The organism is Streptomyces sp. NBC_01451, assembly GCF_036227485.1.
Taxonomy (GTDB): domain Bacteria; phylum Actinomycetota; class Actinomycetes; order Streptomycetales; family Streptomycetaceae; genus Streptomyces.
Genome location: NZ_CP109479.1, coordinates 7,218,967 through 7,276,075, shown reverse-complemented (window position 1 = coordinate 7,276,075; position 57,109 = coordinate 7,218,967). Strand labels below are relative to the sequence as shown.

Genomic DNA, 57,109 nt, shown 5'->3' with positions numbered 1-57,109 from the left:
CGCGCATGAAGAGCGCCATCACGCCACCGATGCAGAAGAACGCGAACGACGTCACCAGATACAGCGTGCCGATCGTCTTGTGGTCCGTGGTGGTGAGCCACTTGATGACCACGTTGCCGGGCTGCTTGCGCCGTACCGGCAGCTCGTTCTCGTACGAGTCCTCAGCTGCGGCGGCACCCTGGGGTTCGTTGAGGATGCTCACAGGTTTGTCGTCTCCCGGTTCTTCTCGTGGCTCGTCTGCGCGATGCCGGCGGGAATGTAACCGGTCTGCCCCTTCTTCGCGAGGTCCTTGAGGTGCTGCTCGTAGCGCTCGGGGGAGACGACCTTCACGTTGAACAGCATCCGGGAGTGGTCGACGCCGCAAAGCTCCGCACACTTGCCGAGGAAGGTGCCCTCCTTGTTGGGGGTCACCTGGAAGGCGTTGGTGTGGCCCGGGATGACGTCCTGCTTCATCAGGAACGGCACCACCCAGAAGGAGTGGATGACGTCACGCGAGGTGAGGACGAAGCGGACCGTCTTGCCCTTGGGCAGCCAGAGGGTCGGGCCGGGGTTGCCGGTCTGCGGGTTCTTCACACCGGGAGTGCCGACGTCGTAGACACCGCCGGCGTTGGCCGGGAAGTCCTTCTTGAACCGGTCCGGAATGGCGGCCAGGTTCTCGTCGGTGTTCGCGTCGCCGGTGGAACCCTCGACGTTCTCGATGTAGTTGAAGCCCCAGCTCCACTGGAAGCCCACGACGTTGACCGTCAGGTCGGGCTTCTTGGAGGTGTCGAGGAGCTTCGACTCGTCACGTGCCGTGAAGTAGAAGAGCACCGAGACGATGATCAGCGGAACCACGGTGTACAGCGCCTCGATGGGCATGTTGTACCGGGTCTGCGGAGGTACTTCGACCTTGGTGCGGCTGCGCCGGTGGAACATGGCGCTCCACAGGATCAGGCCCCAGACCAGCACGCCGGTGGCGAGCGCGGCTGCCCAGGATCCCTGCCACAGCGAGAGGATCCGGGGAGCCTCTTCCGTGGTGGGGGTGGGCATACCAAGGCGGGGGAAGTCCTTGTATGTGCAACCGGTCGCGGTCGCCAGGACCAGGCCCGCAGTCAATGCCTGCAGCAGCTTCCGCCGCAACGGGCGCCGCGGCGTGGGGGTACCGCCCGCGCCCCCCAGGGCGTGGGGGAGGTCGGAGCCGTTGGGACTCACGTAGCGCCTTCCCGAGAGTCTCGCCCGCGCGGATCGGCTGCGGCCTGCCTTCTCGGGGTCGGTCGCCGCCCTGCGTCGGGCAGGGGTTTGGATGTTTATGCGGACCAAACCCTACTGGACGCAATTTGGGGTCGCGCGGGGAGGGTCCCCAACGCGCCGGGGGTCACCCCGAAGGGGTCTGATGGGGAGTCGGGCGCCTGCTGGGGTGGGGGGTTCTGTCGGTTGGCGGGTGCGGGTGCGCTGTGGTTGATCGCGCAGTTCCCCGTGCCCCTCGGGTGGGACCTCGTACCCCTTGTCGAGGACTTAGCGTTGGGGTGTGTCCTACTTCGATGCCGCGTCCTCCGCTCCCCTTCATCCCGTTGCCCGGCAGGCCCTGTTGGCGTCCCTCGACGAGGGGTGGGCGGATCCCGCGCGTCTGTACAGGGAGGGGCGGCGGGCCCGGATGCTGCTGGACGCCGCCCGGGAGGCCGCCGCCGAGGCCGTGGGGTGCCGTCCTGATGAGCTGACCTTCACCTCATCCGGTACGCGGGCCGTGCACACGGGTATCGCGGGCGCTCTCGCGGGCCGGCGTCGCGTCGGACGTCACCTGATCGTGTCCGCGGTCGAACACTCTTCGGTGCTCCATTCGGCGGAGGACTGGGAGGCGGCGGGCGGCGAGGTGACGACGGTCGCGGTGGACCGCCACGGTGCCGTGGCCGTCGAGGCGTACGAGGCCGCCGTACGGGCCGACACGGCGCTGGCGTGTCTCCAGTCGGCCAACCACGAGGTGGGGACCGAGCAGCCGGTGGCGGAGGTGGCCGAGGCGTGCCGGGCGGCCGGGGTGCCGCTGCTGGTGGACGCGGCGCAGTCGCTGGGGTGGGCGGCGGTCGCGGGGCCCTGGTCCTTGCTGGCGGCGAGTGCCCACAAGTGGGGTGGGCCTTCGGGGGTCGGCCTGCTTGCCGTGCGCAAGGGGGTGCGGTTCGCGGTCCAAGGGCCCGTGGACGAGCGGGAGTCGGGGCGGTCGGCCGGGTTCGAGAACCTTCCGGCGATCGTCGCGGCGGCGGCCTCGTTGCGCGCGGTACGGGCCGAGGCGGCCCAGGAGGCGGTGCGGCTGCGGGAGCTGACGGAGCGGATCCGGGCGCGGGTGCCGCAGCTGGTGACGGACGTGGAGGTGGTCGGCGATCCGGTCCGGCGGCTGCCCGGCGTCGTCACCTTCTCGTGTCTCTACGCCGACGGGGAGACACTGCTGCACGAGCTGGACCGCGCCGGTTTCTCCGTCTCCTCCGGCTCGTCCTGTACGAGCAGCACGTTGACGCCGAGCCATGTGCTTCGGGCGATGGGCGTCCTGAGTGAGGGAAACGTACGGGTGTCGTTGCCGGCCGGGACCCCGGCCGAGGAGGTCGACCGGTTCCTGTCCGTCCTGCCGGGCGCGGTGACGGCCGTACGGGAGAAGCTGGGCGCGCCGCTTCCGGTGACGCTCCGGGAGAAGGACGCGCTCGTCGTGAACGCGCTCGGCAAGCGGTGCCCGATCCCGGTGATCGAACTGGCGAAGGTCATCGGCGATGTCCAGGTGGGCGCCACGATCCGTGTCCTCTCGGACGACGAGGCGGCCCGCCTGGACATCCCGGCGTGGTGCGAGATGCGGGACCAGGAGTACGTGGGCGAGGAGCAGGCGGAGAAGGGAACGGCATATCTGGTCCGCCGGTTGAGCTGACCCACCTGCCTCGGGGGCGCGGGGACCCGCGCCCCCGGCCCCCGCGCGCCCGCGGACGACGAATCAGCCCAGATGCCCCTGGACCTCCGCCGCGGCCTCGTCTCCGTACGCCTTGGCGAAGCGCTCCATGAAGTGGGCCCGCCGCAGCTGGTACTCCTGCGTGCCCACCGTCTCGATGACGAGAGTCGCCAGCATGCAGCCGACCTGTGCGGCCCGCTCCAGGGAGACGCCCCACACCAGGCCGGAGAGGAAGCCCGCGCGGAACGCGTCGCCGACGCCCGTGGGCTCGACCTTGGCCTCCTCCTCCGGGCAGCCGACCTCGATCGGCTCCTCGCCGACGCGCTCGATGCGTACGCCCTGGGCGCCGAGGGTGGTCACCCGGGTGCCGACCCTGGCGAGGATCTCGGCGTCGGACCAGCCGGTCTTCGACTCGATGAGGCCCTTCTCGTACTCGTTCGAGAAGAGGTAGGCGGCGCCCTCCAGCAGGATCTTGATGTCGTCGCCGTCCATGCGGGCGATCTGCTGGGAGAAGTCGGCGGCGAACGGGATGGACCGGGTGCGGCACTCCTCGGTGTGGCGGAGCATCGCCTCGGGGTCGTCCGCGCCGATCGAGACCAGGTCGAGGCCGCCGACGCGGTCGGCGACGGTCTTCAGCTCGATCAGCCGGGCCTCGCTCATGGCGCCGGTGTAGAAGGAGCCGATCTGGTTGTGGTCGGCGTCGTTGGTGCACACGAAACGCGCGGTGTGCAGCGTCTCGGAGATGTGCACCGACTCGGTGTCCACGCCGTGGCGGTCCAGCCAGGCGCGGTAGTCGTCGAAGTCGGCACCGGCGGCCCCGACCAGGATCGGCCTGGTGCCGAGCTGGCCCATGCCGAAGGCGATGTTCGCGCCCACGCCACCCCGGCGTACGTCGAGGTTGTCGACCAGGAACGAGAGCGAGACCGTGTGCAACTGGTCCGCGACGAGTTGGTCGGCGAAACGGCCGGGGAAGGTCATGAGGTGGTCGGTGGCGATGGAGCCGGTGACTGCGATACGCACGACGGGGACACTCTCCTGCGAGGGGAGGGGGATTGACAGTTCACGCTACCCGGTCGGCCCGTACTCGCTGAAGCGGCAAAACTACCCGATAGTAGATCTTTCTCGCGGGGTATCCGGTGCATACGGTTCCGTTATGACGAACTTCAAGGTCCAACAGGCCCTTCAGGTCCAGCAACTGCACTCGGGACCGGGTGCCGCTCCGTACGACCTCGAAGGGGATCTGGCCTCCCTGCGCGGCGACTGCGCCCGGATGGCGCCGCACTGGGCGGCCCCGGACCGGATCATCGCCCTGCCCGTCTCCCCGTCCCGTATCCACGGGGTGACCGTCCCGCCCGCCTCGGCGCGGCTGGTGGACGCCATGCCGGAGTACGGCGACTAGGGTCCGGCCAGGACGGGTCGCGGCCGACGGCACCCCGTCGACCAGCGCTCGACGGGAACCGTGCGCTCCCCCGCTGCGTCCCATCGCTGTCCCCCGTAAAGAGGACGCGGTGTACGACCTGCCGGTGCCTGTCGGTGACAGGGGCGGCCGGCCGGGACAGCCGGGACAGCTGGGAGCCGAAGGAGCGATGCGGTGAACACCGAGCGACCCGATCACGACGACGCCGACGACGCCGAAGGCAAGGCCTCCGGGGCCGAAGCGGACGGCACCACCGAGGCCGCGCCGGCGGAGAGCGACGCGGAGCGCCCGTCCCGGCGCCGGTCCCCGGTGCTCGTCGCCTCGGTCGCCGCCGCGGTCCTGCTCGTCGGGGGTGGTGGGGCTTACCTCACCACCAGCCTGGCCGGCGGCTCGGGCGACGACGACCGTACGGACACGTCCGCGCCGGGCGGCGACGGCACCACTCCCCCGCCGCTGGCCCTCGACGGCTACACCGGGGGCGGTACGGGTGACACGGGCGGTACGAACGGCATCGCGCCCGGTGAACCCGACCCGAACGGGGTGACCTACCGGGCGGACGGCGCACTGCCCGCCGGGCCCGCCTCGGCGCCGGTGTACACGACGGCGAAGAACGGCGAGGGAACGATCACGGCGGCCCAGGTGACCCGGCTGGCCCAGGCGCTCGGCGTCGAGGGCAAGCCGGTGACGGAGGCCGAGAGCTGGCTGGTCGGCACGGCGAAGGACGGGACGGGGCCCTTCCTGCGGGTGACCAGGCAGGCGCCGGGGACCTGGTCCTTCAGCCGCTACCTCGCCGGGGGTTCCGACAACTGCAAGAGCACGACCGTGTGCGCGCAGAACCCCTCCGCCGAGGGGACGACCGTCGATCCGGTGAGCGAGGCGGTGGCGAAGAAGGCCGTGGCGCCGGTTCTGAAGGCGGTCGGCCAGGACGACGCGAAGCTGGACGCGAGCGGGATCATGGGCACCCAGCGGGTGGTGAACGCCGACCCGGTGGTCGGCGGGCTGCCCACCTACGGCTGGACGACCGGCCTCCAGGTCAGCGCACAGGGCGAAGTGGTGGCCGGCAGCGGCCAGTTGTCGACGCCGGTGAAGAGCGACACGTATCCGGTGCTCGGCGCCAGGGCGACGCTGGCCCTGCTCAACGAGCCCGGCGCCGTGGCGACTCCCGGGCACCGCATGGGCATCGGGGGGTGCGCCAGCCCCGTACCGCTGAAGGACCGCCTGGAGGCGCCGTGCGGTACCGCGACGACCAGCCAGAAGGAGACGCTCACCGTCGGCAAGGCGGTGTTCGGGCTCGCCTCGCACTCCGTGGCGGGGCGGCCGGCGCTGGTGCCGTCGTGGCTCTTCGAGGTACGGGCGCAGGGTGCCGCCGAGGGCTTCACGGTGACGTATCCGGCGATCGACCCCCGGTATCTGGCCGGGGCCGGTTCCGGGACGAGCGCGGAGCCGTCACCGACGGCGACGCCGACCGCACCCGGCGACGAGCCGACGTCGGGGACGACGACGCGTGAGATGAGGATCGAGGGCTACACGGTCTCCGCCGACGGCAAGGAGCTGACCGTGGGCTTCTGGGGCGGGGTGTGCAGCAGGTACACGGCGTCGGCGCGGGAGGACGGGAACGACGGTGAGCGGGTGACGGTGACCGCGACCTCGACGACCGAGAAGGGCAAGGTCTGCATCGCGCTCGCCAAGGCGACGTACGAGACGGTGCGGCTGGACGAGCCGCTGGGCGACCGGAAGGTCGTGGGGGCGGACGGACAGGCGATCCCCGAGGGCGACTTCGCCAAGCGGTAGCCCGCGGGCCCGCCGGTACGCGTGAAGGCGGCGCCCCCGTCGGAGGGGGGCGCCGCCTTCACGTATCAGCCTTATGGCCCTGCGGCTCAGCTGAAGGAGTCGCCGCAGGCGCAGGAGCCCGTCGCGTTCGGGTTGTCGATCGTGAAGCCCTGCTTCTCGATGGTGTCGACGAAGTCGATGGAGGCGCCGCCGAGGTAGGGGGCGCTCATACGGTCGGTGACGACCTTGACGCCGTCGAAGTCCTTGAGAACGTCACCGTCGAGGGAACGCTCGTCGAAGAACAGCTGGTAGCGCAGACCCGAGCAACCGCCGGGCTGCACAGCGACACGCAGGGCGAGGTCCTCGCGGCCTTCCTGGTCGAGCAGGGCCTTGACCTTCGCCGCAGCGGCGTCGGACAGGATGATGCCGTCGGTGACGGTGCTGGTCTCGTCCGATACGGACATCTACATCTCTCCCGGGTTGTACGGAGACTTCTGCCGACGAGTGCAACCGGCGGGGCCGCGGATTCATTCCGGGCCGGGAGCCTGCTGTTTCCGTCCGGCAATTTCGCCTGACTTTTCCGTCTGACTTTTCGTTCTCCTCTCCATGCTCGCACACGCGCAGAAGCACGAACAGCGACCTGTGGACGAGCTCCCGTCGGGCTCCGGCCGGACCCCGGGATTCATGTCACATCGACGCTATGAACCTCGTCAAAGTGACGTGAAGGGGTTACGATAGATAACGTCAATTAGACGAAAAGGCTTGAACGGTAGAACAGAAAGGGTGCGTGCCGTGACCACCGCCCAGACCCAGGACCTCGACGTACAGCCGTCGCCCCTCGCCCTGCTGCTCCTCGGCCGCGAGGCCGACCCGCGGAGCGAGCGTGGCGTGGAGTGCCCCGGCGACCTGCCCTCCCCCTCCGACCCGGACCTGGTGGCACGTGCCCGCGCGGCCAAGGAGAAGCTCGGGGAGAAGGTCTTCGTCCTCGGCCACCACTACCAGCGCGACGAGGTGATCCAGTTCGCGGACGTCACGGGTGACTCCTTCAAGCTGGCCCGGGACGCCGCGGCGCGTCCGGAGGCGGAGTACATCGTGTTCTGCGGTGTGCACTTCATGGCGGAGTCCGCGGACATCCTGACCGGCGACGACCAGAAGGTGGTCCTGCCCGACCTGGCCGCCGGCTGCTCGATGGCGGACATGGCGACGGCCGAACAGGTGGCCGAGTGCTGGGACGTCCTGACGGAGGCCGGGGTGGCCGACCAGGTCGTGCCCGTCTCCTACATGAACTCCTCGGCGGACATCAAGGCGTTCACCGGCAAGCACGGCGGCACGATCTGCACGTCGTCCAATGCCGAACGCGCCCTCGAATGGGCCTTCGAGCAGGGTGAGAAGGTCCTGTTCCTGCCGGACCAGCACCTGGGCCGCAACACGGCGGTACGGGACATGGGCATGTCGCTCGACGACTGCGTCCTCTACAACCCGCACAAGCCGAACGGCGGCCTGACGGCGGAGCAGCTGCGCGACGCGAAGATGATCCTGTGGCGCGGCCACTGCTCGGTGCACGGCCGTTTCTCGCTGGACTCGGTGAACGACGTCCGGGCCCGCATCCCCGGCGTCAACGTGCTGGTCCACCCGGAGTGCAAGCACGAGGTGGTGGAGGCGGCGGACCACGTCGGCTCGACCGAGTACATCATCAAGGCCCTGGAGGCGGCCCCGGCCGGCTCCAAGTGGGCCATCGGGACCGAGCTGAATCTGGTACGCCGACTGGCGAACCGTTTCGCGCCCGAGGGCAAGGAGATCGTCTTCCTCGACAAGACGGTCTGCTTCTGCTCGACGATGAACCGCATCGACCTCCCCCACCTGGTGTGGACCCTGGAGTCCCTGGCCGAGGGCAAGCTGGTCAACCAGATCTCGGTGGACCGGGAGACGGAGACGTTCGCGAAGCTGGCGCTCGAACGGATGCTGGCGCTGCCGTAACTGGGCTTTCCCGGCGCCCGCCGGACCGCCCGTTCGCCGTCTGCTGACACGGCTGAGGCCGTCGGACAACCCTTCGGTTGTCCGACGGCCTCAGCCGTATGGGTGACCTACACCCGCGCCGGTTCCTGCTCCGGCGTCGGCTGCTGCTTCGACTCCCGCTTCGCCGCCTTCTTCGCCGTCCGGCGTTCCTTCCGCAGCTCCACCACCGCGTACAGCGTCGGAACGAGCAGCAGGGTCAGGGCGGTTGACGTCACCAGACCACCGATCACGACCACCGCCAGCGGCTGCGCGATGAAGCCGCCCTCGCCCGTCACGCCCAGTGCCATCGGGAGGAGGGCGAAGATGGTCGCCAGGGCCGTCATCAGGATCGGGCGGAGACGGTGACGGCCGCCCTCCACCACCGCTTCCACGACCCCGTACCCCTGGCCGCGGTACTGGTTGATCAGGTCGATCAGGACGATCGCGTTCGTCACCACGATGCCGATCAGCATCAGCATGCCGATCATCGCCGGGACGCCCATCGGGGTGCCCGTGATCACCAGCAGGCCGATCGCGCCCGTTGCCGCGAACGGGATCGACACCAGCAGGATCATCGGCTGGATCAGCGAGCGGAACGTCGCACAGATGAGCGCCCGCCTCTACACCCTGAGCCATGGGACACCCCCGTTTCGTAGCCCCCAGGTCCCGTTCGCTCACCCGGCCCCTACTCCGCCCGCAGTACACGCCGCGGAACTCACTCCACCCTCGGGCGTACCAGTCCCGACTCGTAGGCGATGACGACGAGTTGTGCCCTGTCCCGGGCGCCCAGCTTGGCCATGGCCCGGTTGACGTGGGTCTTCACCGTCAGCGGGCTGACCTCAAGACGCTCCGCTATCTCGTCGTTCGAGTGGCCTCCGGCGACCTGTACGAGTACCTCGCGCTCCCGCCCGGTCAGCGCGTCCAGCCGCTCGGCACGAGCCGGGTCGCGGCTGTCGTCCAGCACGTCGCCCTGCGCGAGGAACTGGGCGATCAGGCCCTTGGTGGCGGCCGGCGACAGCAGCGCCTCGCCCCCGGCGGCGACCCGGATGGCGTTCAGCAGCTCATCGGGCTCGGCCCCCTTGCCGAGGAACCCGGACGCGCCGGCCCGCAGCGACTGCACCACGTACTCGTCGACCTCGAACGTCGTCAGCATCACGACCCGCACATGCGCGAGCCCCGGATCCGCGCTGATCAGCCGGGTCGCGGCCAGCCCGTCGGTACCCGGCATCCGGATGTCCATCAGCACGACGTCGGCGCGCTGCTCCCGCGCCAGCCGCACCGCCTCCGCCCCGTCGGACGCCTCCCCGACCACCTCCATGTCGGCCTCCGAGTCCACGAGCACACGGAAGGCGCTGCGCAGCAGTGCCTGGTCGTCGGCGAGCAGGACACGGATCGTCATGGGCGGTCCTCACAAATCGTCGTGCGCGTCTCATACGGGGGTGGCGGCGCTGTCCGCGGGACGCGGCCTGCTCTTCACCGGCAGGATCGCATGCACCCGGAAGCCGCCTCCGTATCGGGGACCGGCGGTGCAGCCGCCGCCGACCGCGGTGACGCGTTCCCGCATCCCGAGCAGCCCGTGTCCGCCGCCCTCCCCCGGGCCGTCCTGGCCCTGGCCCCGGCCCGGCCCGTTGTCCAGCACGGTGATCTCGATGTTCGACCCCACCCGTACGACGCTGACCTCGGCCTTCGCCTCGGGTCCCGCGTGCTTCTGTACGTTCGTCAGGGCTTCCTGGATCACCCGGTAGGCGGCCAGGTCGATGGCTGCGGGGAGGGTGGTGTCCTGGTCGGCGCGGGCGACCTCGACCTGGAGTCCGGCGCTGTGGAAGGTGCCGACCAGCTCGTCGAGCCGGTGCAGACCCGGCGCGGGCTCGGTGGGCGCCTCCGGGTCCCCTGACTGACGCAGCAGTCCGACGGTCGCGCGCAGCTCGTTCAGCGCCGAGCGGCTGGCCTCCCGTACATGGGCGAGGGCCTCCTTGGCCTGGTCGGGGCGTTTGTCCATGATGTGCGCGGCGACTCCGGCCTGGACGTTGACGAGGGCGATGTGGTGGGCGACCACGTCGTGCAGGTCACGGGCGATGCGCAGTCGTTCCTCGGCCACGCGTCGGCGGGCCTCCTCCTCACGGGTGCGTTCCGCCCGCTCGGCGCGTTCTCGCATGGCGTCGATGAAGGCACGGCGGCTGCGGACGGCGTCCCCCGCGGTCGCGGCCATGCCGGTCCAGGCGAAGATGCCGAGGTTCTCCTGCGCGTACCAGGGCAGGGGGCCGGCCAGCATCGCGGCACCGGTGAGGACGGTCATCGTGAGGAGACCGACGCGCCAGGTGGTGGGGCGGTCGGTGGTCGACGCGACGGTGTAGAGGGCGATCACCGCGGACATCGCGACGGGGGCACGGGGGTCGGCGGTGACCGACTCGACGAGGGAGGCGACTCCGGTGAACGCGAGCACCTTCATGGGCGCGCGGCGGCGCAGCGTGAGGGCGGCGGCGCCGAGCACCATGAGGACGAGGCTGAGCGCGTCGGGGGTGCGGGCGGTCCAGTCGCCGCCGTGCTTCCCGTGCGGTTCGACGAACGAGGTGCCCAGCATGCAGAGGAGGACGGCTGCGGCGAGGGCCACGTCCAGCGCGAGGGGATGCGCCTTCAGATGGCTTCGGGCTCGCTGGAGGGCGGTCACATTGGTCAAAGTAGCTCACCTGGGCGTTACTGGGGGTTGCGCCCCCAGGCCCCCGCTACGGCCCTGAACGGGCCTTGTCCTCAATCGCCGGACGGGCTGAAGTTGCCGTCCGGTGCTGGAATGCGGGACCTCATCCCGGGATCAGGCCGTCGTCGCCCAGCATCTCCCGGACCTCCTCCAGCGTCGCGTCCGGCGACGGGAGAATGAGGTCCGACGGGTCAAGGGACTCGTCCGGCAGGGGCTCGCCGAGATCGCGGACCTTCTCCAGGAGGAGATGAAGGGTGCGGCGGAAGCCGGGGCCGTCGCCGAGCTCCATTTCCGCCAGGAGCACGTCGTCCAGCTTGTTCAGTTCGGTGAGGTGGCTGTCCGCCAGCCTCACCTGGCCCTCCCCCATGATCCGTACGATCATGTCGCCCTCCTCAGGCGTGGCTCACTGCTTGTCGAAACGCGGAGTGTCCTTGGGCTGCTGGGACTGGGACTGCTGCTGGCCGCTGCCGCCCTCGATGGCCTGCTGCCCCGAGGACGAGCCTCCGGCCAGCTCCGCCTTCATGCGCTGCAGTTCCAGCTCCACGTCCGTGCCGCCGGAGAGCCGGTCCAGCTCGGCCTGGATGTCGTCCTTCGCCATGCCGGTGGGGTCGTCGAGGGCGCCCGAGGCGAGCAGCTCGTCGATCGCGCCGGCACGTGCCTGGAGCTGTGCCGTCTTGTCCTCGGCCCGCTGGATCGCCAGGCCCACGTCGCCCATCTCCTCGGAGATGCCGGTGAACGCCTCGCCGATCCGGGTCTGGGCCTGGGCGGCGGTGTACGTCGCCTTGATCGTCTCCTTCTTGGTGCGGAAGGCGTCGACCTTGGCCTGGAGGCGCTGCGCCCCGAGGGTGAGCTTCTCCTCCTCGCCCTGGAGGGTCTGGTGCTGTGTCTCCAGGTCCGTCACCTGCTGCTGGAGGGCGGCGCGGCGCGAGAGCGCCTCGCGGGCCAGGTCCTCGCGGCCCAGCGCGAGCGCCTTGCGGCCCTGGTCCTCCAGCGTGGAGGACTGCTTGTTCAGCTGGGCGAGCTGCAACTCCAGGCGCTTGCGGCTGGTCGCCACGTCGGCGACTCCGCGGCGCACCTTCTGGAGCAGCTCCAGCTGTTTCTGGTACGAGTAGTCGAGGGTTTCGCGCGGGTCCTCGGCCCGGTCAAGGGCCTTGTTCGCCTTCGCGCGGAAGATCATTCCCATACGCTTCATGACACCGCTCATGGGCTTCGCGCGCCCCCTTCTGACGGACTCCAGCTCCAGCACCTGCAACAGGACCAACAGTACGGGCCCTGCCTCCATTACCGCACTGTTCCGGGCCCGATGCGCTCATCCCCAAGGACGACTGCGATCTGTCCCACTCCGGCGTAGGGAGTAGGTGACCCCCTACTGTCTGTCTCCTGAAGACGACCGGTGTTGCCGGATCGTTCCCCACTCGGCTGGGGTCCATGCCCCGAGACCCCTTACCCTTGGGTTTTGTGTTCCGTAGCCGCGCCAAGGAAGAGAAGGCCCCCGCCGACAAGGCGGCCGTGACCGACTCCAAGCAGACCCGTGACCCGCAGGCCCCGAAGGGCAGGCCCACTCCCAAGCGGAGCGAGGCCCAGTCCCAGCGCCGCAGCGTGGCCAGTACGCCCAAGACACGCAAGGAGGGGGTCAAGCGGCAGCGTGACGAGCGCCGTGCCGCGATGGAGCGCCAGCGCCAGGCACTCGCCAGCGGGGACGAGCGTTATCTCCCCGCCCGCGACAAGGGCCCGGTGCGCCGTTTCGCCCGCGACTTCGTGGACTCGCGCTTCTGTGTCGCCGAGTTCTTCCTGCCGATGGCCGTGGTCATCCTCGTACTGAGCATGGTGCGGGTCGGCGCGCTGCAGAGCATCGCGCTGCTGCTGTGGCTCTTCGTGATCGTGCTGATCATCGTCGACTCGGTCTTCATCGCGCTCCGGCTGAAGAAGCAGCTGGCCGCGCGCCATCCGAACGAGCGGACGAAGGGCGCGGTGGCCTACGCGCTGATGCGTTCCCTCCAGATGCGACGCCTCCGGCTGCCGAAGCCGCAGGTCAAGCGCGGAGAGCGGCCCTGAGCACGACGTCGTTCTCCGGGGGCGCGGCGGATGCCTGGCTGGACAAGCTGGGCGGGCTGCGGAATGTCGTACGGCAGGAACTGGTGGCCCGGCAGCTCGACGAGCAGATAGCCGGGCGGTTCCCGGTCGGGCAGCGGCTGCGGGTGCTCGACGTCGGTATGGGCCAGGGCACTCAGGCGCTGCGGCTGGCCCGGGCCGGCCATCAGGTCACCGGTGTCGAGAAGGACCCGAGGATGCTCGGCGCGGCCCGTGAGGCGCTGGCCGCCGAGCCGGAGGGCATCCGTGATCGCGTCCGGCTCCTGGAGAGCGACGGCCGCGACACCGGGGTGCACTTCCTGCCGGGCAGTTTCGACGTCGTGCTCTGTCACGGCGTACTGATGTACGTCGAACTGCCGGACGCCCTGCTGGCGGGGCTGGCCCGGATGCTGGCCCCGGGCGGGCTGCTGTCGCTGCTGGTGCGCAACGGCGACGCGCTGGCGATGCGGGCGGGGCTCGCCGGGGACTGGGCGGGCGCGTTGGGCGCCTTCGACACCGACTCCTACACCAACCGGCTCGGGCTCGATGTGCGTGCCGACCGGCTGTCCACGCTGACGGGGACGCTCGCGGGGATCGGGGCGCCGCTGCACGCGTGGTACGGGGTGCGGGTGTTCACGGACACCGCGGACGACTCCGTCGAGGTTGTCCAGGCCGAGATGGACGCCCTCCTGGCTGTGGAGGAACGGGCCGGGCGGACCGATCCCTATCGGCAAGTGGCTGCTTTGTTGCACCTGTGCGGGGTTCGGGGTTGATGACCCCGGTGCTTCCTCTGCGGGTCCGTCGTGGCTGGTCGCGCCCCGCGGCGGAGCCGCAGATTCGACACAGCCCCGCGCCCCTGAAAGCGCCCCTGAAGGGGCGCTTTCAGGGGCGCCCCTTCAGTACCGCTACGCGTCCTCGGCGTCCTTCAGGCTCATCGGGCCGTAGATCTCCGTGGTGTCCTCGAACAGCCGTACCTGGTCCGCACCGCCTGCGAGAAGTTCTTTCCAGTACTCACCGATCCAGGACTCGGCGTCCCCCTGCGTCGTGAACTCCTCGGGCTCCAGCGCGGGCTGGACCTCCGACCCGTCGGTCTTCTCGAACCGCCACGTCCATGCCGCCATGTACGCCTCCAAGATATGAACCGCTGCAGACCAGGAGCCGGATCTTGATCCGGCTCCTGCCCCCGAGCCTAGCCGGACGCGCAAGACCTGCGGGGACACGCGAAAATCAGCTTCGTGGAACTCACTCTGCTCGGTACCGGTGCCCCCGCGGGTCTGCCCCGCCCCGACTGTGCGTGCGCGGCCTGCACCGGCGCGCTCGGTGTGCACGCGCGGGCGGCCACCGCGCTGCTCGTGGACGGCACGCTGCTGCTCGACCTCACCCCCGGCGCCGTACTCGCGGCGGCGCGCGCCGGGCACTCGCTGGGCGGTGTACGGCAGGTGCTGCTGTCGCATCCGCACGACGGACCCGCCGTCGAGGTGCCGGCGGGGCTTCCGCAGCCCGGACGGGTGCCGGACGGGCGGGAGTTGGCGCTGCTGACCGGGCACCGGGTGCGCGCGGTCCCGATGGACGCGCCGGGTACGGGGTACGCGGTGACCGGTCCCGACGGGCAGCGCCTGCTGTACCTGCCGCCGGGCGCGGCTCCGGCCGGGCTCGACGGGAACGGTCCCTCGTACGACATGGTCCTCGCGGACGTCGTCGGGCGGCCGGAGGCCCTGGCCCGGCTGCGGGCGGTGGGCGCGCTCGGGCCGGCCACGGATGTCGTCGCCGTTCATCTGGACCACGACGTGCCGCCGGGTGCCGAGTTGCGGCGCCGGCTCGCGGCGGCGGGCGCGCGGGCGGTGGCGGACGGTACGACGCTGACAGTCGGGGTCTACGAAGACGTACCGGACGTGCCCCGGCGGACCCTGGTGCTGGGCGGGGCCCGGTCGGGGAAGTCGGTGGAGGCGGAGCGGCGGCTGGAGGCGTTCCCGGACGTGCTGTACGTGGCCACGGGCGGGACGCGCAACGGGGACGGGGAGTGGGCGGCGCGGGTGCACGCGCACCGGGAGCGGCGGCCGGGGTCGTGGCGTACCGCCGAGACCTGTGACCTCGTACCGCTGCTGGAGGACGAGGGGTCGCCGCTGCTCGTCGACTGTCTGTCGCTGTGGCTGACGGACGCGATGGACCAGGTGGGGGCGTGGGACGACGCGGAGTGGGCGGGGGGCGGGGAGCGGGAGCTGCGGCGGCGGGTACGGGAGCTGACGGCGGCGGTCCGCTCGACGCGGCGGACCGTCGTGGCCGTGTCGAACGAGGTGGGCTCGGGGATCGTGCCGGCCACCGCTTCGGGACGGCGGTACCGGGACGAGCTCGGGCGGCTGAACTCGTTGTTCGGGGCGGAGTGCGAGCACGTGCTGCTGGTGGTGGCCGGGCAGGCGGTTGTGCTGCGGGGGTGAGCGCCGGTCAGTCGGCGGCGCCCCTTCTCGCGATGATCCGGTACGTGTTCGCGAAGCGGGTGCGGCGCAGGAGTGGGGCCAGGGTGTGGTCCAGGGCCGTGGCCACCGCCGGCAACGGGGTCGCCGCCCGGAGCAGGAGCGTGCGGCGGGCCGGGAGGGCGCGGGTGACGGCCAGGGAGAGGGTGCCTGTCAGGTCGTAGGGGATGTGGGGTTCCCGGCGGTCGGTGGCGACGACCGTGCAGTGCTGGGACTCCAGTTCCGCCACCAGGTTGGCCGGCGGCATCAGGTGGAGGTGGCGGGGCTGGGCGTACCAGGGCCACCACTTGCCCAGCAGGGTGCCGAACGCGCAGTGCGGGTCCGGGACCTCGATCAGGAGGTGGCCGCCGGGGCGCAGGACCCTGAGGGCGGCGCGGAGTTCCGCGCGGGGGTCCGGGGTGTGTTCCAGGTGGTGGAACATGCTGACGACGTCGTAGCGGGCCTGCAGGCGGTTGACGATCTTCTCGTCCGTGAGGCGGCCCCGGTAGGCCTCCTCGATGTGGCCGGAGGCGCGGGCCTTCTGGACGCGGCGGGTGGTGTCCACGCCGTCGAAGGCCGTGTACGGGAAATAGCGCTTCGCCGCGGCCGGGAAGGCTCCCTCGCCCGTCCCCACGTCGAGCCAGCTCTCCGGCTCCGGGAAGGGGAGCATCGCCCGGGCCGCGGCGCGGTGGCGGCGGGGCGCGACCGGGTGGGGGGCCTCTGGCAGGTCCTGGTGGTGGAGGGCGAGGCCCTCGGCGGTGAGGCGCGGGTTCTGGAAGGCGTGGGCGCAGTCGCGGCACTCGTCGACGACGAACGTGCCCGGCCGGCGCCGCCTGAGGTCCGACGTCCGCAGGCGGGTGCGCAACCGCCGGGAACCGCACCAGGGGCAGTCCTCGCGGCGCGGTTCGTGGAACCCGTCGGTCCCGGTCTCCTGCGGGGCGGTCGCCTTGGGGGCGGGGGACATGGGCGGCTCCTGCTGAGGCGGTGCACCGAAGCGGTGCACCGATGCGGTGCGCTGGGGCGCCGTGCGACATTACGTCTCAAAACGTTACGTAGGGGATGGCGATCCCGGGCGCAATGACATGGCTCCAACGTGACGGCGCCCTGTTCGATCGCTGCCGGTACTGTTCGGCGAATGAGCTCGCTTAATCTCGACGACTTCTCCGATCTGATCGAGCGCCCCGACGGCGGTGTGCGCCGCGACGCGGAGGCGCACAGGGAGCGCCGGATCGTGCCGCCCGGGTCGCTCGGACGACTCGACGACCTGGGTGAGTGGCTGGCGGCGGCGCAGTCCTCCGTACCGGTCCGGGCGGTGGAACGGCCGCGTGTCGTGCTGTTCGCGGGGGATCACGGGATCGCCGGACAGGGTGTGTCGGCGCGCCCCGCCGGCAGTGCCGAGCGGTCCGTACGGGCCGTCCTGGACGGCTCCAGCCCCGTCGCCGTGCTCGCGCGGCGGCTCGGTGTGCCGGTGCGTGTCGTCGACATGTCGCTGGACTGCGAGCCGGACGCGCTGCCCGACGAGGTCGCGGGGCACCGGGCCCGGCGCGGCAGCGGGCGGATCGACGTCGAGGACGCGCTGACCCTTGAGGAGGCGGAGGCGGCCTTCCTGGCGGGGGTCGCCGTGGCCGACGAGGAAGCCGACTCCGGTACGGATCTGGTGGTGCTCGGCGATGTGAGCGTGGGCGGCACCACGGCCGCGTCGGTGCTGGTGGCGGCGTTGTGCGGGACGGACGCGTCCGTGGTGACCGGGCGGGGCGGGCTGCCGATCGACGACCTGGCGTGGATGCGCAAGTGCGCCGCGATCCGGGACGCGCTGCGGCGGGCCCGGCCGGTGCTCGGGGACCAGTTGCAGCTGCTGGCGACGGTGGGCGGCGCCGACCTCGCCGCGACGACCGGGTTCCTGCTGCAGAGCGCGGTGCGCAAGATGCCGGTGATCCTGGACGGCGTGGTGTCGGCCGCCTGCGCGCTGGTCGGGCAGCGGATCGCCTTCCGGGCGCCGGACTGGTGGCTCGCCGGGCACAACAGCGGGGAGCCGGCGCAGGCGAAGGCCCTGGACCGGATGGCGCTGGAGCCGCTGCTCGACCACGGGGTGACCGTGGGCGAGGGGGCCGGGGCGCTGCTGGCCCTGCCGCTGGTGCAGGCCGCGGCGGCCCTGGCGGCGGAACTGCCGGAGGCGCCTGTGGCCGCCGAGGCACCCGAGGCGGAGGACGCGAAGGAGCCGGAGGAGTCGGAGGCTCTCTGACCGCCGGCGGACATGAGGACGTGAGGACATATGGGGCATGTCGCTCAACATGCCCCATATGATCACTCTCCATGGGAGATGACCGGCTCACGCCGAACGTCCAGCGAAGTGCCAGCACCAGCGCCTCACGGCGGGCCGCCGCGTTCGCCGTCTGGTACCTGCGGGTCGTCACCTTCGTCAATCTCCTCAGCGCGGTGTGGGTCTCCTTCGGCAACGACGTACGGCGGCACAACGAGGAGAACTTCTTCACGCCGTACCTGCTGACCGCCGGCTTCGCCTCCGGTGTGTTCACGATGTTCCTGGCGATCACCATGCGGCGCCGCAAACGGGCCGCCTGGATCCTGAACGTGGTGATCGGTTCCCTGTTCCTGCTGCTGTTCGCCTTCGCCATGTTCTTCGCGGAGATCCGGCAGCACGCGCAGAACTGGATCTCGCTCGTCCTCACGGCCGCCTTCGTCGCCGCGCTCCTCGTCGGGCGGCGCGAGTTCTACGCCAAGGGCGACCGGTCCAACGCGCGGCTCGCCGCCGCCGTCGCGGTCGGCGGCCTGCTCGTCTCCTCGCTCCTCGCCGCGCTGCTCGTCACCGCCGCCAACCAGGCGCACGACAGCCACCGTTCGACGTTCCTGGAGCGCTGGAACTACGGCACGATGCGGCTGATCTCCGTCGCCGCCGACGACACGGGCTTCGCGGGTATCTCCACACCGAACTGGGTCGACGTCACCATCAACGTCATCAGTACGGTGCTGATCCTCGCCGTCTTCTACGCCGCCTTCCGCTCCCGCCGTGCCGTCGACCCGCTCACCGAGGACGACGAGGCCCGGCTGCGCGCCCTTCTCGACCGGCACGGCGACCGCGACTCCCTCGGCTACTTCGCCCTGCGCCGCGAGAAGAGCGTCGTCTGGTCCCCCACCGGCAAGGCCGCCGTCGCCTACCGCGCCCTGGGCGGGGTCTCCCTGGCCGCCGGTGACCCGATCGGCGACCCGGAGGCCTGGCCCGGCGCCATCGAACCGTGGCTCGCCGAGGCCCGCGCCCACGGCTGGATCCCGGCGGTGATGGGGGCGGGCGAGGAGGCCGGCACGGTGTACGCGCGGCACGGTCTGGACGCCCTCGAACTCGGTGACGAGGCCATCGTCGAGACCGCCGAGTTCACGCTGGAGGGGCGGGCCATGCGGACCGTCCGGCAGGCCTACAACCGGGTCGGGCGGGCCGGGTACACCGTACGCATCCGGCGCCACGCGGACATTCCGGCCGACGAGATGGCGTCCCTCCTCCAGCACGCCGACGACTGGCGGGACGGCGCCACCGAGCGCGGGTTCAGCATGGCGCTCGGGCGGCTCGGCGACCCGGACGACGGGCAGTGCGTGATGCTCGAATGCGCCGACGGTGACGGCCGGCTGAGAGCGGTGCTCTCCTTCGTGCCCTGGGGGCCGCACGGGCTCTCGCTCGACCTCATGCGGCGCGACCGTGACTCCGACAACGGGCTCATGGAGTTCATGGTGATCGAACTTCTCCGGCGCGCCCAGGAGATCGGGATCACTCAGGTCTCACTCAACTTCGCGATGTTCCGTTCCGTCTTCGAACGTGGCGGGCGCATCGGCGCGGGGCCGGTACTGAGGCTGTGGCGTTCACTGCTCAGCTTCTTCTCCCGCTGGTGGCAGATCGAGTCGCTGTACCGCGCCAACGCGAAGTACCGGCCCATCTGGGAGCCCCGGTTCCTGCTCTTCGAGAAGAGCGCGGACCTGCCGCGCATCGGCATCGCCGCGGCGCGCGCGGAGGGCTTCCTGGAGGCGCCGGGACTGCCGAAGTGGCTGCACCGCAGACACCTGGAGTCGAAGAGATGAGCACGTGGACGGGCACGCACGGATGAGGGCCGGGCGATGAGCACGGCCGCCCGCCGGGCCCGCGCCGAATGGGGGCGGCTGTACGACGCCGTACGCGGGCCCCTGCTCACGCGGCGGTGGCGGGCGGTGCCCATGACGCTCGGCGTCGTGTGCCTGACCGCGCTCGTCCAGTTCACGCAGAACCAGTCCTGGGGCCACCGCTTCGTCCAGGACGTCGGCGCCGTCCGTGCCGGGGACCCCCTCTGGCTCGCCCTGCTGCGCACCCCGCTGTCCCTCTTCGTGCCCGCCCCCGACCTGCCGGTCTGGGGCGCCCTCGCGCAGCTCCTGGTCGTCTTCGGCCTCGCCGAGATCTGCCTCGGCCGGTGGCGCACCCTCGTCATCGCGTACGTCGCCACCCTCGCCGGCACGCTCTACGCGCGCGTGGGCATCGCCCTGGGCCCGGCCGGCCTCCTCGGGCTGCCCGGCACGGACGCGCATGTCGTGGACACCGGCCCGTCGGCGGCCGTGGTGGGCCTCGCCGTGTTCCTGGGGTGGCGCCACCGGGCGTACGTGACCGCCTGTGCGGTGATCGTCGCGATGGTGGTGGAGGTGGTCCTGAAGGACAACCTCGCGGGCAAGGAACATCTGGCCGCGATCGTGGCCGTACTCGTCCTGTGCGGTGTCTCGGCGACGCGTCACGGGCGCAGGGCGGGGGCGCGGGCCGGCTGGGGGTCGGGCTTGCCGCCCAGCAGGTCCTGGACGCGGCGCCGGGGGCCGGCCCAGCGGCGGTCGTGACGGTAGGCGCGCAGGACCGAGCGGGAACGGGCGCGCGGGCGGCGGCCGTAGAAGCGTTTCGCCCAGGCGGAACCGGGGCGGGCCAGGCGGAGGGCGCCGAAGAGCGCGACGAAGGGGACGATCACGCCGAAGATCGCCGTGCGGGCCTTGCCCTTGCTCAGGGCGAGGAGGGAGAAGAGGAAGTTGACGCCGACGCTGAGCATGGCCCCGCCCCGGTTCTGGATGTCCTCGTCGCTGAGGTCGTTCACCCCGAAGGGCAGGAAGCCCAGGAGGACCAGGCCGACCAGGGCCGCCGTCAGCACCACCACCTCGACGCTCTGCCGGCCGGCCTCGGTCCAGTAGACGTCGTCGAGGTGCAGGATCAGCGCGAACTCGTCGAGCACCAGGCCGGCGCCCATCCCGAACAGCACCGCGCACAGCCCCGCACCGAACCCGCTCTGCCCGCTGGCCACGGCCCCGAACCCGCCCACGACGGTCAGCACGACACCGGGGACGACGTGATGGATGTGCATCCCGCCCGCCTTGACGTTGCCGAACGGCCCCTTGCCCGCGCGGATCATCCGGGTGACGACGCGGGTGATGAGGAACGTCAGTACGAAGGCGGCGAGCGCCAGGAGCAGCGGCAGCTTGCCCGGCTCGACGATGTTCCGCTCCAGCCAATGACCCATATATGAACTTTATCCATTTATCCGATGTCAAGGGCTGCTCGTTCGCCGCCCGAACCGCCTTGCCCTGCCCTGGGCCGCCTGCCCCCCCGCCGGGTACTCTGCGCCGGTGTCCACGCCTCCGCCCACACCTTCAGCCCCGCTCGCCCGTCTCGACGGGCTCCGGTTCGCCTTCGGCACGCTGACCGTGCTGCCGGTGCCGGTGACCCGCTGGGACCGGGACGCGGCGCGCGGCGGCATGCTGTGCGCGCCGGTGGCCGGTCTGGCCGTCGGAGTGTGTGCCGCCGGGGCCGGGCTGACGCTTCTGTTCCTGGGCTCCGGTGCGCTGCTCGCCGCCGTCGCCACGGCCGCCGTGCCCGCCGTCCTCACCCGGGGGCTGCATCTCGACGGGCTCGCGGACACCGCCGACGGGCTGGGCAGCGGCAAGCCCGCCGAGGACGCGCTGCGCGTCATGAAGCAGTCGGACATCGGCCCGTTCGGTGTGCTCGCCCTCCTGTTCGTGCTGCTGGCCCAGGTGGCCGTGCTCGCACAGGCGTACGGCGACTCGTGGGCCAGGGGCGCGCTCGCCGCCGTCGTGTCGGCGACCGCCGCCCGGCTGGCCCTCACCCTGGCCGCCCGCACCGGCGTACCGCCCGCGCGGCCCGACGGGCTGGGAGCGGCGGTCGCGGGAACGGTGCCCGTGCGCTCCGCGCTGCTGGTCGCGGCCCTGGTGACGCTCGCGGCGGCCGGCTTCGGCGCGTTCTTCGGAGCGTTCGACATCGTCCGCACCGCCTTCGCGGTCATCGTGGCCTGCGCCGCCGCCGAACGCCTCCTGCAACACTGCACGCGCCGCTTCGGCGGGATCACCGGCGATGTGTTCGGCGGCCTCGCGGAGACGGCGGCGACAGCGGCGCTGGTCGTGCTGTCGCTGCGCTGAGCCGTGCGGTCGCCGGGCCGCTCGGCCGTCGGCCGCTCAGCCCACGGGCACGGCGTGGGGCAGGGTGCCCCAGGGGTGGTCTCCGGTGCCGGGCACCGCGCAGTGCAGGTCGGCGCCCCGGGTCCTGGCCTCCGTTTCGAGGTCGGCGTCCACCGGGACGCCGTAGACGAGGTGGCACAGGCGTGTCCCCGGGGTGCTCAGGGGGTGGGGGCGCTGGGCGCGGTACGTGTCCCAGGTGCCCTCGAAGGTCACCAGGACGTCGGCGATCCTGGCGTACGAGGGGTGCGGCGGGACACCGTGGTTGAGGACGAGGGTGCGCAGGCCGGTGCCCCAGGCCGCCGACGCCAGGCGCCGGTAGTGGTCGAGCCGGTCCGGTTCCGAGGTGACCTGGTCGAGGAAGGCGCCGTCCGCGCCGTACCAGTCGTGGTGGCGAACCAGGTCGCGGATGACGGCGGTGACCGGTCGGCGGGCGTAGTCGGTGTCGGCGTACCCGAGCACCCGTACGCCCTCGGCGCGCAGTCGGGCGGCGATTTCGGCGAACGCCGGATCGGGGTGGTCGCCGGGGCCGTTGTCCGGGTTCAGGACCACCCCGTACAGGCCGGGCGCGGCGGCGAGTATCGCCTCCCATTCGGCGGGGCGGACGGACGGGTGCTCGTAGTACGGGACCAGGAGACTGCTCGGGCTCATGTGGGGGTTGTTGTCCGTTCCGTTCGGCTGGGGTTCCTGGGGTGCCTGGGGTGCCTGGGGCTCAGCGGTGGGCGGTCGCCCTGCCGAGGAGGCCGCCGACCAGGGCCGCCTGGACGCCGGCGGCCGTCCCGTACACGGTCAGGCCCACCCAGGGCGGGCTGCCCGCGTGGGTCGCCAGGGCCAGGGTCTGGGCGAGGGCGGCGAGACAGCAGACCGCTGCCGCGCCGATGACGGCGCCGACGGACTGCAGCAGCAGACCCGTCCAGAGGACCACGCCGAGGAGGAGCAGGCCGGCGAGTCCGACGCCTCCCACGCCTTGAGCGTGCGGCCAGAGGGCCGAGACGGCGAGGCTGAGGACGAGGAGGGTGGCGAGGTAGGCGCTGAGGCACTCGATGAGGGTGACGGCCGCGGTGCGCCAGAAGTCCTTCGACGTGCTGGTGGAGCGCAGTCCGGCGAGGCTGTTGCTGCGGAAACGGTGCAGGAGCCATTCGGCGGGGCCCATGCTCAACGTCAGCGCGACGGCTGCGGGGGCTCCGCCCAGGGCCGCGTAGAGGACCAGGACGCCGCTGCCGAGGCCGAACAGGGCGTACGGGAGGGAGCCTGCGAGTCGGGGGGCCGTTGTGGTCAGTCGGCTGCGGCTCCATCGTGGCTGGTCGCGCCCACGCGGCGGTAGCCGCAAACCAAGTACAGCCCCGCGCCCCTTGGGTCCGATGCGGTCGGGCGCGACTTCCAGTAGCCCCAGGATCACCACCGCCGCCAGGGAGCCCAGCAGAAGGACCAGTCGCCAGGTGTCGGGCACGGGTCGGATCATCGTCAGGACCGCGCCCGCCGCCATCGGCGACAAGGCGGCGAGCAGGGTGCGTTCGCGGCCCAGGACCAGTAGGGCGGTTGCTGCGGCGAGGTAGCAGGACTGGGCCGCGGCGAAGACGATCGCGCCGGTGCTCGCCGTGCCGATGGCGACGAGGGCCACCAGGGAGCCGAGAAGTGCCCCGACGGGGGCGCCGAGCAGGAGGGAGCGGCGAGCCGCCGGTCGGTCGCCCAGGCTGAGCCAGGAGTACGCGCGGTGGGCCAGGCCCTGGTTCCAGGTCCAGCCGACCAGGGCGCCGGCGAGGAGCGGGATCGTGCCGGCCGGGAGGCCGAAGCCGTCACGCGGGCCGGCCAGGAACGGGGCCCCGAGGACGTATCCGAGGCCGGGGAGGGCGAAGACGACGCCTCTCAGGAGGCAGCCCAACAGGCTTGTCCGCCAAGGGTCGTGGGCCGGGCCCTCGGGTTCGGGACAGCGGCGCTCGACCCGTTCGTACAACTCCTCGGCGAGCGCGAAGGAGTTCTTGACGCCGTACCGCTCGCGTATCTGGTCGTCCGACAGGCCGTCGGACTCCAGGAGGGCGGCTATCTCGTCCGGGTGGACGGCGGCGGCTATGAAGTCGTCGAGCCGGGCCGCGAGTTGGTCCACGGGGTCGGGCTCCGCCCAGCTGGGGGCGATGCGCTGGCGGGGAATGGCGGGGAGCGTGCCGGGGCCCGCTCCGGGCGGCATCCAGATGCTTCCGCTCACCAGCCGGCTCCTTCCGTCGCGACGGCTTCGTACCAGGGGTCGCGCAGTTCGAGGGTCCAGTCGGCGACGGTCTCCAGGGTGGGTTCGTACACCTCGGGCCGGCCCGCGAGTTCCTGGTAGATCGTCCGGAAGGCGTCCACGGAACGGCGGAGCGTGAAGCGGTCGATCACTCGCTGACGGGCCAACTGGCCCAGTTTCAGGCGCCGTTCGTCGTCCCGGAGCAGGGTCAGTGCGGCGGCGGCCATCTTCTCCGGTTCGCGCGGCGGGACCACGAGGCCGGTGTCGCCGACGGCCTCGCTCACTCCGCCGACGTCCGTCGAGACCGTCGTACGGCCGCAGGACATCGCCTCGATGATGGAGAACGGGAAGCCTTCGGAGATGGACGACAGCATGACGATGTGACCGGCCGCGTAGGCGCGCCAGACCTCGGTGATACGGCCCTCGAAGGTCAGTCCGTCGGTGACGCCGAGTTCGGCGGCGAGCTTCTCCAGGCGGGTCCGGTAGGCCTCGCCGCCCGCCGGTACCGGGCCGAACAACCGCAGTCTGGTTTCCGGGAGTTCGGCACGGACCATGGCGTAGGCGTGGAGCAGTGTCTCCAGGTCCTTGATGGGGTCGACGCGTCCGCACCAGGTGAGGGTGGGGACCTCGGGCTCGGGACCGGCGTGCGGGAAGGCGTGCGGGTCGACGCCGTTGTAGACCGTGCGGATCTTGTCGCTGTCGGCGCCGCCGCGCTCCTCCCAGCGGCGGTTGTACTGGTTGCAGGGGGTGATGAGGTCGGCCTCGCGGTAGCCGAGGGAGTTCAGCTCGCGGTAGAAGCCGAGCATGAACGCCTTGACGGGCCAGCGCTGTTCACCGCTGCGGTAGCCGAGGTAGCGCTCGCGCAGATAGATGCCGTGCTCGGTGAGGAGGAACGGCACACCGTCCAGCTTGTGCGCGGCGAGCGCGGGCAGGGTGGCGAGACCGCTGCTGACCGCGTGGGCCACCGAGTCCTCGGGGATGCGGGTGCCCAGCGGCCGAAGCGCGTGCTCCAGCAGGTCGGTTGCCGTCAGGGCGTCGTGAACCGTCGGGCGCGCGTCGGCCGTCGGCAGATGCGGCATCGTCCATATCCAGATCAGCGAGCGCAGCGCCGACTCGGTGCGCAGGGCCGCCGACAGGCGTCCGTCGCGGGCGAGTTCGGCGAGTTCGTAGAGGGCCTCACCGAAGTCGCAGGGCGCCGCCGGGTCCAGGAAGGACAGCAGGAAACGCTCGTAGGAGTCGATGAATCGGCGGCGGGACCGGCCCAGCGGCGCTCTCGCGCGACCGGGTCGCGGTCCCCAGGTCGGCACGGAGGTGTGCCGGTAGACGTTGGGCGGCAGCTCCCAGGCGACGGGTTCGCGACCGCTGCCGGTGAGCGAGACTATGTGGAAGTCGACCTCCGGCATGCCCTTGACGAGCTGGTCGCACCAGGTGCTTACCCCTCCGTGGACGTGCGGGTAGGTGCCTTCGGTGAGCATGGTGACGTGACGGCCTGTGCGGAGCACTGCGTTGCTCTCCCCTGATACGGATTCCGTGGGGGAACTGCGGACCGATGCCGACCGCGGGTGCGTCGTGGCGGGTCACGCAGTTCCCCGCGCCCCTTCGGGGGCGCTGCCCTTCAGGGCGCTGCTCTACGGCAGGTTGAGCTTCAGCGCGGACTGCAGTAGGTCCGGTGTGGTCCAGGCCGATCGCCTGCCCGCGTAGGGCGTGCCGAATGCCGTGGTACCCAGCAGGAGTTCCTTGGTGGTGCCCGTCGGGGCGGTGACCGGGATCTGGATGCCGGACGGGGCGGTGACCGTGACCGTCCTGCCGACGCGGTACGCCGTGACCGTGCCGTTGGCGACAGCGGCCTTCCATGCGGCGCGGCGCTGGAGTTCGGTGCCGATGGCGCTCTGGCGGGGGTTCTCCAGCGGGGTGTTGTCGGCGAACAGTGCCCGGTAGTCGGCGAGGACCTTGTCCAGCACCGGGTACAGGGTGCGGTCCTCGGCCAGGTTGGACTGGTGCGCGTAGTGCGGACGCGGGTCGCCCGAGATGGCGTGCCCGAGTGCGGTGCGGGCCTCCTGCGGGACGATGTACGACAGATAGCCGGTGGCGGTGTCCAGCGGCTCGTCGAGGCAGGTGGACGTGGGGTTGTTCTCGCAGATGCCGCTGCCGCCGTCGGCCGCCGAGGCGTAGATCCAGTTGTACTCGTCGGCCATCTCGGCCTTCGTGCCCGTGTTGTAGTACACGTTCATCGGATAGCGCGGCACGGTCAGTGTGCTGCTTCCCGCCGAACGCTGCTGCGGCTCGCGGGAGTTGTCGGAAGCGGTCCACCGGATGCCGTTGTCGGCGAGGGCGCCCGCGAGGTTCGGGTTGTCGTCGGGCTGCTGCGGCAGCGTCTTGAGGCCCGAGTGCTCACCGGTCACCAGCTCTCCGCGCTCGGTGGAAAGACCGTGCGTGAGGCCCCAGTTGTAGTTGCTCGCGATCTCCGCCGAGATGTCGGCGCGGCTCATGTACCGGGTGGAGCCGTCCGCGTTCCTCGCGCAGCTCCAGGGCACGGTGGAGGTGTCCTGCACACAGCCCAGGTACTGGTGGGTGTAGGTGTGGTTCACCCAGCGGTACTTGGCCCTGTCGGCGAGGAGCTGGTCGGCGAGGGCGTCCGTGCCGCCGTTCTCGCTCTTCCACTCCTCCCCGGAACCGGCGTTGTAGACCATGTCGAGCGTGAAGCCGCTGCTCTGCTGCCACTGGGCCGCGTGGACCGCGTCGGCCGCCGTCATCCGGATCGGGGTGGCGCCCTCGCCGTCGCCGCCCACGCAGTCGAAGTCGCCGGGCGTGCAGTTGCGTTCGGTGTCCCAGCGGCTGTCGGGCGCGAAGACGTCGTCGACGTGCACGGAGAAGGAGTTCCGGCTCTGCCCGAGGTGGATTCCCTGGGTCAGCCACTCCACGATGCCCCGGGCCAGTACCCGGAACTGCTGCTGGTACGCGTTGTAGGCGAAGGTCACGACGAGTTCGCGGCGCCCGTCGTGCGTGTACTCGCCGATCAGGCTGCCGCGGCCGGCCCCGCCGGGCACCGCGGTGTCGACGTAGCTGGTGAAGCCCGCCCGAGGTGTGGCGACGAAGCCGTAACTCTCCTGCACGGAGGCCGAGTTGTCCTCGAACGTGAGCGGGCCGTCGAGATAGCCGAAGTACCCCGCCCGGCCCGCGTCGGTGACCGCGGCGGCCTGCCCGTCGAGGGTGCCGGAGTAGGAGCTGTAGTCGAGGCCGACCTCCGGGTGCGCCCAGGTGTAGGCGTCGACCTGCGGGATGCCGTACGTCGTCTCGTAGGCCTCCAGGGCGGTCTGCTCGGCGGAACCCGTCCCGAACGGGGCCTCGTTGGGCAGCACCACGCCCTGGAACCTGGCCCGGGGGGTGCCGTTCACCGTGTCGCTCAGGAACGCGGTGTCGATCGTCGGGCGGTTCGCGTCGTTCAGGTCGACGGTCGTGTACGGGATGCCCGTGTCCGCGAGTTCGGCCGTGATGGCGTCGACCGGGCTGTCGCCGTTGTCCACGACGAGGACCCTCAGGTCGACGCGCGGCTCCGCGGCGGCTGCCGCGCCGGGCGCTCCCAGCCCCAGTGCCAGCAGTCCGGCAGCCGTCAGCAAAGCGGCCGCGTCTCGGGAAAATTTCCGTCCGGGCGCTATCTGCGCCATGTTCGCCCCTCCCCCAACCAGTCCACCTCGGTGGTCAATTCCGAGGGGATCCGTGGAAATGATGCATAAGCAGTGACAGAACCGCTTACCAGAACTTGACGAGTGTGACTCAGGTCACCGGAAGTGAGGGGTGGGAATTGACCATGAGGCCCCGGCCAGGTGAACGCTCGCAGGAATGAGCGAACCCGGCCACCGAGCGTAGGCTCGTGCCGGGTGTACCGACCCTGGTACGGACCGGCCCCCAGGGCCGGACTTAGGGTCTCTTGTCGGGCCTGGCCGACCCATTCCACTCGGCCACAGAAGTTTTCAGACGGAAGCGAGATTTCACCACCGTGACTGCTCTCACTCTCAGCACCGCCGCGGCGCCCGGCCTTCGGGCCGACGCGATCGTCGTCGGTGTCGCCAAGGGCGGCAAGGGCCCCGTCGTCGCACCGGGCGCCGAGGCCGTGGACAAGGCGTACGACGGCAAGCTCGCCGACGTCCTGGGGACTCTCGGCGCCTCGGGTGCCGAGGGCGAGGTGACCAAGCTGCCCGCCCCGGCCGGCTTCAAGGCACCCGTCGTCGTGGCCGTGGGCCTGGGCGCGCTGCCCGAGGAGGACGAGGCCTTCGGCGCCGAGTCGCTGCGCCGGGCCGCCGGTGTGGCCGCCCGTACCCTCGCCGGCGCGAAGAAGGCCGCCTTCGCCCTGCCGATCGAGGACGCCGCCGACGCCGGCGCGATCGGCGAGGGCGCGCTGCTCGGGGCGTACACCTTCGACGCGTACAAAGAGATCGGCAAGGACACCAAGAACGGCAAGGCGCCCCTCGCCGAGGTCACCCTGCTCGGCGGCAAGCCCCGCGACGCCGCGTACAAGGCCGCCGTCGCCCGCGCCACCGCGGTGTCCGAGGAGCTCAACCGCGCCCGCGACCTGATCAACACCCCGCCGAACGATCTCAACCCGGAGGCCTTCGCCGCCGTCGCGCAGACCGCGGCCGAGGAGCACGGCATCAAGGTGCAGGTGCTCGACGTGAAGGCGCTGGAGAAGGGCGGCTACGGCGGCATCCTCGGTGTCGGCGCCGGCTCCGCCTCCGGTCCCCGGCTGGTGAAGCTGACGTACACGCACGAGGCGGCGAGCAAGCACCTCGCCTTCGTGGGCAAGGGCATCACCTACGACTCGGGCGGCATCTCGCTCAAGCCCGCCGGGCACAACGAGACGATGAAGTGCGACATGAGCGGTGCGGCGGCGGTCTTCGCCGCGGTCGTCGCCGCCGCACGGCTCGGCCTCCAGGTCAACGTCACCGGCTGGCTGGCGCTCGCCGAGAACATGCCGTCCGGTTCCGCCACCCGTCCCGGTGACGTGCTGCGCATGTACAGCGGCAAGACCGTCGAGGTCCTCAACACCGACGCCGAGGGCCGTCTCGTCCTCGCGGACGCCCTGTGGGCCGCGTCGGCGGAGAAGCCGGACGCGATCGTCGACGTGGCGACCCTGACCGGCGCGATGATGCTGGCGCTGGGCAACCGGACGTACGGGATCATGGCGAACGACGACGCGTTCCGCTCCGCGGTGCACGAGGCCGCCGAGGAGGTCGGGGAGCCGGCGTGGCCGATGCCGCTGCCGGACCACCTGAAGAAGGGGATGGAGTCCCCCACCGCCGACATCGCGAACATGGGCGAGCGGTACGGCGGCGGGCTGGTCGCCGGCCTGTTCCTGAGGGAGTTCGTGGGTGAGGGGATCACCTGGGCGCACCTCGACATCGCGGGACCGGCGTTCAACGAGGGCGGGCCGTTCGGGTACACGCCCAAGGGCGGCACCGGGACGGCCGTACGGACACTTGTCCGGCTGGCCGAGCTGACCGCTGTCGGCGATCTGGGCTGAAGGTGCTTTTGGTGACGGGACCTCGCGTGCGGGTAGTGCCGAGGTCCCGTCACGCCTGTCGGCTCGGTCCTGCGCGTCGTATTGCGGGTGCGGGTCGTGTGCGGCTGGTCGCGCCCGCGCGGCGGTAGCCGCAAATCCCGTACAGCCCCGCACCCCTGCCGGGTGGGGCGTCTCTCACAGTCACCCGGCGTCTCGTCCACGCCCGACAAGTGCGAAGATGGGGCTCGGCAGGATAGGGCCCCCACCACAGGGCCGAAGAAAGACGGCCGGACACCAGCCGCCGCCCGGTCATTGACGACCGGCGTACGGCGCAATGCATGGAGGACGTGACGTGGCGAACGACGCCAGCACCGTTTTCGACCTAGTGATCCTCGGCGGTGGCAGTGGCGGTTACGCCGCGGCCCTGCGCGGGGCCCAGCTGGGGCTTGACGTCGCCCTGATCGAGAAGGACAAGGTCGGCGGCACCTGCCTGCACCGGGGATGCATCCCCACCAAGGCCCTGCTCCACGCGGGCGAGATCGCCGACCAGGCCCGCGAGAGCGAGCAGTTCGGCGTGAAGGCCACCTTCGAGGGCATCGACGTCCCGGCGGTCCACAAGTACAAGGACGACGTCATCGCCGGCCTGTACAAGGGACTCCAGGGCCTCGTCGCCTCCCGCAAGGTCACCTACATCGAGGGTGAGGGACGGCTCTCCTCCCCCACCTCCGTCGACGTGAACGGGCAGCGGATCCAGGGCCGCCACGTCCTGCTGGCGACCGGCTCCGTGCCGAAGTCGCTGCCGGGCCTGGAGATCGACGGCAACCGGATCATCTCCTCGGACCACGCCCTCGTCCTGGACCGGGTGCCGCAGTCGGCGATCGTCCTCGGCGGCGGCGTCATCGGCGTCGAGTTCGCGTCCGCGTGGAAGTCCTTCGGTACGGACGTCACGATCATCGAGGGCCTCAAGCACCTGGCCCCCCTTGAGGACGAGAACTCCTCCAAGCTTCTTGAGCGCGCGTTCCGCAAGCGCGGCATCAAGTTCAACCTGGGCACCTTCTTCTCGAAGGCCGAGTACACCGCGAACGGCGTCAAGGTCACCCTTGCCGACGGCAAGGAGTTCGAGGCCGAGGTGCTGCTCGTCGCCGTCGGCCGCGGCCCGGTCTCGGCCGGTCTCGGCTACGAGGAGCAGGGCGTCGCGATGGACCGCGGCTACGTCCTGGTCGACGAGTACATGCGGACGAACGTCCCGACCGTCTCCGCCGTCGGTGACCTGGTCCCGACGCTCCAGCTCGCGCACGTCGGCTTCGCCGAGGGCATCCTGGTGGCGGAGCGTCTGGCCGGTCTCAAGGCCGTTCCGATCGACTACGACGGCGTGCCCCGGGTGACGTACTGCCACCCCGAGGTCGCCTCCGTGGGCATCACCGAGGCCAAGGCCAAGGAGATCTACGGTGCGGACAAGGTCGTCGCTCTGAAGTACAGCCTCGCGGGCAACGGCAAGAGCAAGATCCTCAAGACCGCGGGCGAGATCAAGCTCGTCCAGGTCAAGGACGGTGCCGTGGTCGGCGTCCACATGGTCGGCGACCGCATGGGCGAGCAGGTCGGCGAAGCCCAGCTGATCTACAACTGGGAGGCGCTGCCCGCCGAGGTCGCGCAGCTCATCCACGCCCACCCGACGCAGAGCGAGGCGCTCGGCGAGGCCCACCTGGCCCTGGCCGGCAAGCCGCTGCACGCCCACGACTGATCCCTCGGTCGACGGACGACGACACAGACTTCCGCAATTCGTAAGGAGCAACCGAAACCATGGCGGTTTCCGTAACCCTTCCGGCGCTCGGTGAGAGCGTCACCGAGGGCACTGTCACCCGCTGGCTGAAGGCCGAGGGCGAGCGCGTCGAGGCCGACGAGCCGCTGCTGGAGGTGTCGACCGACAAGGTCGACACCGAGATCCCCTCGCCCGTCTCCGGCATCCTCGCCTCCATCAAGGTGGCCGAGGACGAGACCGTTGAGGTCGGCGCCGAGCTGGCCCTCATCGACGACGGCAGCGGCGCCCCCGCTGCCGCCCCGGCCCCGGCCGCCGAGCCCGTCGCGGCTCCGGCTGCCGCCGCCCCGGCCCCCGTGGCCGAGGCTCCGGCCGCCCCCGCCCCCGCGGCCCCGGCTCCCGTGGCGGCCCCCGCCGCCCCTGCCGGTGGCGCCAGTGGCACCGACGTCACCCTCCCGGCGCTCGGTGAGAGCGTCACCGAGGGCACCGTCACCCGCTGGCTGAAGTCGGTCGGCGACAGCGTCGAGGCCGACGAGCCGCTGCTTGAGGTGTCGACCGACAAGGTCGACACCGAGATCCCCTCGCCCGTCTCCGGTGTGCTTCTGGAGATCGTGGTCGGCGAGGACGAGACCGCCGAGGTCGGCGCCAAGCTGGCCGTGATCGGCGCTGCCGGTGCCGCTCCGGCGGCTGCTCCGGCCCCGGCCGCCCCGGCTCCGGCCCCGGCCGCCCCGGCTCCGGCGCCCGCCGCCGCTGCCCCGGCGCCCGCTCCGGTGGCCCCGGCCGCGCCCGTCGCGCCCCCGGCCCCCGTGGCTCCGACCCCCGCGCCGGCTCCGGTCGAGGCCGCGGCTCCGGTCGCTCCCCCGGCGCCCGCGCCGGCCGCCCCGGCCGCACCTGCGGCTGCCGTGCCTGCCGCGGGCTCTGCCGCCGGCTCCCGTGACGACGGCGCCTACGTCACCCCGCTGGTGCGCAAGCTCGCCGCCGAGAACGGCGTCGACCTGGGCTCCGTCAAGGGCACCGGTGTCGGCGGTCGCATCCGCAAGCAGGACGTCCTGGCCGCCGCCGAGGCCGCGAAGGCCGCCGCTGCCGCTCCGGCGCCCGCCGCTGCCGCCGCCGCCCCGGCCGCCTCCGCGGCGCGCAAGACCCCCGTCCTGGAGGTCTCGCCGCTGCGTGGCCAGACGGTCAAGATGACCCGCATCCGCAAGGTCATCGGCGACAACATGGTCAAGGCGCTGCGCGAGCAGGCGCAGCTGTCCTCGGTCGTCGAGGTCGACATCACCCGGCTGATGAAGCTCCGCGCGCAGGCGAAGGACTCCTTCGCGGCCCGTGAGGGCGTCAAGCTCTCCCCGATGCCGTTCTTCGTGAAGGCGGCGGCCCAGGCGCTGAAGGCCTACCCGGTCATCAACGCCCGGATCAACGAGGCCGAGGGCACGATCACCTACTTCGACACCGAGAGCATCGGTATCGCGGTGGACTCCGAGAAGGGCCTGATGACCCCGGTCATCAAGCACGCGGGCGACCTCAACATCGCCGGTATCTCCAAGGCCACGGCCGAGCTCGCGGGCAAGGTCCGGGCCAACAAGATCACCCCGGACGAGCTGTCCGGCGCGACCTTCACGATCTCCAACACCGGCTCGCGCGGCGCGCTCTTCGACACGATCATCGTGCCGCCGAACCAGGTGGCGATCCTGGGCATCGGCGCGACGGTCAAGCGCCCGGCGGTCATCGAGACGGAGGAGGGCACGGTCATCGGCGTACGCGACATGACGTACCTGACCCTGTCCTACGACCACCGTCTGGTCGACGGCGCCGACGCGGCCCGTTACCTGACGGCCGTCAAGGCGATCCTGGAGGCGGGCGAGTTCGAGGTCGAGCTCGGCCTGTAACCAGCCGCCCGCCGCCTGGCGAGTACGTGTACGACGGTGCCCCGTCCGGAGTCCTCCGGACGGGGCACCGTCGTTTCCGCAACCCCTGCCGAGGCGGACCGACACAGGCCCCCGCCACCGCACTTTCCGGCCAACTGGCTCGTTTTAATTGATCAGATTCCCCGGACACACAGCAGACGAAAAGCGAAAGGATTGGTTCCCCTCAGAGAACGAATAAGAACTCGTACCCCTCACGTTTCTTTTGAATTCACCTTGCTCTTGGCCGGAAGCAGCCCATACGATCGCCGAGGCGCCAAGGTGGAGGTTCCTCAAGGGGATGAGGTTCCGCCACCGACTGGGGGGGTGCTCCGACGAGGCCAAGGCGGTGCTTATCCCTGCCCCTCCGTTTCCCTTCATGCACCATTGGATCGCACGAAAAGGAACGGAACCCAAGAAATGTCTCTCAGCAGAAGCAAGAGATTCGCCCTCGCTCTGGCGGGCGCGGCGGTTCTCACCCTCGGCGGCGCGGGAATCGCGTCGGCCGGCACGGACGGCGGCGCCGTCTACAACCCGACCGGCGGCTCCCTCGTCTGGTTCAAGTCGTACGGCGACCACATCTGGGTCAAGGACACCGAGGCCGACGGCCACTCCGCGGTCGGCTGGTCGTACGTCCCGTACGACGGGGTGAACACCACGAACTGGGTGACGAGCGGCAACGGCGACTCGGGCGACTTCAACTACGACTTCACCGAAGGCGCGTACGTCTACTACAAGGCGTGCGTGGGCGAGTCGGGCACGGGCGACTACTTCTCCTGCAACAGCAGCTGGTACTACGGCATCGCCTGACCGGCATCCGAGACTCTGACGGGGCGGGCGGCCGGCCGCCCGCCCCGTGCTGGAAGGCGACATGAAGACACTGCGCATCCTGCTGACGGCATTTCTGGCCATGGGGCTCGCCACCGGCTGCTCGGCGGACGAGAAGAGCGCCGAGACGCCGGTGAAGGTCGGCCCCGTCTCCACGCCGACGGCGGCGACCACGACGAAGATGCCCCTCGCGGCCTATCTGCCGACCGAGGCCGAGCTCAACACCCTTGCCAGGGCCCAGACTTCGCTCCTGCGTGACTGCATGGCCGAGTACGGCTTCACCGACAGCCAGATCGAAGTGCCCTCGGACTGGCTGATGTTCGAGGACATCGGCGAGGGCACCGACCTTCCGGTAACCCTCGAACAGGCACAGCAGTACGGTTACCACCCGGCCGGCACCGACACCGGCGGCGACAGCGACGACCAGGAGAGCGGTTCGGACTCCGACTCCACGTCCGGCCTGCCCGCGCTGGCGACCGGGGAGAAGGAGACCGAGATGCTGGTGGCCAACGGCACGGCGGTCGCGGGTGCGTCCGCCGCCGCCGGTCAGCGGGTGAACGGCAAGGAGATCCCCGAGGGGGGCTGCGCCGGCCGCGCCCAGCAGACGATCGCCAAGGACACCCCCGCGCTGAAGAAATTCGGCTCGGACAACGCGGATCCGCTGAACGCCATTCTGGAGATCCGCGCGGAATCACACAGCAGCGCCATGCAGACCGATCTCTTCGAGAAAATGGAGAAATCGTGGTCCGTATGCATGAAAAAATCCGGCTTCTCGTACGGAAGTCTCAAATCCGCCGCCGAGGACGGGGAATGGTCGACCAATCAGGTCGCCAGCGTGCGAGAGATATCGGTTGCCACCGCGGATGTTAAATGCCGGATGTCCGCCAATTACCTGGGTGTGACCGAGGCCGTGTTTCTCGCCTACGAGAAGCAGGCGGTGGAGGACAACGCCGAACTGCTCCAGGCCGTGCGGGACTACTACGACGCGATGCTGCGCAACGCGGCCAAGGTCGTGTGAGCGATGACCGAGGCACTACCGGAACCGGAGCGGGAGCCGGAACCGTCGGGCACGAGGTCCGGACTCGTGCGGCGGCGCCGCGTCCTGGCCCTGGTGGCCGGGGGCGCGGCGCTGTTCGCGGGCGGCGGTGTGGCCGCCTCCCTGTACGTCAAGTCGCCCGCCCAGGCGGTCGCCGACACCAAGGCCCCCGAGCCCGACGTGCTCACGGCCGAGGTCGAGCGACGGGTGCTCGCCGACACGGTCGTCCTGCGCGGCACCGTGCGCGCGGGCCGGACGGTCACGGTGACGCCGTCCGCCGCCGCCTCCGGGGACAGCGGTGCCGGCGGCTCGGTCATCGCGTCCAAGCTGCCGTACGCCGCCGGTGACGACGTACGGGCCGGCAAGGTGGTCGCCGAGGTGTCCGGGCGCCCGGTGATCACCCTGAGGGGCCGGGTCGCCGCGTACCGGGACCTCAAGCCCGGTTCGAAGGGCGACGACGTGACCCAGCTCCAGCGGGCGCTGGCCGACCTCGGGTACGGCAGCGGCGGCGACGCCACGGGCTCCTTCGGCACCGGCACCCAGGACGCCGTCGAACGCCTCTACGCCGACCTCGGCTACGACCCGAGGCCGGCCTCGACCGGCGGCGAGGAGGCGGCGGCCCAGGCCGTGGAGAGCGCGGAGGACTCCGTCCGCAACGCCGAACGGATGCTGGAGGACGCCGAAGCCGTGGAGAAACCGGACGCCACCCAGGTGAAGCGGGCCAGAGAGGACCTGTCGGACGCCCGGGAGGATCTCGCGGCCGCCCGGCTCCAGGCCGGTGCGATGCTGCCCGCCGCCGAGGTCGTCTTCCTGCCGTCGTTCCCGGCCCGCCTGGACGCGGTCGGCGCGGCCGTGGGCGAGCCCGTCTCCGGCACCCTGCTCACGCTGTCCTCGGGCGATCTGGTGGTCCAGGGCGGCGCGGCGGCCGACGAGAAGACCCTGCTGCGCAAGGGCCAGAAGGCCCAGATCCTGTCGGAGCTGACCGGCAGGGAGTTCGCGGGCAAGGTGTCCACGGTGGCGACGGTACCGACGACGAGCAGCGGTCAGGGGTCGGGGAGCGGCTCGGGGAGTTCCGGCGGTTCGGGGGGTTCCGGCGGCTCCGGGGGTTCCGGGGGCGACACCGCCACGTACGCCGTCGTCGTCGTTCCGGACACGGCGCTGCCCAGGTCGCTGACCGGCCAGAACGTCCGCATCACCGTCACCTCGGCGGCCACCGGGGGCAAGGTGCTGGTGGTGCCGGTCGCCGCGGTCACCTCCGGCACCGACGGCAGGACCACCGTGACAGTGCTGCGAGGGGAACGCAGGGAGCGCGTGGAGGTCCGTACGGGCGCGACCGGCGACGGATACGTGCAGGTCACGCCGGTGAGCGGCGCAAGCGCGAGCCGGAGCCTCGACGCGGGTGACCCGGTCGTCGTGGGCACGTCGTCATGACGGACCCCGCGACGGCACCTGGGCCCGCCGCCACCCCGCCCCCGCCCGTCATCGAGTTCCGCGGGGTCGGGCTGACCTATCCCGGGCCGCCGCCCGTACCCGCGCTGCGCCCCTGCGACCTGACCGTCCGCACCGGCGACTACGTGACCGTCGTGGGCCCGTCGGGGTCGGGGAAGTCGACGTTCCTGAACATCGCCGGGCTGCTCGACCGGCCGACCTCGGGGCGCTATCTCCTCGACGGGGTCGACACCGGGGCGGTCCGGGACGCCGGGCGGACCGCGCTGCGTGGGCGGCGTATCGGATTCGTGTTCCAGTCGTTCCATCTGCTGCCGCACCGCAGCGCCCTGGAGAACGTGACGCTCGCCCTTCTCTACAACGGCACACCGCGCCGGCAACGGGTCGCGCTCGCCCGCGAGGCCCTGGAGCGCGTGGGGCTGGGCCACCGGCTCGACGCGGTGCCGTCGCGGCTCTCAGGCGGTGAACGGCAGCGGGTGGCCATCGCCCGTGCCGTGGTGGCCCGCCCCTCGCTGCTGCTGTGCGACGAGCCGACCGGCAACCTCGACACGGTGACCGCCGAGTCCGTACTGAGCCTCCTCGACCAGCTCCACGGCGAGGGCATGACCCTGCTCGTCATCACCCACGACCGCGAGGTCGCCGCCCGAGGCCGACGCACGATCACGATCCGCGACGGAGTCCTGAGGCAGAGCGGCCTCGATGACGGGACCGATCAGGTCGATGCGCCCGATCCGGCCGATCCTGTCGATGCGTCCGATCCGGACAACGACGGAGTCACGGATGAGACCAGGGAGAGCGGGGTACGGACGTGATCCGCCTCCGGCGTGCTCCGCGCGACCCCGCCGCCCCTCGCCTCACCACCCGGATGAGCCCGCGGGACCTGGTCTCCGAGGCGCTGGGCGGGCTGCTCCAGCGCCCTGGCCGGTCGGCGCTGACCAGTCTGGGGACCGTGCTCGGGGTGGGTACCTTCGTCGCCGTGCTCGGGCTGACGGCGACCACCTCCGCACAGATCGACAGCACCTTCAACGCGCTCACGGCGACCGAGGTGACCGTCGAGGACACCGGTGGGAGCGAAGCCGACGACGTGCCGCTGTCCTTCCCCGACGACGCGCAGCGGCGGGTGGAGAGACTCCACGGCGTCGAGCACGCCGGCGTGTACTGGCAGATCCGGCTGGAGGGGCGGGCGGACGACACCGTACGGGCCACCCTGACCGGGGACGCGGGTGACGGGGAGCGCGGGGCGAGTGTCGTCGCGGCGGACCCGGGGCTGCTGCGGGCCGTGGAGCCGACGCTGCGCCAGGGGCGGCTGTTCGGCGCGTGGCACAGCGAGCACCACCAGCCGGTCGCCGTACTGGGCGCGGGCCTGGCCTCGCGGCTGGGCATCACCTCGCTGGAGAACGCACCCGCGGTGCACATCGGCGGCCGGGCCTTCACCGTCGTCGGCATCCTGGACGACGTGGAGCGCCAGACGAGCCTGCTGCTGTCGGTGATCGTGCCGCGCACCACCGCCGAGGACGTCTGGGGCCCGCCGGACAGCGGCAGCCGGGCGAAGATGCTGGTGTCGACGGACGTCGGCGCGGCCCGCCAGATCGCCGACGAGGTGCCGGTGGCGCTCGACCCCGCGCACCAGGACCGGTTCGGCGCGGTGCCGCCGCCCGACCCGAAGGCGCTGCGCTCCTCGGTCTCCTCCGACCTCGGGCAGCTGTTCCTGCTGCTGGCCTGCGTCTGTCTGGTGATCGGCGCGGTGGGCATCGCGAACACCACCCTGGTCGCGGTCCTGGAACGCACCCCGGAGATCGGGCTGCGCCGGGCGCTGGGGGCGCGCGGTGTCCATGTGACCGGCCAGTTCCTCACCGAGTCGGCGGTACTGGGGCTGCTCGGCGGTCTGGTGGGGGCGAGCGTCGGCACCCTGGTCGTGGTCGGGGTCGCCGTGGCCCAGCACTGGACGGCGGTGGTGGAACCGCTGACGGTGGCGACGGCACCGGCCGCCGGCATGCTCACGGGCCTGCTCGCGGGGGTGTACCCGGCGTGGCGGGCGGCCCGCATCCAGCCGGTGGAGGCGCTGCGCCGCTGAGGTCCACGACACCGTCGCGCGCGGTCGTACACGCTGTGGCGCGGGCCCCGTCCGGTCTGTAACGCTCGTCTCACGTTCTGGCGCGCTGTCGCCCGGAACACCTCTGGGCAGGGGTGCGGCCGTATTGTCTAAAGGTCAAAGCCCCTGGGGCCGAAGCCCCTCCCTCAAGGAGCCCGCATGAGCGCCCCCGTCGTCCACTCGCTGCGCGAGCAGATCCGCGAGCACATCGTGGAGGGGATCGTCAGCGGGCGCTGGAAGCCGGGCGAGCGGATCGTCGAGCGCCGGATCGCGACCGAACTGGAGGTCAGCCAGACGCCCGTACGGGAGGCGCTGCGGGAGCTGGAGTCGCTGCGGCTGATCGAGTCGGCCCCCAACAAGGGTGTGCGCGTAAGGAACCTGACCGCCGCCGACCTGGAGGAGAGCTATCCCGTGCGGGCCGGTCTGGAGGCCATCGCGGCGGAGCTGGCGGCGGAGAGGCTGGCGGACGACTGCTCGGCCCTCGAACCGCATGTCGCCGCCCTGTACGAGGCCGACCGCGCGTCGGACGGAACCGGCCAGGTCCGGCACACGGTGGGGTTCCACCGCGAGATGGTGCGCGCGGCCGGGAACTCGGTGCTGCTGCACACCTGGGAAGGGCTGGGCATCGAGGTGTTCACGGCCCTGTCGATCCGCTGGCTGGGGACGGTCCAGCAGTCGTACGCGGAGGAGCACGAGGAGCTGGTCGCCGCGTTCCGCCGCCGGGATCCACGGATCGCCGAGCTGGTGAAGGCCCATGTGCTGGGGTGCGCACCGCGGCCCTGACGCGACCGGGGGGACCATTCGATCAGCCGCTCACCTGCGGAAACGGTGAAATTTCGCGGCACCCGGTGCCCGCCCGCAAGGCACCCCGTGCCTACTTTCTCGGGATCAAGAGGTTTTGCCATCAACCCTTTGATCGATCATCGATCAGCGAGTTAGAGTCGCCGACGGGCCCCTACAAGGACCCACAGCCCTGTCCTGCCAAAGACCAAGGGCACCCCCGAACCCTTACCGACGAGGGAACCCCCTTCGACCGAGGAAGGCGGCGACATGACCGACCCCAAGGCCATCCAGCCGAGCGAACTCGACCAGCTCCCTGACCGCGACCCCGAAGAGACCGCCGAATGGCAGGCCTCGCTGGACGCGGTCGCCGAGGCGGCCGGGCCGCACCGTGCCGCGTACCTGATGCGCCGCACACTGGAGCGCGCCGAGGGCAACGGCATCGCGCTGCCCAAGCTCCTGGAGACGGACTACGTCAACACCATCCCGACCGCCGCCGAGCCCGCGGCGGACGGCGACGAGGCGATGGAACACCGGATCACCGCCTGGAACCGCTGGAACGCGGCGGCCATGGTGACCCGGGGCAGCAAACACGGCGTGGGCGGCCACATCGCCACCTTCGCCTCGGCCGCCTGGCTGTACGAGACGGGCTTCAACCACTTCTTCAAGGGCAAGGAGTCGCAGGAGTCCCCCGGCTCCGGTGACCAGCTCTACATCCAGGGCCACGCCTCCCCCGGCATCTACGCCCGCGCCTTCCTCGACGGGCGGCTGACCGAGGACCACCTCGACAACTTCCGCCGCGAGTCGGCCGGCAACGGCCTTCCGTCGTACCCGCACCCGCGCCGGCTGCCCTGGCTGTGGGAGTTCCCCACGGTGTCGATGGGCCTCGGCCCGCTGTCGGCGATCTACCAGGCGCGCTTCAACCGCTACCTCACCAACCGCAGCATCAAGGACGTCTCCGCGTCCCACGTGTGGGCGTTCCTCGGCGACGGCGAGATGGACGAGCCGGAGTCGACGGCCGCCCTCGCGCTCGCCTCCCGCGAGGGCCTGGACAACCTCACCTTCGTCATCAACTGCAACCTCCAGCGGCTCGACGGCCCGGTCCGCGCGAACTTCAAGATCGTGCAGGAGCTGGAGGCACAGTTCCGCGGCGCGGGCTGGAACGTCATCAAGACCCTGTGGGGTACGGCGTGGGACGAGCTCTTCCGGCTCGACACCACGGGCGCGCTCGTACGCCGCCTCCGCGAGGTCCCGGACGCCCAGGTGCAGACGTACCAGACGCGCGACGCCGCCTACATCCGCGCCGACTTCTTCGGCAAGGACCCGGCGCTCGCCGAGATGGCGAAGCTGCTGAGCGACGACAGGATCCTGGAGTGCTTCCACCTCTCGCGCGGTGGCCACGAGTCGCGCAAGGTGTACGCGGCCTACAAGGCGGCGGTCGAGTTCAAGGGCGCGCCGACGGTCATCCTGGCCCAGACGGTCAAGGGCTTCACCCTGGGCGAGGGCTTCGCGTCGAAGAACGCCAACCACCAGATGAAGAAGCTGACGGTGGACGAGTTCAAGCAGATGCGTGATCTACTCGAACTCCCCATCTCCGACGCGCAGTTCGTCGACGGTGTGGTGCCGTACGGCCACCCCGGCGCCGACTCCCCCGAGGTCCGCTACCTCCAGGAGCGCCGCGCGGCCCTCGGCGGCCCGGCCCCGGCCCGCCGTACGCAGCCGCTCGCCCCGCTCCCCGCCCCCGCGGAGAAGGCGTTCACGTCGTTCGACAAGGGCTCCGGCTCGCAGAACGTGGCGACGACGATGGCCTTCGTACGCCTGGTCAAGGACCTGGTCCGCGACAAGGAGACGGGCCGGCGCTGGGTGCCGATCGTCCCGGACGAGGCACGCACCTTCGGTATGGAGAGCCTCTTCCCCTCCCTCGGGATCTACTCCCCCAAGGGCCAGACGTACGAGCCGGTCGACCGCGACCAGCTGATGTACTACAAGGAGGCCAAGGACGGCCAGATCCTCAACGAGGGGATCACCGAAGCCGGTTCCATGGCGGACTTCATCGCCGCGTCGACGTCGTACTCGACCCACGGCGAAGCGATGATCCCGTTCTACATCTTCTACTCGATGTTCGGCTGGCAGCGCACGGCCGACCAGATGTGGCAGCTCGGCGACCAGCTCGGCCGCGGCTTCCTGGTCGGCGCGACGGCCGGCCGTACGACGCTGACCGGCGAGGGGCTGCAGCACGCGGACGGTCACTCCCCGGTGATCGCCGCGACGAACCCGGCCGCGCTGTCGTACGACCCGGCCTTCGCGTACGAGGTCGCGGTGATCGTCCGTGACGGGCTGCGCCGCATGTACGGGGAGTCGGCGCCCGGCGAGGACCCGAACGTCTTCTACTACCTGACCGTGTACAACGAGCCGATCCCGCAGCCCGCGAAGCCGGCCGCGGCAGGCGTCGACGAGGGCATCGTCAAGGGGCTGTACCGCTTCAACACGGCGGAGTCGGCGGGGCTTTCACCGGTCGCCAACGCGCCGCGCATCCAACTGCTCGGCTCCGGTACGGCGATCCACTGGGCCCTGAAGGCGCAGCGGCTGCTCACCGAGGAGTGGGGCGTGGCGGCCGACGTGTGGTCCGCGACGTCCTGGACCGAGCTGCGGCGGGACGCGCTGGACGCCGACGCGGCGCTGCTGCGGGGCGAGGAGCGGACGCCGTACGTCCGTCAGGCGCTCCAGGGGGCCGAGGGGCCGGTGCTGGCGGTGTCCGACTACATGCGCCAGGTGCCGGACCAGATCGCTCAGTGGGTCGAGCAGGACTACTCGTCGCTGGGCGCGGACGGATTCGGGCTGTCGGACACGCGGGACGCGGCACGGCGGTACTTCGGGGTCGACGCGGAGTCGATCGTCGTGGCGGCGTTGGCGCAGTTGGCGCGGCGCGGGGAGGTCAAGGCAACGGCGGTGAAGGAGGCGCGGGAGCGGTACGGGTTGTAGGGGGCGGTTCCCCCACCCACCCGCCCGTTTCCAGCCTGTTCGCCGGGCGCCCTCGAACACCACGAGCGCGCCCGGCGACCGACCAGCAGGGCCCGCCCACCCGAGGCCCGGTGCCTCACCCCGTCCGGCACGGGAAGGCGAGCCCGGCTCAGCACAAGCCCTGCTTCCCACCCACCCGCCCTGACTGTCACTCCAGCCCAGGCCCGGTGCCTCACCCCGCCCGGCGCGGGAAGGCGAGCCCGGCTCAGCACGAGCCCTGCTACCCACCCCCCGCCCTGACTGTCACTCCAGCCCAGGCCCCACCTCTCAGCCCGTCCGGCGTTTGAGGACGAGCGCGTTCAGCGCGATGCGGGGGTTCGGGGGCGGAGCCTCCGAGGATGGGACGGGTAGGGGCGGCGGGGGCGAGAACCCTTCACGCGCCCCGGGCATCATGAACCCATGCGTGCTGCCCGCCTCATCAAAATGGTGCTGCTGCTCCAGTCAAGGCCGTCCATGACCGCCGCCGAGCTGGCCCGGGAGCTGGAGGTGTCCGAGCGCACCGTCACCCGGGACGCGCAGGCCCTGTCCGAAGCGGGCGTGCCCGTGTACGCCGACCGGGGGCGGGCCGGCGGATACCGGCTGGTCGGCGGGTACCGTACCCGCCTCACAGGACTGGCCCGCGGCGAGGCGGAGGCGCTCTTCCTGAGCGGAGTGCCGGGCGCCCTGCGCGAGATGGGGCTGGAGGACACCGCCTCGGCGGCCCGCCTCAAGGTGTCCGCCGCCCTCCTGCCCTCCCTCAGCGACGCCCCCCGCACAGCCGCCCAGCGCTTCCACCTGGACGCGCCCGCCTGGTTCAGCGAGCCCCCGACCCCCGAGTCGCTGTCCGCCGTCGCGGAGGCGGTGTGGGACGACCGGCCGATCCTGGCCCGCTACCGGCGCGGCTCCGGCGACACCGACGTGGAGCGGGTGCTGGAGCCGTACGGGCTCGTCCTCAAGGCGGGCGTCTGGTATCTGTGCGCCCGGGTGCCGGAGCACGCCGGTCCCGGGTCCGGGCCCTTCCGGGTGTACCGCGTCGACCGGTTCACCTCCGTCCAGTTCACCGGCCGAGCAGTCGGCCCCGGTCCTGGCCCTGGCCCTGGTCCTGGCCTCGACGGTCGCTTCTCGCGCGACGCCGGCTTCGACCTGCCCGCGTTCTGGGAGGAGCGGGCGGAGCAGTTCGCGCGGTCGATCCTGCGTGCCGAGGTCGTCGTACGGCTTTCGGCGGAGGGGGCGCGCAGGCTGCCGTACACCGTCGATCCCGTGTCCGCCCGGGACGCGCTGTCGACAGGCGGCGAGCCCGACGGGCTGGGCCGGGTCACCGTGACGCTCGCCGTGGAGTCGGCGGAGGTCGCCCATACGCAGCTGGCGGCGCTCGGGCCGGAGGCGGAGGTGCTGGCGCCGCCGGAACTGCGGGCGCGGTTCGCGCGGGACGCGCGACGGCTGGGGGCGCTGTACTCCGCTTCACACCCACCTACACCTCCACCTCCACCAGCCGAGTAGTTCACCGAGAGGCGCGAGCTCTCGAGGCCGGCGGGTCTGTACACCCCATCACCTGTTTTCCCCTGTTTTCTTTCAAGAAGGAGGCCCTGGCGTTCACGCCGGGGAGCAATCGCATCCGGGTGTCGTGACGCGGAGCGTCGCCGTATCCGGTTTCAGGGCGCGGAGCGCCCGTACCTCTCTTGGCCCCTCATCGAGGCGATGCGAACGTGTGTTCCTGTGATCGCTGGTCGGGGTGAGGCTGGGGGATCGGGGTTTGCTTGTGCGGCTGTCGTACGTATGTTCCTTCAGGGGGTTCGGGACGGCACGGTGTCCCGGCCAGGGAGCGTGAGGGGGCGAGATGGCGCAGGTGAGGGCGGCTGCGGAGGTGGGGCATGCCCGCTACACCTACCGGCTGCGCATGTCGTGCACTGCCGGCGCCGCTCTGGCGGCGGAGTGGGGCCGATGCCGGTGGCTGTGGAACGAATGTGCCGCCAAGTCCAAGGCCGTACACCTGCACAACAAGGCCACCGGTCAGGAGGCCACGTGCGGTCCTGCTCAGCTCGACAGGATGCTGACCGAAGCCCGCGGCCGTACACCGTGGCTGCGTGAGGGCTCGTCCGTTGTCCAGCAGCAGGTCATCCGTGACTTCGGCCGCTCCCGCGCCAAGGCGCACAAGGACATCAAAGAGAGCCTGCCCATGGCACGCCGCGCGGGTATGCCCGCCTACACGAAGAAGCACGAGGCGCTGGCAACCCTCAACTACACCAAACGTGGCTTCCGGTTGAAGGACGGCCGTCTACACCTGGCGGGCGGCATCGTCTTGACGGTGGTGTGGTCGCGGGAACTGCCCGGCGAGCCGTCCTCAGTGCGCGTCTACCAGGACAGCCTCGGCCACTGGTACGGCTCGTTCGTCATCCCGGCCCAGGTCCAGCCCCTGCCGGAGACCGGACGCCTCCTCGGCGTCGACTGGGGAGTGAAGGAGACCGCGACCACCACCTCCGACGCACACGACCTCCCCCACGCCGGGCACGGCAGGAAGGCGCGGGCGCAGCTGACCCGGTACGACCGGATGATGGCCCGCCGTAAACCGAAGAAGGGCCAGCCCGGATCGAAGGGCTACCGCGAAGCGAAGAAACTGCGGGCGAAGGCGCACAAGAAGGTCGCGAGGCAGCGTGCGGACACCGGCCGCAAGTGGGCCAAGAAGGTCGTCCGCGACCACGACGCCATCGCCGTTGAGGACTTCCGCCCCAAGTTCCTCGCCAAGAGCACCATGGCCCGCAAGGCCGCTGACGCCGCCATCGGCGCCACCAAGGCCGCACTGATCGAGATGGGCCGCAAACACGGGCGGGACATCCGCCTCGTCCACCCCGCGCACACCACGATGGACTGCGCGCACTGCGATGCGAGAGCCAAGCATCGCCTGCCGCTGGGTGAGCGCACCTACACCTGCACCACGTGCGGAAACGTGTCCCCACGGGACAAGAACTCCGCACACGTCATGCTCGTCCGGGCTGGTCTCAACCCGGCTGGCGCTGACGGCAGAAGACCTCCTGGAGCGCTGCTCCAGGAGGCGGCCTGAGCCAGGAATCCCCTTCCCTTCAGGGAGGGGAGGATTCAAATCCGCGTATCTCCACGTGCATCCCTCCTCTCCAGGCCCGATGCTGGACCCGTGATGGACGAGACGGAGTTCTGGAAGCTGGTGGACGCGACCCGTGAGGCCGCCGAGGGTGACCCCGAGGATCAGGCCGACCTGCTGGTCGAGCAGTTGCTCCAGCTGGACCCGGACTCGGTCCTCGACTTCGCCCGGCATTTCGAGGCCCGCTACAACCGGGCCTACCGCTGGGACCTGTGGGGCGCCGCCCGGGTGCTGATCGACGGGGCCGACGACGACGCCTTCGACTTCTTCCGGTGCTGGCTGATCGGCCAGGGCCGCGAGGTCTTCGAGGGCGCCCTGCACGGCGATCCGGACTCGCTCGCCGATCTCCTGGACGACTTCGACGCGGAGATCGACGGGGACGGCGAGGAGTTGGGCTACGCGGCCGACGAGGCGTACGAGCAGCTCACCGGCACCGTCGCCCCGGATCTGGGTATTCCGCCCGCGTCGGCGGAGCCCGAGGGGACGCCGATCGACCTGGCGGACGAAGGGGCTCTCGCCGACCGATATCCCAAGCTGTGGCAGCGGTTCAAGGGCGCCTGAGCGTCCTCGGGTTCCGGGATACCCCGGTCCTTCGATCCCCTGGTCAGCTGACCCCATGCCCAGTGACACCGTGACCCGGTGACTCAGTGATCCCGTAGCCCCGTCGTGGCCCCGGCGCGGGCGTCTCAGGCCGCCGTGCCCCGGCGGCGGGTCAGGTCCGACGGGATGTACGCCTGCTGCGTGCCGTCGACCCGTACGACGTGGTGGTGGTGCATGGGGGCCGCGTTGGCCTGGTCGAGGGCCGACGCCGTGGCCGCCGCCGGGCCCAGGACGACCGTCGCCACCGCGCAGAGCACGGTCCACGGATTCCGTGCGGCCCCCGCCCAGCCGCCGGAAGACCTCTTGCCGTCGGCCCGTTCGGTCCGCTCCAGCGGGTTCGTACGACTGCTGCTGCTCATGATCCCCACCTCCGGTCAGTGCGTACGACGAAGGTAGGACGGGGAGTTGGGGCGCCCCGTTGAACGCGCTGTGGTGTACCTGTGAGCCCGTGCCGGCCCCTGTCGTCCCGGTCGTCCCACGTACTCAGCGGCGGCCCTGCAGTCGCGCCGCCGTCTGTCTGATCGCCGGGAGGCGGGCGGTGAGGGCGGCGCCGGGGCAGCTCGTCATGTAGCCGGCGTTGTGGCCCGCCAGGGCGGGCAGGGTGACGGCGGTGCCGGACGCGTAGCGGCTGAGGTCGTTGCTGGAGACCAGGCGTACGCCGGCGCGCGGGTCGGTGTCCGAGAGGCCGAGTTTCCAGGCGGCGACAGCGGCGATCGCGTCGGTCATGGCCTGCGGTACGGGCACGCCCGCGGTGAAGGTGCCGAGGGCGGCGATGCCGGCGGTGCGATGGTTGAAGCCCTGGGTGTGGGCGCCGGTGACGGGGCGGTCGACGCCGCCCGCGCGGCCTTCGTAGATGGTGCCGCAGCGGTCGACGACGAAGTTGTAGCCGATGTCGTCCCAGTCGCGGGAGCCGACCTGACCGGCGTACAGGTAGCGGATGATGCGGGGCGCGTCGGCGCAGTCGTAGCCGTTGGGCGAGTCGGTGTGGTGGACGAACACGGCGATGACCCGGTCGTCGTAGCGCGGCGGCGGCCGGTCGCGTTCGGCGTCCGCGATCCAGGCGGTACGGGGCACGATGCGCGGCTTGGCGGCGGAGTGGGTGACGGCCGGGCGGGCCGTGACGGGGTGTGCCCGGCGCGACGGCGTGCGGTCGGCGCCGGTCGCGCACAGGACCAGTCCGACGGCGGCGGCGACCGCGGGCAGGCAGACGAGCGCCACGCGGGCGGCGCCCGGTACGCGGCGGACACGCGAGTCACCCCTGGACCCCTTGGACCCCATGGGCCCCACTGTTGGCCAGTACGGTTACGCCCGCGATGTGTGGTGTGCCACTTGGTGGAACCATCGTCCCGGTCCGGGACGTTTTTACAGGTCCAGGCGCCGGATGCGCGCATGTGACTGATCGGCGACTGATCACCGGGCCCGTCCCGCGCGTACTACCGCGTGTGAGGCATGTGTACGGGGGACCGCAGGGTCCAGAGGAAAGGCGGCCGGAGTGGACCTGCTCGACGTCCTGCTGTTGCTGGTGATCGTCGGCTACGCGGCGTCCGGTTACCGGCGCGGCCTGGTGGCGGGCTGTGTCTCTCTGGCCGGGTTCGTGGGTGGCGCCGTCATCGGGGTGTGGGTGCTGCCGTGGATCATGGAGCTGGTGACGGCGGGGACACCCGCGGCGACGGTGACCGCCGTGCTCACGGTGCTCGTGCCGGCCGTGGTGGGCCACGAGCTGATGGGCAGGTTCGCGCTGAGGCTGCGCCGCGAGCTGGACCGGGGGCCGCTGCGGGTCGCCGACGGGGTCGGCGGGGCCGTGGCCAACGGGGTCGCCGTGCTGATGGTGGCCTGGGTGGCCGCGAGCGTCCTGGGCGCCTCCTCCTCGCCGGTGGTCACGACGGCGATCCGGGACTCGGCGCTGCTGGGCGCGGTGCAGGACTCGATGCCGGAGACCACCCCGACCTGGTTCTCGCGGGCCACGTCCGCGCTCACCCAGGCGGGCTTCCCGCAGGTCTTCAACCCCTTCGAGAACGAACCGGCGACGAGCGTCGCCAAGCCCACCGGGGACAGTGTCACGGCGAGTGCGACGAACGCGGCCAAGCTGAGCACGGTCAAGATCGAGGGTGTCGCGGGCGACCAGGGCCGCGAGGGCAGCGGTTTCGTGTACGCGGCCCGGCATGTGATGACCAACGCCCATGTGGTGGCCGGTATCGACAACCCGACCGTCCGGGTCGGCGGGGTCGGGACGGCGCACGAGGCCCGGGTGGTGCTCTTCGACCCCGAGAAGGACGTGGCCGTGCTGTACGTCCCTGATCTGCGCGCCCCCGTCCTGCGCTTCGACGACAGTGCGAAGCGGGGCGACTCGGCGGTGGTCGCGGGCTATCCGCAGGACGGCGACCTGAATCTGCAGGCCGCCACGGTCGCCGACAAGGTGCGGGCGAGGGGCCAGAACATCTACAACAGCGAGACGGTGACCCGCGAGATCTACTCGATCCGCTCGACCGTCCGCCCCGGCAACTCCGGCGGCCCGCTCCTCACCACCGACGGCAAGGTGTTCGGCGTGGTCTTCGCCCGCTCCACGTCCGACGACGAGACGGGCTACGTCCTGACGGTGGACGAGGTCTCCGGCGACGCCGAACGCGCGGCGACCTCGACGGCCGCGGTGGACACCGGCGACCTGGTCACGTCCTAGGCATCGGGCACCAGGCATCGGGAATCGGACATCCGCACCCGGATGGCTACAGGGCCCGGCCCATGAGGACGTCGTCCGCGAACTCCCCGTCCAGCAGGAACTCCCTGGGCTGTACGCCCTCGACGACGAAGCCCTCCGACTCGTACAGCCTGCGGGCCGGGGTGTTGTGCCCGAGGACGCGCAGCGAGAGGCGCAGGGCGCCCCGGCGGCGGGCCTCGGCCACGGCGGCCCGGATCAGCAGCCGTCCGACGCCCATGCCGCGTGCCTCGTCGGAGACGGCGAGCCCCTGGATCTGCCGGACGTGCGCGTTCGACGCGAGGGAGGTGGGCCGGGCGAGCCTGACATAGCCGACGACCCGGCCGTCTCCCGTCACGGCGACCAGGTGGTCGCCCGGTTCGGAGTTCTCGCCGAAGAACGGCTTGTACGGCGGTCTGGCCCGGGGTGTGACGGAGTGCAGGGTGGACCAGGTGGCACGGTCGAGTCTGCCGAGGGCCTCGTCGTCGTCGGCCAGGGCGGGGCGCACGAACGGCTCATGGCCGGCGGAGGGCTCCTGGTCCTCCTGGCCCTCCTGGCCGTCGTACGGCTGATGCGGTTGATGCGGCACGGGCGACATGGGAATCACTCTAGAGCGGGGGTACGACAACGGGCCCGGAGCAGGTGGCGCAGGATGGGGGCATGGAACGTTCGCGAATCGCGGTGGCCGGCGCGTCCGGTCTCATCGGTACGGCCCTGGTGCGGTCACTGACCGCCGACGGGCACGAAGTCGCCCGCCTGGTGAGGCATGCGCCCCGGACGAAGGACGAGGTCCGCTGGGACCCTGAAGGGCGGACGGTCGACGTGGCCGGGCTCGCCGGCTGCACCGCGGTGGTGAACCTGGCCGGGGCGGGTGTCGGCAACCGGCGCTGGACGGACGCGTACAAGCGGAAGATCCGCGACAGCCGGGTCCTGGGCACGACGACCCTCGCCGAGGCCGTCGCCTCGCTGGACGAGCCGCCGCGGGTCTTCGTGAACGGCAGCGCGATGGGCTACTACGGGGAGACCGGCGACCGGGCCGTGGACGAGGACTCCCCCGCGGGAGAGGGCTTCCTGCCGTCGGTGTGCGTGGAGTGGGAGGGGGCCGCGGGCGCCGCCGAGGCGGCGGGCGTGCGGACGGTCTTCGTACGGACCGGGCTGGTGGTGGCGAGCGGGGGCGGAGCCTGGGGAAAGCTGTTCCCGCTGTTCAGGGCGGGCCTGGGCGGACGGATGGGCGACGGCTCCCAGTACTGGTCGTTCATCGCGCTGCACGACGAGGTGGCGGCGATCCGGCATCTCATCGACACCGACGGGCTGTCCGGGGCGTTCAACCTGACGGCGCCGCAGCCGCTCACCAACCGGGAGATCACGGCGGCGATGGGACGCGTGCTGGGGCGGCCGACGCTGTTCACGGTGCCCGCGCCCGTGCTGCGGCTGGTGCTGGGCGAGATGTCCGGGGACGTGCTCGGCAGCGCGCGGGTGCTGCCGAAGCGGCTGCTGGAGTCCGGGTTCACCTTCGCGTATCCGGAGATCGACGACGCGATCCGGGCGGCGCGGGCCTGATCCTGTTCCGCGCCCCTGGCCCGCGCCCTGGGTGACAGGGTGCGACCGCATGCGACCGGTGTGCGACCGTGCCCTGTTCATGCGCGACTTCCGCCTGTCGCGAGCCGCCCTACTCTCGGTCCGAACGGTCGGAACCGTCGGACCCGTCGGCGCGACCGAACTCGCTTATCCCGTAAGCCTGTTGGGGCAACGGTGCCCCGGCCGGCCGCGTCACCGCGATCGAGGGAGGGCACGTGCTTGAGCCCGCGTACCAGGCGGACGTCGTCATCGTGGGGGCCGGGGTCGCCGGACTCGCGGCGGCCCATCGGCTGACCAGCGCAGGAGTAACGACCGCGGTCCTGGAGGCCGCCCCTTACGTCGGGGGCCGGATGGCGACCGAGAAGGTCGACGGTTTCCGGCTCGACCGGATCGGTCAGCTCCTGTCCACGTCGTATCCCGAACTGCGGCTGACCCCGGGCCTCGACGCGCTCGTCCTGCGTCCCTTCGCACCGGGTGTCCTGGTGCACGGCGACGGACGGAGGTACCGCGCGGGCGCCCCGCTCGGCGGAGGGGGCGCACGGGGCGCGCTCGGCGCTGTGCGCGCCCTGGCGAGCGCCCCCAGGCCCGCGCGGACGGCCAGGTCCCCCCGGCCGACGGCATCGACGGGGGCGCGCACCGGCGCACCCCTCGGCGGGACGGTGGGCGGGGCGGTCGGTGGCGCGGTCGATCAGGCCCGGCTCGGCGCCGCGCTGAGCCGGCTCGCCGGGGTCCCCGTGCAACGGCTGCTGGCCCGCCCCGAGCTGCCTGCCGCCCTCGCGCTGGCGAACCGCGGTCTGCCCGCCCGTACGGTCGAGGGCTTTCTGCGCCCGCTGCTCGCCGCGCTGCTCTGCGACCCCGAGCTGACCACGTCGAGCCGGTGCGCGGATCTCGCGCTGCGGGCGTTCGCGAGCGGCCGGCTGTGTGTGCCGGAGGGCGGCGCGGAGACCCTGCCGGAGCTGCTCGCGCGGGCGCTGCCGCCGGGCACGGTGCACACCGGGGTACGGGTCACGTCCATCGCCACGAACCTCGTGACCACCGCCGACCACGGCGAACTGCGCTGCCGGGCCGTCCTGGTGGCGACCGACGCGCGCGCCGCCGCCGGTCTGCTGCCCGGTCTGCGCGTGCCCGGCTTCCACCCGGTGACCGTCGTCCACCACACGGCCGACGAGGCGCCCGCCACCGGCGCGTTCCTGCTCCTGGACGCGGATCGCGGGGGCCCGGTGGCGCACACGGCGGTGGTCAGCCGTGTGGACCCGTCCCGCTCCCCCGCCGGCCGCCCGCTGATCTCGTCGACGGTGCTGGGCACCCCTCCCCCGGACGTCGACACGGCGGTACGGGACCACCTGTCCCGCCTCTACGGGATGTCGACCGCGCGCTGGGAGACGCTCGCCGTGCACCACACCGCCGAGGCGGTGCCCGCGATGCGCCCGCCACACGACCTGCGCCGCCCCGTACGGCTGCTGGCCGGACTGTACGTGTGCGGAGACCACCGGGACACCAGCACCGTCCAGGGCGCCCTGCACTCCGGGCACCGGGCCGCGTCCGCGATCCTGACGGACCTGGGCGCGGGCCCGATGCACGTGGCGGGGCCACTGCGGACGACAGCGACGGCGACATCAGCAGTGCCGACGGCGACGGCGGCGGCCACAGCGGAGGAAACGGCTGCCGCGTGAGCTATCCGAACGCGGCGACCTTGTCCCGGTACCCCCTGACCGGCGCCGCGTCCCGGTAGGGCTCCAGACGCCGCTCGAAGTCCCGTACGTACTCGATCGCCCGCACCGAGCGCATCTCCGTCGCCGCGCCGGCCGCCTCGGCGCCCAGCAGGCAGGCCTGGTCGAGCTCGCCGAGGCCCAGCCGGGCCGAGGCGAGCACGACGCGGCAGAAGAGCCGGCTGCGGGCGAAGGCGGGGGCGCGCAGCTGGAGCGAGCGCTCCGCGTGCTGGGCGGCGGCACGGAACTGCTGGAGATCGCGGTGGCAGTGCCCGAACTCGTCGGCGAGCTGCGCCTCGTCGAAGAACCGTGCCCAGTGCGGGACCTCGTCGCCGGGCCGGGACGCTTCGAGGGCGCGTTCGGCCCGTACGAGAGAGGCGGTGCAGGCCCGGACCTCCCCCAGCACCCCGTGGGCGCGTGCCTCGCAGGCGTGCAGCAGCGACTGGACGACGGGCGGCGCGGTGGTGCCGACCCCCTGCTGGGCCACCCGCGCGAGCTGCACGGCCTCCCGCCCGTGCCCGAGGTAGACGGCCTGCCGGCTCATGGTGGCCAGCACGTACGAGCCGTACGCCCGGTCCGCCGCCGCCTGGGCGAGCCGCAGCGCCTGCACGAAGTAGCGCTGGGCGAGGCCGTGCGCGGCGATGTCGTACGACGTCCAGCCCGCGAGCCGGGTGAGGTCGGAGGCCGCGGCGAACAGCCGGCGGCCCGTCTGCTCGCCGTACGTGCCGCGCAGCATGGGTTCGGTCTCGTGTTCGAGGTAGCGGACAAGGGCCTGCCGGGCGTGGCCGCCCCCGTAGGCGTCGTCGAGGGTGCGGAACAGCTCGCCGACCGAGCGGAGCGCGGCGATGTCACCTCCGGTGACCTTCTGCCCGGGGCCGCGTTCGGCCTGCCCGCGCTGCCGGGGCACGCCCGGGCGCCCCTGTACGGGCACCCGTACGACGGGCTGGTCGCCGCGCCCGACCCGGTCGTCGGGCCGGCCGATCAGCCAGTCCCGGCTGGGCACGACGAGCCCGGCCGGAGTGAAGGCGATCTTGCGCAGCTCGGCGTGGCTGCCGGAGTCCTTGCGCCACAGCCCGCTGACGATGTCGACGGCCTCCTCGGGGGTGGCCGCGAACTCCAGCCCCGCGTAGACGGGCGCACAGGCGTCGAGCCCGAGATCCTGGGCGGTGAGCCGTCGCCCCAGGCGCCTGGTGAACACCTCGGCGATGAGCGCGGGGGTGGTGCCGCGCGGCTGCTGCCCGCGCAGCCAGCGGGTCACCGATGTCTTGTCGTATCTCAGGTCGAGGCCGTGTTCGAGACCGAGCTGGTCGACCCGGCGGGCCAGACCTGCGTTGGAGAATCCCGCTTCTGCGATGAGCGCGGCGAGCTGTCGGTTGGGCGTGCGCTGCGCGGGTCGTTCCGTCATCTGCGGTGCGGTCTCCTGCCTTCGGGCCCTCTGATGTGCCCGGATTGCTGGTGAGCAGCCCTATTTGGCCTCGTGAACGGCGCGAATGTAGCGGAGCGTAAGCAGCCGATCGCACATTCCGCCGTACATTCATCCGATCGTGTGAGAATCGGGCGCCGGACTGACGGGGATCGACCGGACGTACAGTGGCTTGGGCGCTTTTCGCGCCTGACGCACAGTTGCCGAGGAAGTCGCGGAAACAGCCAGGGAGGCGCCCCCGTGAGTGGTGAGTTGCGGTTCGTCCGGATGGGATTCGGTGCCGAGGGCGCCGACGGCACCGGGTACGTCGACTACCAGGTGGCCTGGGACGAGCAGCGCCGGGTGCACGCGGCCCGTTTCGCGGACGAGATCCCCGACACCTGCCTGCTCCTCGAACACCACCCGGTCTACACGGCGGGCCGGCGCACCGACCCGAGCGAGCGCCCCCTCGACGGCACTCCGGTCATCGACGTGGACCGCGGCGGCAAGATCACCTGGCACGGTCCGGGCCAGCTGGTGGGCTACCCCATCCAGAAGCTGCCGCGTCCGGTGGACGTCGTGGCGCATGTACGACGGCTGGAGGACGCGCTGATCCGTACCTGTGCGGAGTTCGGGGTGGAGACGTCTCGGGTGGAGGGGCGCAGCGGGGTGTGGGTGCTGGGCGATCCGGTCGAGCAGCGGGCCGCCGCGCTCGGGGGCCTCTCGCTGGACCTGGACCCGCGCCTGACGGACGAGGAGTTCGATCCCCGGCTCAACGGGCCCGAGTACGCGCCCTCGAACGCCGGGCAGCGGCGGGAGGACCGGAAGCTGGCGGCGATCGGGATCCGGGTGGCGAAGGGGGTCACGATGCACGGTTTCTCACTGAACGTGAACCCGGACAACGTGTGGTTCGACCGGATCATCCCGTGCGGGATCCGGGACGCGGGGGTCACGTCGCTCGCGAACGAGCTGGGGCGGGATGTGACGGTGCGAGAGGTTCTGCCGGTGGTGGAGCGGCATCTGCGGGATGTGCTGGAGGGCGCGGAGCTGCGGGCGAGGGTGGTGGAGGGGGCATCGGCGTAGGGGTTTTTTCTCGCCCCCGCCGCCCCCACCCGTCCCGTCCTCGGGGGCGCTGCCCCCGAACCCCCGCTCCTCAAACGCCGGAGAGGCTGGAAAGTCAGCCCGTCCGGCGTTTGAGGACAAGGCCCGTTCAGGGCCGAAGCGGGGGTCCGGGGGCGGCAGCCCCCAGGAACGGGACGGGTAGGGGCGGCGGGGGCGAGGAAACCCGGCCGCGGGAATGCACCCCCGGTCCCGAAGGTTGCCCACCTCGTAGGGCGGGGAGCGCACGGGCGTACCCTGGTGTACGCCGAAGAATCGAAGCTACAGGGAGCCATCGTGTCCGCAGTCGCACCCGACGGACGCAAGATGCTGCGCCTGGAGGTCCGGAACGCCCAGACCCCCATCGAGCGCAAGCCCGAGTGGATCAAGACCCGGGCGAAAATGGGTCCCGAGTACACGAAGATGCAGAACCTCGTGAAGAGCGAGGGCCTGCACACCGTCTGCCAGGAAGCCGGCTGCCCCAACATCTACGAATGCTGGGAGGACCGCGAGGCCACCTTCCTCATCGGCGGCGACCAGTGCACCCGGCGCTGCGACTTCTGCCAGATCGACACCGGCAAGCCCGAGGCACTCGACCGCGACGAGCCCCGCCGTGTCGGGGAGTCCGTGGTCACGATGGACCTCAACTACGCCACCATCACCGGCGTCGCCCGCGACGACCTGGAGGACGGCGGCGCCTGGCTGTACGCCGAGACCGTGCGCCAGATCCACCAGCAGACCGAGGGACGGGAAGAGGGGCGCACCAAGGTCGAGCTGCTCGCGCCCGACTTCAACGCCGTACCCGAGCTGCTGGCCGAGGTCTTCTCCTCCCGGCCCGAGGTCTTCGCGCACAACGTCGAGACGGTCCCCCGCATCTTCAAGCGCATCCGGCCCGGCTTCCGCTACGACCGCTCGCTCAAGGTCATCACCGACGCCCGTGACTACGGTCTGGTCACGAAGTCGAACCTGATCCTCGGCATGGGCGAGACCCGCGAGGAGGTCAGCGAGGCACTCCGGCAGCTGCACGAGGCCGGGTGCGAGCTGATCACCATCACGCAGTACCTGCGTCCGACCGTCCGGCACCACCCCGTCGAGCGCTGGGTCAAGCCGCACGAGTTCGTCGAGCTGAAGGAGGAGGCCGAGCAGATCGGCTTCTCCGGTGTCATGTCCGGCCCGCTGGTGCGTTCGTCGTACCGCGCCGGCCGCCTCTACCAGATGGCCGTCGAGAAGCGGGGTTCGTACATCGCCTCGCAGGCCGTGTGAACAAGGCGTCTGCTACCTGACACACCGTCACCCACCTTGCCCGGCAAGGGCGCGGCAGACGTGTGAATTCGCGCACAAGTGACTACCCGCCAGTAACGGCCGATACCGTGCGGCTCCGACCGTCCTCCCAGCTGAGGGCACACGTCGGGGCCGCATCGGTGTTTTCGCCTTCCGTATCAAGGCTTCATCGGTGTTTGACCGGCAGGTCACGCCCTGGTAACACCAATCAGTGAGCCTGGCTTCACACGATGTGCACCCTTACCCAGAGCCGTTCCGAGGGGGGACCTCCACCATGCAGACCGCGCCCGTCCGCGCCACACCCATTCCGTCGTTCACCGACGCACTGCGCGCAGTCGAGTCGCTGCTGATGAACAGCGGCCAGCGCACCGCCCGCCAGAACGCCTGGACCTCCGTCCTGGAGGACCGCCGTCGCGCCAAGGACCGGGTCGAGGCGCAGCGCGTCCTCGAACAGGCCCTGGCCACCTACTCCTGACCCCCGCTCCCGCACCTCCCGGCCGTCTCCCGGCGACACCGCCGTCGTCGGCGCTTCCCAGGCCACGTAGACTTCACGGCATGGCGAGGAAGGAAAACGCGGCGGACGCCGCGAACCCCGGGCGACTCAAGCAGATCGCCCTGACGTACAAGATGACCCGCAAGGCCGACAAGAAGATCGGTCTTGTACTCGCGGCCGTCGGAATTCTCACCTTCGGTGTCTTCCTTGCGATCGGCTTCCTGATCGGTCACCCGATCTATCTCGGCATTCTCGGCCTCCTGCTCGCCTTCCTCGCGACGGCGATCGTGTTCGGGCGCCGGGCCGAGCGGGCCGCCTTCGGGCAGATGGAGGGCCAGCCGGGTGCCGCGGCAGCCGTGCTGGACAACATCGGCCGAGGCTGGACGACGACTCCGGCGGTGGCGATGAACCGCAGCCAGGACGTGGTGCACCGCGCGGTCGGCAAGGCCGGCATCGTGCTGGTCGCCGAGGGCAACCCGAACCGGGTGAAGAGCCTGCTGGCCGCCGAGAAGCGGAAGATGGCCCGCATCGTCGCGGACGTGCCGGTGCACGACCTGCTGGTCGGCACGGGTGAGGGCCAGATCGAGCTGAAGAAGCTCCGCACGACCATGCTGAAGCTGCCCCGCGTCCTCGCCGGCCCCCAGGTGACCGCGACCAACGACCGGCTGCGGGCCATGGGCGACCTGATGAGCAACATGCCGGTGCCGAAGGGCCCGATGCCCAAGGGGACGCGCATGCCGCGCGGCGGCAAGATGCGCTGACGCGAGCGACCGCGTACGACGACCAAGCAACCTCGTACGACGATGGGGGCGCC

Annotated in this window: 50 protein-coding genes and 1 pseudogene (1 of these 51 cut by a window edge); 31 read left to right on the top strand and 20 right to left on the bottom strand. The window is 71.4% G+C overall.

Features of this window, described 5'->3' with window-relative positions; translation table 11 throughout:
* Positions 1-202, bottom strand: the 5' end (the start) of a protein-coding gene (ctaD, locus tag OG595_RS31995) for an aa3-type cytochrome oxidase subunit I (RefSeq protein ID WP_329278038.1). 1,535 nt of this gene lie to the left of the window's left edge; the window shows 202 of its 1,737 coding nt (coding positions 1-202); the start codon lies at positions 200-202; its stop codon lies beyond the left edge, outside the window.
* A complete protein-coding gene (gene ctaC, locus OG595_RS31990) occupies positions 199-1,191 on the bottom strand; it encodes an aa3-type cytochrome oxidase subunit II (RefSeq protein WP_329278037.1) in 993 nt (330 codons plus the stop codon). Before ctaC ends, ctaD begins: the two co-directional genes overlap by 4 nt.
* 316 nt (positions 1,192-1,507) lie before the next feature.
* Between ctaC and OG595_RS31985 the strand changes: the two genes are divergently transcribed.
* Positions 1,508-2,884, top strand: coding sequence for a cysteine desulfurase/sulfurtransferase TusA family protein (locus OG595_RS31985; RefSeq protein ID WP_329278035.1), 1,377 nt, complete (start codon positions 1,508-1,510; stop codon positions 2,882-2,884).
* A gap of 63 nt (positions 2,885-2,947) precedes the next feature.
* On the opposite strand, the gene OG595_RS31980 is transcribed toward OG595_RS31985, so the two are convergent.
* The gene (locus tag OG595_RS31980; protein ID WP_329278033.1) at positions 2,948-3,922 is read right to left on the bottom strand and encodes a carbohydrate kinase family protein; all 975 of its coding nucleotides are present in this window, start codon (positions 3,920-3,922) and stop codon (positions 2,948-2,950) included.
* A gap of 133 nt (positions 3,923-4,055) precedes the next feature.
* Here OG595_RS31980 and OG595_RS31975 point away from each other — a divergent pair, with 133 nt between their 5' ends.
* Both OG595_RS31975 and OG595_RS31970 read left to right on the top strand, forming a co-directional pair.
* Positions 4,056-4,301, top strand: a complete 246-nt coding sequence (locus OG595_RS31975) for a hypothetical protein (protein WP_329278031.1) — start codon at positions 4,056-4,058, stop codon at positions 4,299-4,301.
* 192 nt (positions 4,302-4,493) lie between these two features.
* Positions 4,494-6,110, top strand: a complete 1,617-nt coding sequence (locus OG595_RS31970; protein WP_329278028.1) for a hypothetical protein — start codon at positions 4,494-4,496, stop codon at positions 6,108-6,110.
* An 86-nt stretch (positions 6,111-6,196) separates the two neighbouring features.
* Here the strand turns inward: OG595_RS31970 and OG595_RS31965 are convergent, their stop codons facing one another.
* Entirely contained in the window at positions 6,197-6,553 is a 357-nt protein-coding gene (locus tag OG595_RS31965; RefSeq protein ID WP_006380335.1) for an iron-sulfur cluster assembly accessory protein, read from the bottom strand.
* A 328-nt stretch (positions 6,554-6,881) separates the two neighbouring features.
* Between OG595_RS31965 and nadA the strand changes: the two genes are divergently transcribed.
* A complete protein-coding gene (nadA, locus tag OG595_RS31960; protein WP_329278026.1) occupies positions 6,882-8,066 on the top strand; it encodes a quinolinate synthase NadA in 1,185 nt (394 codons plus the stop codon).
* A gap of 107 nt (positions 8,067-8,173) precedes the next feature.
* On the opposite strand, the pseudogene OG595_RS31955 reads toward nadA, so the two are convergent.
* The 5 genes and pseudogenes from OG595_RS31955 to OG595_RS31935 form a co-directional block, all read right to left on the bottom strand.
* Positions 8,174-8,695, bottom strand: a pseudogene (locus OG595_RS31955) (efflux RND transporter permease subunit); the annotation flags it as partial.
* 104 nt (positions 8,696-8,799) lie between these two features.
* Positions 8,800-9,483, bottom strand: coding sequence for a response regulator (locus OG595_RS31950; RefSeq protein ID WP_164407799.1), 684 nt, complete (start codon positions 9,481-9,483; stop codon positions 8,800-8,802).
* A gap of 30 nt (positions 9,484-9,513) precedes the next feature.
* Entirely contained in the window at positions 9,514-10,752 is a 1,239-nt protein-coding gene (locus OG595_RS31945) for a sensor histidine kinase (protein ID WP_329283391.1), read from the bottom strand.
* A 130-nt stretch (positions 10,753-10,882) separates the two neighbouring features.
* Positions 10,883-11,161, bottom strand: coding sequence for a PspA-associated protein PspAA (gene pspAA / locus OG595_RS31940; RefSeq protein WP_329278023.1), 279 nt, complete (start codon positions 11,159-11,161; stop codon positions 10,883-10,885).
* 21 nt (positions 11,162-11,182) lie between these two features.
* On the bottom strand, positions 11,183-11,983 hold the full coding sequence (locus OG595_RS31935; RefSeq protein WP_329283389.1) for a PspA/IM30 family protein: 801 nt from the start codon (positions 11,981-11,983) through the stop codon (positions 11,183-11,185).
* Positions 11,984-12,207: 224 nt separating this feature from the next.
* Here OG595_RS31935 and OG595_RS31930 point away from each other — a divergent pair, with 224 nt between their 5' ends.
* Both OG595_RS31930 and OG595_RS31925 read left to right on the top strand, forming a co-directional pair.
* Entirely contained in the window at positions 12,208-12,834 is a 627-nt protein-coding gene (locus tag OG595_RS31930; RefSeq protein ID WP_329278021.1) for a DUF3043 domain-containing protein, read from the top strand.
* An 83-nt stretch (positions 12,835-12,917) separates the two neighbouring features.
* Positions 12,918-13,622 carry a class I SAM-dependent methyltransferase gene (locus OG595_RS31925; protein WP_329278019.1) on the top strand — a complete coding sequence of 235 codons (705 nt, stop codon included), beginning with the start codon at positions 12,918-12,920 and terminating at the stop codon, positions 13,620-13,622.
* 132 nt (positions 13,623-13,754) lie between these two features.
* Here the strand turns inward: OG595_RS31925 and OG595_RS31920 are convergent, their stop codons facing one another.
* Positions 13,755-13,970: a hypothetical protein gene (locus tag OG595_RS31920; RefSeq protein WP_329278017.1), complete on the bottom strand. Its 216-nt coding sequence runs from the start codon at positions 13,968-13,970 to the stop codon at positions 13,755-13,757.
* Positions 13,971-14,084: 114 nt separating this feature from the next.
* Here OG595_RS31920 and OG595_RS31915 point away from each other — a divergent pair, with 114 nt between their 5' ends.
* The gene (locus OG595_RS31915; protein WP_329278015.1) at positions 14,085-15,284 is read left to right on the top strand and encodes a bifunctional adenosylcobinamide kinase/adenosylcobinamide-phosphate guanylyltransferase; all 1,200 of its coding nucleotides are present in this window, start codon (positions 14,085-14,087) and stop codon (positions 15,282-15,284) included.
* Positions 15,285-15,291: 7 nt separating this feature from the next.
* On the opposite strand, the gene OG595_RS31910 is transcribed toward OG595_RS31915, so the two are convergent.
* On the bottom strand, positions 15,292-16,263 hold the full coding sequence (locus tag OG595_RS31910) for a class I SAM-dependent methyltransferase (RefSeq protein ID WP_329278013.1): 972 nt from the start codon (positions 16,261-16,263) through the stop codon (positions 15,292-15,294).
* 171 nt (positions 16,264-16,434) lie between these two features.
* Between OG595_RS31910 and cobT the strand changes: the two genes are divergently transcribed.
* From cobT to OG595_RS31895, 3 genes are all read left to right on the top strand, one after another.
* Positions 16,435-17,541: a nicotinate-nucleotide--dimethylbenzimidazole phosphoribosyltransferase gene (gene cobT, locus OG595_RS31905; protein WP_329278011.1), complete on the top strand. Its 1,107-nt coding sequence runs from the start codon at positions 16,435-16,437 to the stop codon at positions 17,539-17,541.
* Positions 17,542-17,612: 71 nt separating this feature from the next.
* Complete coding sequence (locus OG595_RS31900; protein WP_329278009.1) at positions 17,613-19,382, top strand: phosphatidylglycerol lysyltransferase domain-containing protein; 1,770 nt, start codon at positions 17,613-17,615, stop codon at positions 19,380-19,382.
* A 36-nt stretch (positions 19,383-19,418) separates the two neighbouring features.
* Entirely contained in the window at positions 19,419-20,156 is a 738-nt protein-coding gene (locus OG595_RS31895; protein WP_329278007.1) for a hypothetical protein, read from the top strand.
* Here OG595_RS31895 and OG595_RS31890 read toward each other — a convergent pair.
* The gene (locus OG595_RS31890) at positions 20,057-20,824 is read right to left on the bottom strand and encodes a hypothetical protein (protein ID WP_329278006.1); all 768 of its coding nucleotides are present in this window, start codon (positions 20,822-20,824) and stop codon (positions 20,057-20,059) included. The genes OG595_RS31895 and OG595_RS31890 overlap by 100 nt on opposite strands.
* Positions 20,825-20,930: 106 nt before the next feature.
* On the opposite strand from OG595_RS31890, the gene OG595_RS31885 reads away from it, so the two are divergent.
* The gene (locus tag OG595_RS31885; protein WP_329278005.1) at positions 20,931-21,737 is read left to right on the top strand and encodes an adenosylcobinamide-GDP ribazoletransferase; all 807 of its coding nucleotides are present in this window, start codon (positions 20,931-20,933) and stop codon (positions 21,735-21,737) included.
* A gap of 36 nt (positions 21,738-21,773) precedes the next feature.
* On the opposite strand, the gene OG595_RS31880 is transcribed toward OG595_RS31885, so the two are convergent.
* The 4 genes from OG595_RS31880 to OG595_RS31865 form a co-directional block, all read right to left on the bottom strand.
* Positions 21,774-22,424: a spherulation-specific family 4 protein gene (locus OG595_RS31880; protein ID WP_329278002.1), complete on the bottom strand. Its 651-nt coding sequence runs from the start codon at positions 22,422-22,424 to the stop codon at positions 21,774-21,776.
* A 61-nt stretch (positions 22,425-22,485) separates the two neighbouring features.
* Positions 22,486-23,976, bottom strand: coding sequence for a hypothetical protein (locus OG595_RS31875; RefSeq protein ID WP_329278000.1), 1,491 nt, complete (start codon positions 23,974-23,976; stop codon positions 22,486-22,488).
* Positions 23,973-25,496, bottom strand: a complete 1,524-nt coding sequence (gene pelF, locus OG595_RS31870) for a GT4 family glycosyltransferase PelF (RefSeq protein WP_329277998.1) — start codon at positions 25,494-25,496, stop codon at positions 23,973-23,975. Before pelF ends, OG595_RS31875 begins: the two co-directional genes overlap by 4 nt.
* 126 nt (positions 25,497-25,622) lie before the next feature.
* A complete protein-coding gene (locus tag OG595_RS31865) occupies positions 25,623-27,659 on the bottom strand; it encodes a hypothetical protein (RefSeq protein ID WP_329277996.1) in 2,037 nt (678 codons plus the stop codon).
* A gap of 332 nt (positions 27,660-27,991) precedes the next feature.
* On the opposite strand from OG595_RS31865, the gene OG595_RS31860 reads away from it, so the two are divergent.
* The 13 genes from OG595_RS31860 to OG595_RS31800 all read left to right on the top strand — a co-directional run bounded on the left by OG595_RS31860 (position 27,992) and on the right by OG595_RS31800 (position 46,003).
* Positions 27,992-29,512, top strand: coding sequence for a leucyl aminopeptidase (locus tag OG595_RS31860; RefSeq protein WP_329277994.1), 1,521 nt, complete (start codon positions 27,992-27,994; stop codon positions 29,510-29,512).
* A 331-nt stretch (positions 29,513-29,843) separates the two neighbouring features.
* Complete coding sequence (gene lpdA, locus OG595_RS31855) at positions 29,844-31,232, top strand: dihydrolipoyl dehydrogenase (protein WP_329277992.1); 1,389 nt, start codon at positions 29,844-29,846, stop codon at positions 31,230-31,232.
* Positions 31,233-31,291: 59 nt separating this feature from the next.
* A complete protein-coding gene (gene sucB / locus OG595_RS31850; RefSeq protein WP_329277990.1) occupies positions 31,292-33,130 on the top strand; it encodes a 2-oxoglutarate dehydrogenase, E2 component, dihydrolipoamide succinyltransferase in 1,839 nt (612 codons plus the stop codon).
* A gap of 435 nt (positions 33,131-33,565) precedes the next feature.
* Positions 33,566-33,955 (top strand): hypothetical protein, encoded by a 390-nt coding sequence (locus tag OG595_RS31845; protein WP_329277988.1) that lies wholly within the window; start codon positions 33,566-33,568, stop codon positions 33,953-33,955.
* A 61-nt stretch (positions 33,956-34,016) separates the two neighbouring features.
* Positions 34,017-34,991, top strand: a complete 975-nt coding sequence (locus OG595_RS31840) for a hypothetical protein (RefSeq protein ID WP_329277986.1) — start codon at positions 34,017-34,019, stop codon at positions 34,989-34,991.
* A 3-nt stretch (positions 34,992-34,994) separates the two neighbouring features.
* Entirely contained in the window at positions 34,995-36,440 is a 1,446-nt protein-coding gene (locus OG595_RS31835; protein ID WP_329277984.1) for a peptidoglycan-binding protein, read from the top strand.
* Positions 36,437-37,267, top strand: a complete 831-nt coding sequence (locus OG595_RS31830) for an ABC transporter ATP-binding protein (RefSeq protein WP_329277982.1) — start codon at positions 36,437-36,439, stop codon at positions 37,265-37,267. The genes OG595_RS31835 and OG595_RS31830 overlap by 4 nt, the downstream gene beginning before the upstream one ends.
* The gene (locus tag OG595_RS31825) at positions 37,264-38,529 is read left to right on the top strand and encodes an ABC transporter permease (protein WP_443073221.1); all 1,266 of its coding nucleotides are present in this window, start codon (positions 37,264-37,266) and stop codon (positions 38,527-38,529) included. Before OG595_RS31830 ends, OG595_RS31825 begins: the two co-directional genes overlap by 4 nt.
* Positions 38,530-38,706: 177 nt before the next feature.
* Positions 38,707-39,330 (top strand): GntR family transcriptional regulator, encoded by a 624-nt coding sequence (locus tag OG595_RS31820; RefSeq protein WP_329277980.1) that lies wholly within the window; start codon positions 38,707-38,709, stop codon positions 39,328-39,330.
* Positions 39,331-39,597: 267 nt separating this feature from the next.
* Positions 39,598-42,309, top strand: a complete 2,712-nt coding sequence (gene aceE / locus OG595_RS31815) for a pyruvate dehydrogenase (acetyl-transferring), homodimeric type (RefSeq protein ID WP_329277978.1) — start codon at positions 39,598-39,600, stop codon at positions 42,307-42,309.
* Positions 42,310-42,747: 438 nt separating this feature from the next.
* On the top strand, positions 42,748-43,827 hold the full coding sequence (locus tag OG595_RS31810; RefSeq protein WP_329277976.1) for a helix-turn-helix transcriptional regulator: 1,080 nt from the start codon (positions 42,748-42,750) through the stop codon (positions 43,825-43,827).
* A gap of 337 nt (positions 43,828-44,164) precedes the next feature.
* The gene (locus OG595_RS31805) at positions 44,165-45,385 is read left to right on the top strand and encodes an RNA-guided endonuclease InsQ/TnpB family protein (RefSeq protein WP_329277974.1); all 1,221 of its coding nucleotides are present in this window, start codon (positions 44,165-44,167) and stop codon (positions 45,383-45,385) included.
* A 93-nt stretch (positions 45,386-45,478) separates the two neighbouring features.
* A complete protein-coding gene (locus OG595_RS31800; protein WP_329283385.1) occupies positions 45,479-46,003 on the top strand; it encodes a DUF4240 domain-containing protein in 525 nt (174 codons plus the stop codon).
* A gap of 125 nt (positions 46,004-46,128) precedes the next feature.
* Here OG595_RS31800 and OG595_RS31795 read toward each other — a convergent pair whose 3' ends face one another.
* Both OG595_RS31795 and OG595_RS31790 read right to left on the bottom strand, forming a co-directional pair.
* Positions 46,129-46,401 carry a hypothetical protein gene (locus OG595_RS31795; protein WP_329277972.1) on the bottom strand — a complete coding sequence of 91 codons (273 nt, stop codon included), beginning with the start codon at positions 46,399-46,401 and terminating at the stop codon, positions 46,129-46,131.
* Between the two features lie 124 nt (positions 46,402-46,525).
* Positions 46,526-47,320, bottom strand: a complete 795-nt coding sequence (locus OG595_RS31790; protein ID WP_329277971.1) for a peptidoglycan recognition protein family protein — start codon at positions 47,318-47,320, stop codon at positions 46,526-46,528.
* Positions 47,321-47,534: 214 nt separating this feature from the next.
* Here OG595_RS31790 and OG595_RS31785 point away from each other — a divergent pair, with 214 nt between their 5' ends.
* Complete coding sequence (locus OG595_RS31785) at positions 47,535-48,719, top strand: MarP family serine protease (protein WP_329277969.1); 1,185 nt, start codon at positions 47,535-47,537, stop codon at positions 48,717-48,719.
* A gap of 46 nt (positions 48,720-48,765) precedes the next feature.
* Here OG595_RS31785 and OG595_RS31780 read toward each other — a convergent pair whose 3' ends face one another.
* Complete coding sequence (locus OG595_RS31780; protein ID WP_329277967.1) at positions 48,766-49,332, bottom strand: GNAT family N-acetyltransferase; 567 nt, start codon at positions 49,330-49,332, stop codon at positions 48,766-48,768.
* A gap of 62 nt (positions 49,333-49,394) precedes the next feature.
* Between OG595_RS31780 and OG595_RS31775 the strand changes: the two genes are divergently transcribed.
* Entirely contained in the window at positions 49,395-50,294 is a 900-nt protein-coding gene (locus tag OG595_RS31775) for a TIGR01777 family oxidoreductase (RefSeq protein ID WP_329277965.1), read from the top strand.
* A 233-nt stretch (positions 50,295-50,527) separates the two neighbouring features.
* Entirely contained in the window at positions 50,528-51,985 is a 1,458-nt protein-coding gene (locus OG595_RS31770; RefSeq protein WP_329277963.1) for an NAD(P)/FAD-dependent oxidoreductase, read from the top strand.
* Position 51,986: 1 nt separating this feature from the next.
* On the opposite strand, the gene OG595_RS31765 is transcribed toward OG595_RS31770, so the two are convergent.
* Positions 51,987-53,426 (bottom strand): regulator, encoded by a 1,440-nt coding sequence (locus tag OG595_RS31765; protein ID WP_329277961.1) that lies wholly within the window; start codon positions 53,424-53,426, stop codon positions 51,987-51,989.
* A 285-nt stretch (positions 53,427-53,711) separates the two neighbouring features.
* On the opposite strand from OG595_RS31765, the gene lipB reads away from it, so the two are divergent.
* The 4 genes from lipB (at position 53,712) to OG595_RS31745 (ending at position 57,056) form a co-directional block, all read left to right on the top strand.
* Complete coding sequence (gene lipB / locus OG595_RS31760; protein ID WP_329283383.1) at positions 53,712-54,506, top strand: lipoyl(octanoyl) transferase LipB; 795 nt, start codon at positions 53,712-53,714, stop codon at positions 54,504-54,506.
* Positions 54,507-54,818: 312 nt separating this feature from the next.
* Positions 54,819-55,784, top strand: coding sequence for a lipoyl synthase (lipA, locus tag OG595_RS31755; protein ID WP_327694376.1), 966 nt, complete (start codon positions 54,819-54,821; stop codon positions 55,782-55,784).
* Between the two features lie 292 nt (positions 55,785-56,076).
* Positions 56,077-56,277 carry an SCO2195 family GlnR-regulated protein gene (locus tag OG595_RS31750; RefSeq protein ID WP_329277958.1) on the top strand — a complete coding sequence of 67 codons (201 nt, stop codon included), beginning with the start codon at positions 56,077-56,079 and terminating at the stop codon, positions 56,275-56,277.
* Between the two features lie 80 nt (positions 56,278-56,357).
* On the top strand, positions 56,358-57,056 hold the full coding sequence (locus OG595_RS31745; RefSeq protein ID WP_329277956.1) for a DUF4191 domain-containing protein: 699 nt from the start codon (positions 56,358-56,360) through the stop codon (positions 57,054-57,056).
* The last annotated feature ends 53 nt before the right edge of the window (positions 57,057-57,109 follow it).

Excerpts from the sequence above, each read along its gene's own strand:
- OG595_RS31975 (WP_329278031.1), top strand. The coding sequence starts at position 4,056 with ATGACGAACTTCAAGGTCCAACAGGCCCTTCAGGTCCAGCAACTGCAC.
- OG595_RS31965 (WP_006380335.1), bottom strand. The coding sequence starts at position 6,553 with ATGTCCGTATCGGACGAGACCAGCACCGTCACCGACGGCATCATCCTG.
- OG595_RS31950 (WP_164407799.1), bottom strand. The coding sequence starts at position 9,483 with ATGACGATCCGTGTCCTGCTCGCCGACGACCAGGCACTGCTGCGCAGC.
- pspAA (WP_329278023.1), bottom strand. The coding sequence starts at position 11,161 with ATGATCGTACGGATCATGGGGGAGGGCCAGGTGAGGCTGGCGGACAGC.
- OG595_RS31935 (WP_329283389.1), bottom strand. The coding sequence starts at position 11,983 with ATGAGCGGTGTCATGAAGCGTATGGGAATGATCTTCCGCGCGAAGGCG.
- OG595_RS31930 (WP_329278021.1), top strand. The coding sequence starts at position 12,208 with ATGCCCCGAGACCCCTTACCCTTGGGTTTTGTGTTCCGTAGCCGCGCC.
- OG595_RS31920 (WP_329278017.1), bottom strand. The coding sequence starts at position 13,970 with ATGGCGGCATGGACGTGGCGGTTCGAGAAGACCGACGGGTCGGAGGTC.
- OG595_RS31910 (WP_329278013.1), bottom strand. The coding sequence starts at position 16,263 with ATGTCCCCCGCCCCCAAGGCGACCGCCCCGCAGGAGACCGGGACCGAC.
- cobT (WP_329278011.1), top strand. The coding sequence starts at position 16,435 with ATGAGCTCGCTTAATCTCGACGACTTCTCCGATCTGATCGAGCGCCCC.
- OG595_RS31900 (WP_329278009.1), top strand. The coding sequence starts at position 17,613 with ATGGGAGATGACCGGCTCACGCCGAACGTCCAGCGAAGTGCCAGCACC.
- OG595_RS31895 (WP_329278007.1), top strand. The coding sequence starts at position 19,419 with ATGAGCACGGCCGCCCGCCGGGCCCGCGCCGAATGGGGGCGGCTGTAC.
- OG595_RS31890 (WP_329278006.1), bottom strand. The coding sequence starts at position 20,824 with ATGGGTCATTGGCTGGAGCGGAACATCGTCGAGCCGGGCAAGCTGCCG.
- OG595_RS31880 (WP_329278002.1), bottom strand. The coding sequence starts at position 22,424 with ATGAGCCCGAGCAGTCTCCTGGTCCCGTACTACGAGCACCCGTCCGTC.
- OG595_RS31865 (WP_329277996.1), bottom strand. The coding sequence starts at position 27,659 with ATGGCGCAGATAGCGCCCGGACGGAAATTTTCCCGAGACGCGGCCGCT.
- sucB (WP_329277990.1), top strand. The coding sequence starts at position 31,292 with ATGGCGGTTTCCGTAACCCTTCCGGCGCTCGGTGAGAGCGTCACCGAG.
- OG595_RS31845 (WP_329277988.1), top strand. The coding sequence starts at position 33,566 with ATGTCTCTCAGCAGAAGCAAGAGATTCGCCCTCGCTCTGGCGGGCGCG.
- OG595_RS31840 (WP_329277986.1), top strand. The coding sequence starts at position 34,017 with ATGAAGACACTGCGCATCCTGCTGACGGCATTTCTGGCCATGGGGCTC.
- OG595_RS31835 (WP_329277984.1), top strand. The coding sequence starts at position 34,995 with ATGACCGAGGCACTACCGGAACCGGAGCGGGAGCCGGAACCGTCGGGC.
- OG595_RS31830 (WP_329277982.1), top strand. The coding sequence starts at position 36,437 with ATGACGGACCCCGCGACGGCACCTGGGCCCGCCGCCACCCCGCCCCCG.
- OG595_RS31820 (WP_329277980.1), top strand. The coding sequence starts at position 38,707 with ATGAGCGCCCCCGTCGTCCACTCGCTGCGCGAGCAGATCCGCGAGCAC.
- aceE (WP_329277978.1), top strand. The coding sequence starts at position 39,598 with ATGACCGACCCCAAGGCCATCCAGCCGAGCGAACTCGACCAGCTCCCT.
- OG595_RS31810 (WP_329277976.1), top strand. The coding sequence starts at position 42,748 with ATGCGTGCTGCCCGCCTCATCAAAATGGTGCTGCTGCTCCAGTCAAGG.
- OG595_RS31805 (WP_329277974.1), top strand. The coding sequence starts at position 44,165 with ATGGCGCAGGTGAGGGCGGCTGCGGAGGTGGGGCATGCCCGCTACACC.
- OG595_RS31800 (WP_329283385.1), top strand. The coding sequence starts at position 45,479 with ATGGACGAGACGGAGTTCTGGAAGCTGGTGGACGCGACCCGTGAGGCC.
- OG595_RS31795 (WP_329277972.1), bottom strand. The coding sequence starts at position 46,401 with ATGAGCAGCAGCAGTCGTACGAACCCGCTGGAGCGGACCGAACGGGCC.
- OG595_RS31790 (WP_329277971.1), bottom strand. The coding sequence starts at position 47,320 with ATGGGGTCCAAGGGGTCCAGGGGTGACTCGCGTGTCCGCCGCGTACCG.
- OG595_RS31780 (WP_329277967.1), bottom strand. The coding sequence starts at position 49,332 with ATGTCGCCCGTGCCGCATCAACCGCATCAGCCGTACGACGGCCAGGAG.
- OG595_RS31775 (WP_329277965.1), top strand. The coding sequence starts at position 49,395 with ATGGAACGTTCGCGAATCGCGGTGGCCGGCGCGTCCGGTCTCATCGGT.
- OG595_RS31765 (WP_329277961.1), bottom strand. The coding sequence starts at position 53,426 with ATGACGGAACGACCCGCGCAGCGCACGCCCAACCGACAGCTCGCCGCG.
- lipB (WP_329283383.1), top strand. The coding sequence starts at position 53,712 with ATGGGATTCGGTGCCGAGGGCGCCGACGGCACCGGGTACGTCGACTAC.
- OG595_RS31750 (WP_329277958.1), top strand. The coding sequence starts at position 56,077 with ATGCAGACCGCGCCCGTCCGCGCCACACCCATTCCGTCGTTCACCGAC.
- OG595_RS31745 (WP_329277956.1), top strand. The coding sequence starts at position 56,358 with ATGGCGAGGAAGGAAAACGCGGCGGACGCCGCGAACCCCGGGCGACTC.